Source organism: Ligilactobacillus apodemi DSM 16634 = JCM 16172 (genome assembly GCF_001434405.1).
Lineage (GTDB): Bacteria > Bacillota > Bacilli > Lactobacillales > Lactobacillaceae > Ligilactobacillus > Ligilactobacillus apodemi.
This window is the reverse complement of sequence record NZ_AZFT01000048.1, coordinates 57,672-115,342: the sequence shown is the minus strand read 5'-3', so window position 1 is coordinate 115,342 and position 57,671 is coordinate 57,672. Positions and strand designations below refer to the sequence as shown.

Below are 57,671 nucleotides of genomic sequence, written 5' to 3'. Positions count from 1 at the left end.
GACCCCGACGACCGCCACGGGGATCTCTGGTCCGATCGTTGAATCAACGCCGTAAACTTTGATCAAGTTGTTAGTTACGATCTGAACTAACGTCACTGATAATTGTTGAAACATTGGTCCTAGTCCTAACGCACAGATCGGTTTTAAAAGCTTTGGGCGTGGAATCAAGTCTTTTAGCCCCACCGTAATATTTCTAAAATTAGGAATATAGGCTAAAAAGATGCACCCAGAAATGATCTGACTGCTCACCGTTGCCCAAGCCGAACCAGCGATTCCCCACTTGAATCCAAAAATAAAAATCGGATTTAAGATCATGTTTAAGATTGCCCCAACAACCATTCCAAACATCGAATAACGTGCACTTCCATCGGCACGCACGATTGAATTACAAGCCGTTGAGATCAAGAAAAATGGCAAACTCAGTGCAGTAATGCGCACAAATGGTAAAACATAAGGCATCAATTCAGCTGTTGCCCCAAAAGCACTCATCAAAGGCTTAGTAAACAGTAACAGTAAAGCACTCATTACAACACCTAAAATGATCAACGAGCCAAAAGTCGTCCCAACCATTTTTTCGGCGCGTTTAACATTGCCTCGTCCCATTTCGAGATTAAAATTAGCTGCCGTTCCGATCCCTAACATCAGCGCTAGTGCCATGGAGATCGTGGTGATCGGAAAAGCAATATTGGTAGCAGCATTTCCTAAATAGCCGACCCCTTGTCCAATAAAAATTTGATCGACGATCGTATACAACGCACTGATTAGATTAGCGATCACCGCTGGACCTGCAAAGCGCCGTAAGAGCGTCGAAATTGGTTCATCTTGCATATTCTTAGTTCCTTTAATATAAATTTTTAGCTTAAATAAAAACAGCCATAAAAAAAGCGCAACTCTAAAAGTAAGAGTTGTCGCTTATTTATTAAAAATTATAACAAAATTAGTTATAACAAATCTAGCTTTTTTTGTACTGCGGTAATGGTGTCATTATCTGCTCAGTTTTCAACCACTGCGCTAGTTTTTCGGCTAACTGATCGACCATGGTAAATGAAGCTTGGATCTGTTCTTTAGTGATCCCATCAACATGAACCCCGGCTGTTAAGACACAATTACCTTGTAAATAAGGTTTGATCGTGGTCAAAACACGCTCAGCTAGGACATTGTCTTTGTGAACACGCCCCGAATGACTAGGAAATTGTTGGAGTGATAAGACACCTTCTTTAGCATAGGAGGTCAAAGTCCCAATGTGAGGCACATCTCCCCCCGTAATACTTACAAATAAATCACGTCCAAGTTGTAAAGCAGTTAACGTGATCGTATAGTCTGCTAACGTAACACTAAATTCTCGTTGTTCCATCTAACTTAGCCACCGCTTTTCGTCAAAATCGTTGCGCAAGTGTAAGGCATCTAATAGTTTCATCGTGTGATGATCTATCAGATCTTGGATCGTTTGCGGATGGTTGTAAAAAGCAGGCATCGGTGGAATGATCTGCACACCTAATTGAGAAAGCTTGGTCAAGTTTTCCAAGTGGATCGTACTTAATGGGGTCTCACGGGGCACGATGATCAAGGGACGTCTTTCTTTTAACGTCACATCGGCTGCCCGCGAAAGTAAATTATCGCTAGTGGCTCATCTTTCATCCGATGAAGATTTTGATATCCGTAAATTGATCGCTGCTCCAACTAATACGCCTTAAAAAAAGTAAATTGTTGTAAAGACTCATCTTTTCAAAGAAACCGCTAGTATCACCAACTAAGCCAATCTGACTTAATTCCTGACTAGATAGCTTGCGGGAATCTTGATTGAGAATTTCAGCGCTACCATTATCTGCCAAAAGTTGCCCTGTGAGAATATTTATAGTTGTTGTCTTACCCGAATCGGACGGACCAAGGAAACCAAAAATTTGACCTTTATCAATAGAAAAACTAATGTCAGCAAGTGCAACAGATTTTCCAAACACCTTCCTAATATTTCTGGCTTTGATAACTTTATTTTTCATAAGTTTTCCTTTCTTACATGCTATGGCACCATTATAGATTGTAAAATTATCTTTTTTCGTATTTGTCATAAGTAGTTCATTTTTCGTACCTTTATCACTCATTTTCGATATTTTGCACAGATTCTGACAAAAATGTAACTGATTATGATAAAACGTAATAAAAACAATCACCAATGATATAATTATTAACATAATTAACGGAGGTAGAGATATGTCCTACTTATTTTTTTGTGGCTAAGCACTGATATAATAAAAAACTACAGGGTACTTTAAATTACTCCATGAAAGGTTAGACATAAATCCTAACAACTAAGATGAGACTGCTTCATCAATAACCATATCAAAACTAAAAGGGCTTAGCTCTGTATAATCTAGAGCTAAACCCTTTATGTGAATATATAATATTCACTTTTTGAGATTAGTACATTCAATTTGTAGTTTCTTTTAATTTTATTATTTGACTGAACAATGATTAGCACTCCTAGTTCGAATTGATGCATTAGGATATTGATCTAAAATATTCATAACTTTGTTCAATCCTATTCCTCTTGATTTTCCCTTGGTGGAATATCCTTTTTTAAAAATTTCTGATTGACTAATAGATTCCTGAAACATAGAGTTTTCAACAATACAAACTAAATAACCATTATGATGAAATAATGCAAACTTAAGTATAGGTTGCTTTGTCAATAGAGTGGCTTCGATTGCATTATCTAGTAAAATTGCTAGGATAGTAATAATATCTAAAGTATCAATAATTGATAAGTCTAAATTTTCTTCAATTTCAATTTCTAACTTAATTCCTTTTTCATGAGCCTCTCTTAATTTAGCTGACAAGACGCTTTTAACAGCAGTATTGGAAACTTTAGAAAGACTAGCAATATCATATTTTTGATCTGAAAATTGGGTCACTGTCTTTGAAAGTACAGTATTGTAGACTTTTTGAATAGCATCCAAATCTCTGAGTTCTAAGCCTGACTGGATACTCATCAAAACATTAATATAATCATGCCTAAAACTTCTGATTTCCTCATATAATTTTTCAATATGTTGACTATATTTTGCTAATTCCGATAATTGTATATCTTTTTGTTGTAAAATCTCATCTTGAAGTCTATCGGAACATTTAGAATTTAAATAAATCAAAACTATTAAGAAAAATATAACATATGCGCCTACGAGTTTCTCCCTATATGCTGTAGCATTGGGAATTAAGTCATCCTTAAGCAGTAGAAGCTGTAAGGAAATACAATAAACAATCATTGAAACATCAACGACAATCAGTGTGCGATTAAGATATCGCTTTTCAACCCCCACCTGAAGATTTCTAAAATCAAGCTGAATACTTCTAGTTACTCCATAGGATAAGGGAAGAATTAAGAGCTCAATTAACAAATTTAGCACTGGATATTGTGCCATCATCTCGAGACTAATACCTATGGTAGGAAAAATATAAAATGCCATTACTCTATTAAAAAGACTTTCAATAACCACAGGATAGAGTCCATAAAAGACAGCAAGCGGACGATTATGACTCCGATCTTTATATAAAGAGTAACCTAACCAAAATAAGTACGTAAAAAAATAACCAATAAGTGGAGCTATTAAGCAAAGGGTAACATTAAAAATTATAATATTAAGATATGAATACCATCGAATCGTAATGCCACTAATTTGCCGATATAACACGGTAATGACACTAATTTGAGTAAAAAAAACTGCAAATGATATAATAATATAAGTAATATCCATAGTACCGTACCTAACTACAATGATGTAAGCCTTTCACTCAATCCTTTAAGCTTAGTTCTTGATACCAAGCACGAATCTCCATTGGGAAAATAAAGAATCTTACTAATTTTGTCCACCCGCGTAATGTTAGCTGGATTCACTACAAATGACTTATGACTTCTATATAATCGACTATCTTTTTTTTCGATTTCGGAGATTGCAGCATAAAACTCAAGCCGCTCATCAACCGTATGCAAAATGACTTTATGTACAGTTGGGGCAGTTTCAAAATACAAAATTTTTTTAAAGGGAACTTGAATTTGGGATAATGATGTCTCTAAATAAAATGAATCTTGAGATACCATTTCCCCCTTACTAGCTAGCGTATAGTCAATAGCAGACTTAATACGCTCATAAAAGTGAGGCTCTCCGAGAGCTTTATCAATAAAATCAAGTGCACTAACTTTATACTTGAAAGTTAATGGCATAAATTCTGAATGGGTGGTCACAAAAACAATCGTTGCAGTTGGATCTTTTTTTCGAATCTCTTTAGCAATTTCTAGCCCTTTTTTTCTCCTCATTTTTTATTTCAATATCAAGGAAAAATAGTTGATGACTCCCCCTTTCCTCGATAGCCTCTAATAATTGAGTTGAGCTTCCAAAAACATCAAAAATTCTGCACCTTATCTGTTTCTCATTTAAAATTTTTAGGATAGCGGTTTCAATCCGAGACTGTTGTAGTATCTCATCTTCAAGTACAAAAATGTTAATCATATTTCTTTCCTTTTTTCTTTTTAACATACCTTATTACTACGATTTATTCTGATTTTTCAATTAAGTGCCTATTTATATTACACAGCGGCTACAAAAGCTCTTTTTATATACCATATTTATCAGAAAGTTTTATATAAATACAAGACAATAATCTTTTAAAGAATACCATTCTCCATTGACCATTGATAGCTTCATTATATCATAATTACAAAATGATTAGGGGAATATGGGCTGTATTCGCATTTTTATAAAAATAGGTCAAAGTCTAGGTCAAAACAAAAAAACGCATCTCCCGCCAAAGCGAGAAATGCGTTTGAAACGTTGATATAATAACGATATTAACGTTTTGAGAATTGTGAAGCCTTACGAGCTTTCTTAAGACCTGGCTTCTTACGTTCTTTCATACGTGCATCACGAGTCAAGAGACCTGCACGCTTCAAGACACCGCGGAAGTCTGGATCTACTTCAAGTAAAGCACGTGCGATACCATGACGTGTAGCGCCGGCTTGACCTGAGAAGCCACCACCGTTAACGTTTACCAATACATCATATTGGTCTTTTGTTTCTGTAGCAACGAATGGTTGAGCCATAACTTCGCGTAAGTTTGCAAATGGAATGTATTCTTCTGCAGGTTTGCCGTTCATTGTGATCTTGCCTGTACCAGGAACCAAGATTACACGTGCAACTGAGTTTTTACGACGGCCTGTGCCGCGATATTGTACTTGTGCCAAATTCGTTTCCTCCTAGATTAAGTTTGTGATGTCCAATACTTCTGGTTTTTGAGCAGCATGCTTGTGTTCTGCACCACGGTAAACGTGAAGCTTCTTAGCTTGTGCACGACCAAGAGTACCTTTTGGAAGCATACCTTTAACAGATAATGCGATCAATTTTTCTGGATCCTTTTCACGATAGTCACCAGCTGTACGTTCCTTCAAGCCACCTGGATGGTTTGAGTGATGGTAATAGATCTTATCTGTTGCTTTACGACCTGTCAAAGCAACTTTTTCTGCATTGATGACGATCACAAAGTCACCTGTATCAACGTTTGGTGTGAATGTAGGCTTGTTCTTACCGCGTAAAATAGATGCCACAACTGTGGATAGACGTCCCAAAGGAACATCTGTTGCATCTACGACATACCATTTACGTTCTACTTCGCCTGGTTTTGCAATATATGTTGTACGCACGTTTATTTCCTCCATTTAATGTATACATGTTTGACAAACAATAAGTTTTAACGGGGCTTACTGTGGGGCAAACAATACCAAATACTATATTACGATTTTTTTAAAGGATAGTCAATTATAACTTTCAAAAAAGTCTAGCAATAAAGCTTAATCATAATAGACTTTTTTCAAATATAAGCCACTCGCTGGGGCGGTTTCACGGCATTCATTGCGGTCTTTGACCTCATAAAGCCGTAAAAAATCATGCACGGGACGCTTGCCATTGCCGATTTCAAGCAAAGTTGCCACCATGATCCGCACTTGGTTATATAAAAAACCATTGCCATAAAATTCAAAGATCACTTCATTATTTTCTTTATCTTCTCGCACCGTTGCTTCATAGATCGTCCGCACATGATTTTTAGTTTGACTACCCGAAGCCACAAAACTTGAAAAGTCATGGGTACCGACCACATCAGGTAGTGCTTCTTTGATGCGCTCAACGTCTAATGGGTATTTATAATGTCCCGTATAAAAACGTTTAAACGGATCGGTAAACCACGAACGACTGACCCGATACATGTAACGTTTGCCGTGAGTCGTGAAGCGCGCATGAAAATCAGGACTAACGATCTTGCAATCAACAACTTCACAATCGAGGGGCAACATCGAATTTAGCCCCTTTAACATCCCTGCTGGTGCGATTTCATGGGGAAAATCAAAATGCACGACTTGCCCTAAAGCATGTACGCCAGCATCAGTCCGGCCCGAGCCATGGATCGTGATGTAGTCATCGAATTTACTCATCTTATTTAGCGCTTTTTCCAAGACAGATTGGACGGTGCGCTGGTTGGGCTGGGTCTGAAAGCCCGCAAAATTTGTTCCGTCATAAGCTAAAGTTATCATATAACGTTGTGTCATCTTTTCAATTCCTCAATTTCTCAAAAATATCAAGCCAACCGTCACTAACCCAAAGAAAACAAGTGAAACGGTGTCTTTTAATTGCCAGATTTGCCGGCGGTATTTAGTGCGTCCTTCACCGCCCCGGTAGCCCCGTGCTTCCATGGCAGTTGCTAGATCTTCGGCCCGAGTCAACGCACTCACAAATAGTGGTATCAGTAAAGGGATCACGGCTTTGATCCGCTTGACCAAACTTCCCTCACTAAAATCTACGCCCCGAGAGCGTTGCGCATTCATGATCTTAGTTGTTTCATCCATCAAAGTTGGCACGAAACGTAATGCAATCGATAACATCAACGAAATCTCGTGGACTGGCACCTTGATTTTTTTAAGTGGCGCCATCAATGATTCCGTGGCATCAGCGATCGCTAACGGTGGCGTCGTCAATGTTAAAAGGGTCGACATAAAAATAATCAAGACAAAACGACAAAAGACAAACACCCCGTTTAACAAACCAAATTGTGTCAACGTCAGCGGACCAAATTGCCAGTAAACGGTGCCCCCTCGCGTAAAGAAGACTTGTAATAAGACGGTAAATAAGATCAACCAAATAAGAGGCATGACGCCTTTTATAAAATAACTCAACTTTATTTTTGAGAGCACAGCGCACAATAAAGTCGTGGCACTCAATAAAAGATAAGTCTGCCAGTTGTTACATAAAAAGACGATCAAGACAAAATAAAAACATAAGATCATCTTAGCCCGTGGATCTAAGCGGTGCACAAATGAATTACCTTGTAAGTAACGACCTAATAATAATTTACCCATCGATTTTCCCCCTTTGGTTGAGTTTTGGGGCTAAGAAACGCGCCAGCTCGTGTTCCGTTAACGGGAGCGTTTCAAATGAGATGCCACGTTGTTGGAGCTGATAAGCAAAATCAGTTGTTTGGGGCAAACTCAAATGATGTGCTTTGAGCCAACTAGGGTCACTAAAAAGCTCTTTAGATGTTGTATCGGCGATTAACTGCCCTTCTTCCATCACGAGCACATGATCAGCATAATTAGCAACATCATTCATTTGGTGAGTCACTAAAATGATTGTAAGTCCTTCTTTTTGATGGAGTTGCTTAAATAACTCCATCATTTCAAATCTCCCAACGGGATCTAAGCCTGCTGTTGGCTCATCTAAAACTAAGATCTTAGGTGACATTGCGAGGATCCCTGCAATCGCCACTCGTCGCATTTGTCCGCCTGAAAGTTCAAACGGTGAACGCTCTAAAACAGCTTCAGGTAATTTGACTAATTTTGCTTTTTCACGCGCAATCTCTAGGGCTTCGGCTTCACTTTTGCCAAAATTTTTAGGCGCAAAGGCAATATCTTTTAAGACCGTTTCTTCAAATAATTGCGCTTCGGGAAATTGAAAGACAAAACCTACTTCTTGGCGTAAGTCCCCGAGCTCTTTATTTTTAGTCTCAGGCGTGATCTTATGCCCGTTGATCGTTAAATAGCCACTCGTTGGTTTTAATAGCCCATTTAAGTGTTGGAGAAGCGTAGATTTACCACTACCGGTATGCCCAACGATCGCAGTAAAACTTTGATTTTTGATCTCAAAGCTCACTTCTTTGACTGCAACTTCTTCAAGTGGCGTACCTACTTGATAGGTATGGCTCATTTTTTCAAGACGTATTGACATAACCAGTCTACCATTTCCTTTTCTGTAAGATACTTTTTCGGGACTTGTACACCTAAATGTGCCAATTCATGTTTTAACCGTTCTGGATATGGGACATCTAGTCCGATTTTGAACAATTCATTGCCCCGACTAAAAATTTTTGCAGGCGCATCATCAGCAATGACTTTACCATCATCTAGCACAATGATCCGGTCTGCTAAAGAGGCTTCATCAATATCGTGCGTGATCGAGATCACAGTAAAGCCTTCTTCTTTATTCAAGCGTCGCATCAGCGCTACGATCTCTTGGCGCCCCTTAGGATCTAACATACTCGTTGACTCATCGAAAATCACGATTTGCGGACGTAACGCTAAAACCCCTGCGATCGCAACTCGTTGCTTTTGGCCCCCAGATAAACGTACTGGTTCATGAGCAGCAAATTTTTCCATGTTGACCGCTTTTAAGGCTTCTTTGACACGTAAATGCATTTCTTCATAAGGAACCCCCCGATTTTCTAAACCAAAGGCAACATCCCCAGCCACATCGGCACCGATAAATTGGTTATCTGGATTTTGAAAAACCATTCCAATATGGTCGCGGATCTCCCAAACAGTTTCTTCACTTAAAGTCTGCCCCGCAACGGTGATCGTACCTGTGGTTGGCGTTAACAAACCATCGATCAATTTAGCTAAGGTACTTTTGCCACTACCATTATGCCCGATCAAAGCGACCCATTGGCCTTGGTCAATCGTTAAATTGACCTGATCAAGTACCTTTTTTGGCTCCTCATGATCATATGAAAAACTCAGATCTTTAATTTCAATTATTGAATTCATTTATTTTTCCTCTTAACTGAACTACAGTTATCTACATTTAGAACTAATATACCATATTTTAGCCTGATAATTTGCTTCCATTTGTGCGGAAGTTTAAAATTAACTGAGATATGGAGGTTTTTTTATGAAAAAAATAGGAATTATTATCGGGAGTACCCGTCCAACAAGACGAAGCCCCATGATTGCTCAATGGTTTTATGAAAATTTACCAACGGATGAGCTTGAATTTGAGCTGATCGATCTAGCGACATTTGACTTACCATTTTTAGATGAAAAAGCATTGCCTCAAACAATGCAATACGAACACGAAAAAACCAAGCTTTGGAGCCAAACGATCCAAAGCTTAGATGGCTTTATTTTCATTGTTCCACAATATAACTGGGGCTATCCTGCAGTCTTAAAAAATGCACTTGATTACCTTTATCAAGAATGGGCCAATAAACCAGCTTGTCTCGTTACTTTTGGTGGACATGGTGGGACTCAAGCCCAAATTGCCTTACGCCTAGTGATGCAAGGTTTAAAAATGCCAACACTTGCTGTGGCACCACAAATTACGCTTGCTCCTAGCGCTAGCACTGAAGAAACGCTGGCAATCTTAGAAACTTATCGCCCACTTTTACCAGCGATCACTGCCGATTTTAACCGTCTACTCTAACAAAAAAACGGTATTGGGAAAACTTAGTCTAAAGTTTAGGTTTAGACGGTCAGTTTCTCCCATACCGTTTTTTGTTAAATACTAGCTAAAGCCTGTGCGATCGGTGTAGTTCCACTGCTCATCAAAATAACTTTACCACGTGTATTATCGTGTTCTAGCAGTTCGGCTAACGTTAATGCCACATCTGCGATCGGATTTTGCTTGCCGATCTCTTTTCCGACAGTGATCTTTCCAGTTCCAGGCTCTTCGACTAAAACTGCTGGTTGTAAGATCGTATAGTCTAAGCTCGTATTGTGGATCAAATAGTTATCCGCAAAGAATTTAGCAATGTTATAATCCATGATCTTAGCTAATGCGCCTTCGTGCCAAAATTCAGGTTCTAAGGCGTGCATCGAACTTAACATGATATAACGCTTGATTCCGTTTTGTTCTGCAGCTTGCATCGTTTTGACTGCACCAAACGCATCGGTTTGTAAGAGATCCTTGCCCCGAGAACCCGCAGTAAAATAAATCACATCTTGTTTTCCGATCAGCGTTGCTAGTTCTTCTACTGAAGCATGGAGATCTAACTTAACTGTTGTCACCAAAGGATCATCTTTTAAAACAACATTTTCAGGTTTGCGGGCTGCAGCCGTGATTTGGTGCCCTTTAGCTACCAGATCTTTGATCAATTCCGTCGCTACCCGTCCCGTTGCACCGACAATAAAGACTTTCATTTTTATCCTTCCTTATTTAAAAACATCATTTAAAGCTTCACTCATTGTTGGATGAGTATAAATTTGATCACGCAAGAGCGTATATGGTAATTTAGCATTGATCGCTAAACTGATCAAGTTGATCAATTCGTGCGATTCTTTCCCATAAAGCGTTGCCCCTAAGATTCGTTCAGTCTTTGGATCAACTAAGACTTTAAAGACCCCACGAGTATCTTTTAAGACACGTGCTTTTGGAATCGCAGCTACAGGCAATTTAAAGAGTTTATATTCAATTCCTTGTGCCTTAGCTTCTTTTTCGTTCAAACCAACTTTTGACAATGGCGGTTCAAGAAAGACACTGTAAGGAACATTTTTGCGATCACTGATCTTGCGCTTGCCATCCCCGAATAACTCATCTTTAATGATTCGAAAATCGTCTAAAGAGATATAGGTAAATTGGAGACCACCTTTTACATCCCCAATCGCCCAAACGCCTGGAACTGTTGTGTGTAATTGGTCATCCACGATCACAGCGCCACGTTCATCTAATTTGATGCCGGTATTTTCTAAGCCCAGCTCACTTGTGCGTGGCTTACGTCCAGTAGCAGCTAAAACTTTATCGGCTGTTACTTGCTTAGTTTCGCCAGCTTGTTCATAGACAACTTCGACTTTGTCAGCTAGATCTTTAACTTCAACGATCTTGACGCCTAACTTAAAGTCGATTCCGAGTTCTTGCATATTTTTAAAGACCATTTGGGAAACATCATCGTCTTCACGCGGAATAAAGTTTGGTGAGGCATCTAACACCGTCACCTTCGCCCCGTAACGTGCAAACATTCCAGCAAATTCTAACCCAATGTAACCAGCACCAATGATCACCAATTCTTGTGGTAATGTACTTTGATCCATTGCTTTAGTTGAATCTAACAAGTATTTGCTGTCTTTTAAGCCTGGGATCGGTAAAATAACTGATTCAGCCCCAGTGTTGATAAAAATCCGTTCGCCTGTAAAATCCAAAACTTCCCCAGCTGGAGTCGTCACTTGAACTTCGTGATCATTGACAAACTTAGCAGTCCCATTGAGTACCTGGACACTTGGTTCGTCCGCTAACATGTGATAGTTTTTATCTCGTAAAAAGGCTGTCATTTCATTTTTACCTGAGACTGCTTTAGCGAAATCTTGTTTAGCGTCTGCTTCGATGATCAAGCGTTTGGAAGGCAAACACCCAATATTGATGCAGGTCCCACCATACATTTGATCAGAGCTTTCGATCACTAAGACTTCTTCACCTTTTGTAGCTAAAGTTTTAGCGAGTGTTTTACCACCCTTACCAAAACCAATAATGATATTTTTAACGTTTGTCATTTAAAAATCCCCACTTTCTTGAGTGACATGTAACATTTACCCTAATTATACGAGCCTTATTTTAAAAGGTCACGAAATATGCTTACATTTTGTAAGTTTTTTCTAAAATTTTCCACAAAAAAAGCAGATCATTTGATCTACTTCAACCTTTTTCTCCATTTATTATCTCTCTTTTTAAAATAGCGATTTCATTAATAATATTAACAATTGCTCCTTGTTTGTACTTATCTCTCCCCATTCTTATCAAGTCCAAACAAGGTCTACGATTCTTACGACTAAACGACTATTGATTTTTATTAAATTAAAATAAATTATCAATTACATATATTATGTTAAATTTTCACTTTGATAAATACAATCTTTTTTTTACTAAATAAATTTATTTATTCAAAAAAGATTGATTTTTACAACAAATTATCTTTTTTTCCTATCATTGAATAAAAAAAGCTCGCTAAAAATGCTAAGCATCTTTAACGAACTTCGAAAAACTTATTGATTTTTCATTTATTATTCGGGACGTTTTTTGCGTCCATCGTAAGCAACTAAGCCTAAAGCTAAGAGGATCCCAACTGCTCCTAAAATAGCTGTATTTTCTGTTGTATCACCTGTTTGTGGCAATTCTTTTTCCTTAACTTGAGCTGGTTTAGCAACTTCTTGTTTTGGTGCTGCTGGTGTCTCTACAGGCATTACTTTTACTTCTTCTTTAACTGTTGTGATAACTTCAGCTGGCTTGGTACCACGTTTAACCAATTCGGTTACTGGTTCCAATACTTCTTCTGTAGTTATTGGCGTTAATTCGCCAGTATTTTCATCAACAATGTAAGTTGTAGTAATGATTTTCTTACCCGCTTGACCATTTTGAACTTTGACCACTGTCCCAGCTGGTAAAGTAGGATCATCAACACAGATAACTTCAAAAGCAATTTCTTCTTCGGTTACTACTGGCTTAGTACCAACTAAGATGATTTCAGTCACAGGTTCTTTTGTCACCGTGCCATTTGGATGCTTGATCCCCGTTTGGCCCGCAACTTTGACTTTCGTTTCGCCGGCGGTCATCGTTTCATCAGCTTCATACTTCGTTTCGTATGGTAAGACTGTATCTTCGCCTACACCGACTTTGATCACACGGTCAACTGGCGCAATGGTTTCTACGACCGACTCATTAGCGGTCACTTTGCCTGTCGTTTCATCTAGGGTATATGTCACCGTGGTAATTTCTTTACCAGTTTGGCCTTCTACAACAACAATTTGTGGGTCTTCTTGTTTCATTGTTGGATCTTTTTGATAAATTACTTTTAATGCAATCGTTGCTTCTGACACTGAGGCTTTTGTACCTACTAAAATGATTTCAGTCACCGGTGCTTTTGTCACTGTACCATTTGGATGCTTGATCCCCGTTTGGCCCGCAACTTTGACTTTTGTTTCGCCGGCGGTCATCGTTTCGTCTGCTTCATATTTAGTTAGATATGGAATCGTACTTTCGTTACCCACGCCCACTTTGATCACACGGTCAATTGGCGCTGTGATCTCTACCACTGGTTCATTGGCAGAAACTTTACCTGTCGTTTCATCTAAGGTGTAAGTTACTGTTGTGATTTTCTTACCTGCCTGACCTTCAACTACGACAACTTGTGGATCTTCTTTTTTCATCGTTGCGTCTTCTTGGTAGATCACTTGTGGTGCTAATGTTTCTTCTGTTACCGCAGCCTTTGTACCTACTAAGATCACTTCTGTCACTGGTGCTGTCGTTACCGTGCCGTTTGGATGTTTGATTCCGGTTTGACCCGCTACTTTGACCGCTGTTTCACCAGCTATCATTGTTGCGTCAGCTTCATATTGCGTCATATATGGGATAACAACTTCAGAGCCAACCCCAACTTTAACCACTCGATCAATTGGAGCAACAACTTCTTCTTTTGTGATCTCAGTGATCATACCGGTAATTTCATTTACCCTAAAGCTTGTTGTAATTGTCTTTTTACCTGCTAACCCTTCAACTAACACGATTTCAGGATCTTCTTTTTTCATCGTTGGGTCTTCTTGGTAAATTACTTGAGGCTCGATTCTTGTTTCTACAATAACTGGCTTAGCCCCAACTTCTATTACTCGAGCTTCCATAGCAACCAGAGTATCACCATTTGGATGGATCACACCATCAGTCCCAGCTACCATTTCATGTGTTTCGCCCTTAGGTAAAGTAACATTGGCAACATACTTCGTTATGCGTGGTACTAGTGTGGTTTTCCCAACACCACGGCGAATCACTTCATCGACCGCTGGAGTTGTTTCAACTACTGGTTCTAAAGCAGTGACTTCACCCGTACTTGAATTTACTTTATATTTAGTTGTCGTGATAGTCTTACCATTTCGACCAGGTGTGACAACGATTTCTGGGTCAGTTGGTAAACGCAACGCATCATCTTCATACTGAGTCGAGAATTCAAGTACCGTTTCAACTACAGTTGGCTTTGTACCAACTAAGATCCATTCAGGCATTGGTGCTCTACTTACTACTCCATTTGGTAATAGGAGACCATTTTTACCTTTAATTCTAATTACTTGTTGACCTAAATCTAATTCTTCACTTGCCTGATATATTGTGCTATATGGCATTGTCGTTGCTTGGCCAGCGCCACGCTTCACTTCGCGATTTACCGGTTGTACAGTTACCTCAACTTTTGGAGCTTGAGCTGTAACTTTACCTGTTTGTAAATCTAACGTGTAATTTATCGTTGTGACTTTTTGCCCTTCTTTTCCTTCTACTAAAACGACTTCAGGAGCATCCGCCAACATTGTTTCATCCGTAATATAAATCGTTTCATACGGAATCTTTTCAGTTGTCACCACTGGCTTAGTACCAACTTCAATAATTTGCGTTACTGGAGCTTTCGTTTCGAGATGAAGTTTTGGTTGCACAGCTGTTTCTAATTTAGCTACTTCATTACCATCAGCGGTAACTTTGACAGTTAAAGTTCGTTCTGCTGTAGCAGTTCCCGCAAAATCATAAGAAATAGTAATTGGAGTTTCACTGTCAGGTGTATATGTTGTTTGTACTTTTCCGTTAGTTACTGGTAAATTGATCACCTTATCGCCCACACTCAATTGCGCCGTTGTGATCTTTAATTCGCCAGAAGCATCCTCAATTGTAATATCTAGTGGTTTATACACGATTGTTGGGATCAAATTAGGTGTTACACTAAGTAGCCCTTCTCGATCATCTAATTTATATGGTATTCCTGCTTTTTGGAAAGCTGCTTCAGCCAAACCATACTTCTTAAATTCTTGTTTTTGACGTCCCACATTCCGGATCGAGATCACTCTTGAACCCGCTTGATTTAACAAGGTCATTAAGCCTTTATTATTAACCAACGAATTAGCATCTTGCGTAAAGAGATCAGTTTCTAAACGAATTTCCGCATTTTTCATATCTTCAGCCGTAATGTTATAACGTGCCGGAATATCGCTTGCCGAAATAGTCCCGATTTTTTCTAATGGATTGATCTGTTGATCTTTACCTTTTACGGAATAACTTGCCTGTGCATCATCAAATTTTTCAGGGATCCGTAAAGCACTGATCCAAAGCAAACGATCGCCATCTTCCATTTGATCCCATAGTGGAGCTAACTTAGAAACATCATTGGTCAAATACATACTGTTACCGACCACCCCACTAAGCTCAACTAAAACCATGATCAATTGTGGTTCCCGCGTAGTACTTGCCTCTGTCTTTGGATTAAACTCGACGACTGCATGGCCATTTACTGCATCGTAAACTTTATTTGAAGAACCCACTACCCCAGCTTGAACAACTTTAGTTTCACCAGCTGTTAGTTCGGGATTTTCCCGATATTGCGTTTGGAAAGCAATTTCTCCTGTTGGACTATGTTTAACGACCTGTGACACTGGATCGGTTGTCTTAGTCGTTGTTGTAGCTGTTATTTCACCTGTCACTTCATTTAATTGATAAGTCGTAGAAGTAACTTTTTTCCCTGGAACCCCTGGCGTTACAATAACCTCAGCGGCCGTAGGATCCATTTGTGAGTCTTCTTGGTAGATAGTTTCAAACGGAATACTTTCTTCTTGAATCTCTGGTTTAGTCCCTACTCTAACAAGTTCTGTTTCAGGTTCTTTAGTGATCTGTTCACTCGTTTTACCGACAAATTTATTTTCACTGTTGAGTGTATATGTTGTTGTAACGGTCTTTTCACCTAAAACCCCTTTTTTCTCAACGATTCGTTGTCCCGCAGTTAAAGACTGATCTGCTAAATATTTAGTTTCAAACGGAATTTCTACTTTTTCGATCTTATCTGCTGGCGCTTCTAACTCTTTGAGCACTTCTTGATAGATCTTACCATCAAAAGTATTAGTTGCAACTAAAGTATTTTTTACATACGCTTGTCCTGAATACTTAGCTGGAAATTCCTTATTATATGTTGCATTAGCTGTAGCAATATATATATTAAATGAGGTAACTTTATTCAAACGACCTGTTACCTTAACTGTAAATTCAATCGTATTTTCAACGTTTGCATTTGCTTTTACCGAACTAGAATAGTAATAGCCATCAGATGTTAATGGCACACTGGATCCGTTGATCATAATCGTGCTTGGTAAAGTATAGTTCGCATTACCAGTCAACTCAACTGAGATCGGTAATGTTTTTTGATTCTTGTTTGATTCTGTTGGAATATACTGTACTTCGACTCGAACTGATTCTGAATTTGTCGTATGTTTCTCTTTATCAATATAGCCATTCATTGAAGTAACTTGGCCGTCACCTTTATACTTAACTTGACCAGAAAAGCCGTATACCTTAACTTCATTTGGACGTGCAGCCCGTAAAGTAGCACTTCTAAAGTATCCGCTTTCACTATTTGGTGCACTAGCTGATGTAGCTTGGCTTTGAACTGGTGCTTCTGACTCAGCTATCTCTGGTTGAGTTACTTCAGCTGGTTGAGCTAAGCTTGTTGCTTCTGAGGCCATTGTTGGTTGAGCTTCTGAAGTTGGTGCTGTTGTTTCTGGTTCTGCTGTAGCTACAAAAGCTTGTTGCTCAGATGCAACTGAAGCAACACTGGCCACTTCACTAGTTGCTTCACTAGCTGATGTAGCTGCTTCGCTAGTCACTGTTTCTGCTGTATTCTCAGCCGTTGCGTCCTCATCTGCTAAATCAGTGCTCGCCTGACTAGTAGTCGTTTCTGCTGTATTAGACTCATTTGCATCAGCTAGTTGAGTTGATGCTACTTGAGTATCAGCTGAAACTTGAGTTCCGCCTGAGTAAGTCATAAACAAGGTCCCCACTAAGATCGAAGCTACCCCAACACTTAGTCTCTTAATTGTAAATCTTTGTTTCTTCGCTGCGAGTTTTTGGTTATATAATTTATGATTATTTTTAGAAAGCATTTTCTTCCCCACCTATTTTATGTTCTAAGCAATCACTTTATAACTTAATCTTAAATTTTTATTAATCAGAAAACAATTAAAAATTTTTAAGTTATATTGTTTTATTCTATAAAAGCGCTTTTATTCAACAAAATAGGTAATATCTACAATAAGATTAAAATGAGAATATCTTAGATATACCTTTTATTTTTTAATTATATCAAAATAAACAAAAAAAGAGTGCCAATTTAGCACTCTTCTGATGTATGAAATTTATACCCATAAAATAAAGATAATAAAAAAATCACTTTTTATAACGAAGGTTTCACAGATCCACTATCTGCTACTTAGGACTAGACTCGGTTTTACCCAACATCGTAACGCCCAGTTATCGCTATAAAAGTGACACTAGTTATCTATTCGTTGCTAATCTAATATTAGTCAACCAATTCAAGAACAGCCATTTTAGCTGCATCGCCGCGGCGTTCGTCCATCTTGATGATGCGTGTGTAACCGCCGTTGCGTCCTTCAAAACGAGGTGCAACATCATCAAACAACTTTTGTAAAGCTGTTTGAACTACAGCCTTATCGCCGTCTTCTTTAACATCAGCAACAACATCCATCATGAATGCAGCAGCACGACGACGTGAAGCTAAATCACCTTTTTTACCTAAAGTGATCATTTTTTCAGCAGTTTTACGTACTTCTTTAGCACGTGTTTCTGTTGTAACGATACGACCGTTAACGATCAAGTCAGTAGTCAAGTTACGTAACATTGATTTACGGTGTGCGCTAGTGCGACCTAATTTACGGTAAGCCATGAACAGTTCCCTCCCTTAATTAAAAATATTAGTCATCATGACGTAATGACAAACCAAGATCAGCTAATTTAGCCTTAACTTCTTCCAAGGACTTGCGACCAAGGTTTCTAACTTTCATCATGTCTGCTTCTGACTTGTTAGTCAATGCTTGCACAGTATTGATACCAGCACGCTTCAAGCAGTTGTATGAACGAACAGATAAGTCAAGTTCTTCGATTGTCATTTCAAGCATTTTTTCTTTATGTGTTTCTTCTTTTTCGACCATGATTTCAGCATTCTTAGCTTCATCTGTCAAATCAACGAAGAGAGTCAAATGCTCTGTTAAAATCTTAGCAGACAAACTGATAGCTTCACTAGGAGTGATCGAACCATTTGTCCACACGTCTAACGTTAATTTATCATAATCATTTTTTTGACCAACACGTGTTTTTTCTACTTGGTAGTTGACACGTTCGATCGGGGTATAAATTGAGTCGATTGGTAAAACGCCAATAGGCATATCTTCAGCCTTAGCTTTGTTTTCTGTTGCAGAAACATAACCACGACCCTTGTTAGCAGTCATTCGAGCATGGAACACAGCTCCGTCAGCCACAGTACAAATATATTGGTCTGGGTTGAGGATTTCTACATCACTGCTACCTTGAATGTCACCGGCAGTAACTTCTTTTGGACCAACAACATCAAATTCCAAAGTTTGAGAATCTTCAGAATCAAGTTTAAGTGCAACTTTCTTTAAGTTCAAAATAATTGCGGTAACGTCTTCTAACACACCTTTTACAGTTGAGAATTCGTGTAACACACCATCAATTTGAATATCTGTGATTGCTGCACCAGGTAATGAAGAAAGTAAGATACGACGTAAGGAGTTACCTAAAGTTGTACCGTAACCACGTTCAAGCGGTTCAACGACAAACTTGCCGTAGTCTTCGCCTTCTTCGATTTTATGAATTTTTGGTTTTTCAAATTCGATCATTCTTATCTTTACCCCTTTCAAAACGTTACGTGTAATCTGGTTGAAAACATTATGAGTTTATCCTCAGAATGAATACTGATCCACATTAAACACGACGGCGTTTTGGAGGACGGCATCCGTTATGAGGAACTGGTGTAACATCTTTAATAGATGTAACTTCAAGACCTGTTGTTTGAAGCGCACGAATAGCAGCTTCACGACCAGAACCAGGACCTTTAACTGCAACTTCAACAGTCTTCATGCCATGATCCATTGCACCTTTAGCAGCTGCTTCTGCAGCCATTTGGGCAGCAAATGGAGTAGACTTACGAGAACCTTTGAAGCCTAAAGAACCTGCTGATGACCATGCAACGGCGTTACCATGAACGTCTGTGATCATAACAAGTGTGTTATTGAATGTTGAATGAATATGTGCAACACCGCTTTCGATATTCTTCTTTACACGGCGCTTACGAGATTTTTTAACTGCCATGAACTAGCTAACCTCCTTCTTAGATTATTTAAATTATTTCTTCTTACCTGCAATTGAAACTGCTGGGCCTTTACGTGTACGTGCGTTATTCTTCGTGTTTTGACCACGAACTGGTAAATGACGACGATGACGTAGACCACGGTAAGAGCCGATTTCGGAAAGACGCTTAATGTTTAAGGAAACTTCACGGCGAAGGTCACCTTCTACCTTGTAGTTATCCACAACCGCACGGATCTTGTCTTCTTGATCTGCTGTTAAGTCGCGAACGCGAATGTCTTCTGAAACACCTGCTTCAGCTAAGATCTTCTTAGCTGTTGTATTACCGATTCCGTAAATATAAGTTAAGCCGATAACGATACGCTTGTCGCGTGGTAAATCGACACCTGCAATACGAGCCATTACAATTACACCTCCTAATTAATTATTATCCTTGACGTTGTTTGTGCTTTGGATTATCGCAAATAACCATAACGCGACCTTTACGTTTGATAACTTTGCAATGTTCGCACATTGGTTTAACTGATGGTCTTACTTTCATGAATTATACCTCCTAAATAGTTTTGAAGTACAATCTATTTAAAGCGATAGGTAATGCGACCCTTAGTCAAATCATAAGGGGACATTTCAACAGTAACCTTGTCTCCTGGTAAAATACGAATGTAATGCATGCGGATCTTACCGGAAACATGAGCTAAAATCTCATGTCCATTTTCAAGTTCAACTTTGAACATCGCATTTGGCAACGTTTCTTTGATCGTACCCTCAATTTCAATCACATCATCTTTCGCCACGCAAAAGTACCTCCTTAAATTGGTTTTAAAACTTTACACGTAAAAATGTGAGAAGCTTTTTATGGAGTCCCACCTTTTTCCGCAAGTTCCGTTTGCTCAAAATGGCAAACTGAGCCTCTTGAAAAGATAAACCTGAATTATCATAACATAGCAAATAAAGAGATGCAAGCACTAATTTGCTAAAATGACAATCCAGGCGTATCTTTTGATTGATTTTAGTTGATTTGATCTAAAACAGCTTTGATATCAGCAAAAACTTTATCGATATCTTGGTTACCATCAACTTCATGCAAAATACCTTGCTTCTTATAGAAGTCTAGTAATGGTGTGTTCATCTTGATGTTAACTTCAAGACGGTTTTTAACTGTTTCAGGCTTATCGTCTTCACGTTGATAAAATTCGTGTTGACCACAACGATCACAAGTTCCTTCTACCTTAGTTGGGTTAAAGATCTTGTGGTATGTAGCACCACAGTTACGGCAAATATAACGTCCTGTTAGACGTTCCATCAATGATTCTGGGTCAACGTGGATGTTGATCACACAATTTAATGGTTTACCTAATTCTGCGCCAAATTGATCTAGCGCTTCTGCTTGTGCCATGTTACGTGGAAAACCATCAAGCATGTAGCCATTATCAACGTCATCTTTAGCTAAACGTTCTTTAACGATTCCATTTGTTACTTCATCAGGAACAAGTTCACCTTTATTGATGTAACTTTTTGCTTCAAGTCCCATTGGAGTATTATTTTTCATTGCTGCACGGAAAATATCTCCAGTAGAAATGTGTGGAATGTTGTATTGGTCAACAATTTTTTCAGCTTGTGTTCCTTTACCAGCACCTGGTAGACCCATCAACATAAGATTTAATGCCATGGTAGTATTGCTCCTTTATTTCAAATATCGTGTCAATTAGACCGTTCCGTTATTATTCGTTAACAGCCCTTCAAACTCTGCTATTATAGCATATTGCACGTTTTTGCTCAATTAGAGCGTTCATCCGATCAGTCGCTTTATAAAATGCAACAAGCAAAGCTGATCGGATGATCTAACTTTGCTTGTTGCAGTAATTATTGATTACTTTCTGATAAAGCCAACATATTCACGCTTCATCATCATACCGTTTAATTGACGCATAATTTCAAGCGTAACGCCGACTACGATCAATAAACTAGTACCACCTAGACCAATAGATTCATCTAAGCCCCAAACAGCCGAAGCTACTAATGGGATCAAGGAAACTAAGCCTAAGAAAAGCGCACCAACTACACTTAAACGCATCAAAAGTCGAGAAACATACTTTTGAGTTTCACGTCCTGGCCAAACAGAAGGAATATAACTTCCTTGTTTTTGCAAGTTTTCTGCCAATTTTTCAGGGTTAACTTGCACGAAGGCATAGAAGAATGTGAAGACTACGATCAAAATCGTGTACAAAATCATACCCGGAATGGTTTGCATGTTAAATACTCGACTCATAATGATATACCACTTATCTTCTGAATACTCTTGAGCAAAGAGTAATAAGATCGTTTGTGGTGTAGCAATAAATGAGCTGGCAAAGATAACTGGGATAACCCCAGCCACATTGACTTTCAATGGTAAATATGAACTTTCGGTTGCTCCAGCGACCCGTCTTGTGTATTGGATCGGAATCTTATAATTAGCTTGTTGAACATAAGTTACAAATGTAACGATTGCCAAAATGATTAATAATAAGACCGTCACATACAAGATAGGTTCCCAAAGTTGTGAAGCACCTTGGAATTCTTCAACGAAAACTTGGCGAATGCCGTCTGGCACACGCGAAACAATACCTGCCATAATGATCATTGAGATCCCATTACCGATACCGCGATCAGTGATCATATCACCTAACCAAACCGTAAACATCGTACCACCGGTTAAAATTACCCCGATCGTAACATATGTTTGCGGACTTGGATTATTCACCAAGTTTAAACTACTCATATAGTTAAACCCGGCCGTAATTCCGACTGATTGTATAAACGCGAGCACAATGGTCAAATATCTTGTCCACTGGTTTAACTTGCGCCGTCCGACTTCACCTTGTTTACTCCATTCAACAAATCGTGGAACAATGTCCATTTGTAATAACTGAACAATGATTTGAGCGGTAATATATGGAGAAACACCCATTGCTAAAATGGAATAGTTAGTCAAACCGCCACCGCTAAAAGTGTTCAAGATACTAATTAACCCTGAAGACGCAACACTACTTAATGCTTTAGCGTTGATCCCAGGGACTGTGATATAAGTGCCTATACGAAATACAATCAAGATACCTAAGGTAAATAAGATTTTTTGGCGAATCTCTTTTACAGCAAAGGCGTTCTTCATTGTTCTAAGCATCTATTACATCACCTCTGCTTGACCGCCTGCTGCTTCGATGGCTGCTTTAGCACTGGCAGAGAACTTATTAGCTTTAACAGTTAATTTCTTGTTCAATTCACCATTACCTAAAACTTTAATGCCATCTTTTTCATTCTTAACGATACCAGCTTCCACCATCAATGCTGGTGTTACTTCTGCACCGTCTTCGAATTTATTTAAAGTTTCTAAGTTTACAATAGCATATTCCTTGCGGTTAATGTTATTGAAACCACGTTTTGGCATACGACGGAACAATGGCATTTGTCCACCTTCAAAGCCCAAACGTACTTTGCTACGAGCCTTTTGACCTTTTTGGCCACGACCTGCAGTTTTACCGTTACCGGATGAAGTACCACGACCAACACGATTGCGTACTTGGCGTGAGCCTTCAGCTGGCTTTAATTCATGTAATTTCATTAGGGTTGGCACCTCCTTAATTTATCTAAATAATAATTATTTAGCCAATTCAACGTCCACTAAATGATTGATCTTGCGAATAGCACCGCGCATAGCAGCATTGTCAGGAACGACAACTGAGCTGTTTACACGTCCAAGGCCTAAGCCCTTAACGATTTCGCGTTGATTTTGAGGACGTCCGATGACAGAACGAACTAATGTAACTTTTAAGTTAGCCATGAAATTGTCCTCCTTATTACTCTGCTAAGTGTTGTACAGAAACGCCACGTAATGCAGCAACTTCTTCAGCATTCTTCATTTTAGCTAAACCATCCATTGTTGCACGAACAACGTTGATTGGTGTGTTGGAGCCTAATGATTTACTTGTAACATCAGCAACTCCGGCGAGTTCCATAACGGCACGAACAGCACCGCCAGCAGCAACCCCAGAACCAGCTTCAGCTGGCTTAAGTAAAATACGACTACCGCTGTATTGACCGAGAACTTCATGAGGAAGTGTTGTTCCGACCATTGGAACTTTAACTAAGTTCTTACGAGCAGCATCAACAGCCTTACGAATAGCTTCTGGAACTTCTTGAGCTTTACCTGTACCGAAGCCCACGTGGCCATTATGGTCACCGACGATTACTAAAGCAGCAAAGCGAAGACGACGTCCACCTTTAACAACTTTAGTGATGCGGTTGATCGCAACAACGCGATCTTCTAAATCTAATTGAGCTGGATCAATAAAAGTCATAAACGTTATTTCCTCCTTTTCCTAAAAGTCTAAGCCGTTTTCGCGAGCAGCTTCAGCTAAAGCTTGCACACGACCATGATAAAGGTATCCGCCACGGTCAAATACAACTTCTTTGATACCCTTGTCTGCAGCACGTTTAGCAACTAATTCACCAACAGCACTAGCTTGAGCTGTCTTTGTACCAGCGCTAACTTCACTGTCTAAAGTAGAGGCACTGACCAGCGTCACACCCGCTACGTCATCAATAACTTGAGCGTAGATGTTTTTGTTTGAACGATAAACATTTAAGCGTGGGCACTCAGCAGTACCAGAGATCTTACCACGAACACGTGTATGGCGCTTTTGACGCGTCTTATTCTTATCTGGTTTTGAAATCACTTTTTTCACCTCTTAGTTTTATTTAACAGCAGATCATGCTGCAAGATTATTTACCAGTCTTACCTTCCTTACGACGCACATATTCGCCAACGTAACGAATACCTTTGCCTTTGTAAGGTTCTGGTGCACGAGTTGCACGAATGCGAGCTGCGCAATCGCCAACTTCTTCTTTGTTGATACCAGAAACGATAATTGATGTAGCAGATGGAGTTTCAAATTTGATTCCATCTTCTTCTTCAAATTCAACAGGGTGAGAGTAGCCCACGTTTAATACGAGCTTCTTACCTTGCATTTGAGCACGGTAACCAACACCACGAAGTTCAAGTTCTTTCTTGTAACCTTCTGTTACACCAACAACCATGTTGTGGAAGTTAGCACGGGTTGTACCATGCATTGCTTTAGCTTTTTTGTCATCGCTAGCACGTTCGAATGTTACAACGTTGCCATCGATGTTGATCTTGATAAGATCAGAGAATTCACGAGTTAATTCACCCTTAGGACCTTTAACAGTCACAACGTTTCCGTCTTGTTTTACTTCAACGCCTTCAGGTAATTCAACTGCTTTATAACCAATACGACTCACGAGATGGACACCTCCTTTTGAACTTTATATATTACCAAACGTAAGCGACTACTTCGCCACCGATTTTCTTAGCGCGGGCATCTTTATCTGTCATAACACCTTCAGATGTTGACACGATAGCAATACCTAAACCATTAAGAACCTTAGGCACTTCGTCTGCTTTAACGTATGAGCGTAAACCTGGTTTTGAGATACGACGAATACCAGCGATTACACGTTCGTTATTTTTACCGTATTTCAAGAATACACGGATGATACCTTGTTTGTCATCTTCGATGTATTCAAAATCGCGAATAAATCCTTCGTTCTTAAGAATTTCAGCGATGTTCTTCTTCATTTTTGAAGCAGGAACTTCTACAGATTCATGCTTGACCATGTTAGCATTACGGATGCGTGTCAAGAAATCTGCAATAGGATCTGTCATTGCCATGTTATTGCCTCCTTTACTTGTTAATTATGGATTACCAGCTAGCCTTTTTCATGCCAGGGATTTGACCCTTGTGAGCAAGATCTCGTAGGCAAACACGGCATAACTTAAATTTACGATATACAGAATGAGGACGACCACAACGTTCGCAACGTGTGTATTCTTGTGTTGAGAACTTAGCAGGACGCTTATTCTTTGCTACTTGTGACTTTTTAGCCAATGTGAAACCCCCTTATTTAGCGAATGGCATTCCAAGTTGTGTCAAAAGTTCTTTAGATTCTTCGTCTGTGTTAGCTGTTGTAACAATAACGATATCCATACCGCGAACTTTGTTAACATTATCAAAATCGATTTCAGGGAAGATCAATTGTTCGCGTACGCCCAATGTGTAGTTACCACGACCATCAAAGGCACGAGCACTAACACCATGGAAGTCACGCACACGAGGCAATGAAACTGAAACCAATTTGTCTAAAAATTCGTACATACGTTGTCCACGTAAGGTAACCTTGGCACCGATTGCCATACCTTCACGTAAACGGAAGCCAGCGATAGATTTCTTAGCGCGGGTAATAACTGGTTTTTGACCAGAGATAAGCGTAAGTTCTTCCACAGCTTCATCCAAATTTTTAGCATTGCTTACAGCATCACCAACACCCATGTTGATAACGATCTTATCAACCTTTGGTGCTTGCATGATTGATGAGTAATTGAATTTTTCCATCAAGGATGGAACGATTTCATTAGTATATTTTTCTTTTAAACGGTTAACCATGAAGAAAGTATCCTCCTTTCTCGACTATTCACTGATTTTTTTAACGTTAGAAACATGAATTGGTGCTTCCATTTCAACGATACCACCGTTTGGGTTTGCGTTGTTTGGTTTTTGATGTTTCTTAACGATATTTACACCTTTAACGATCACACGATCATTTGCTGGGAAAGCCTTGATAACAACGCCTTCTTTACCTTTGTCCTTACCAGCGATAACTTTAACTTTGTCATTGCTCTTGATGAACATTTTCTCTGCGCACCTCCTTGCCAAATAGACAGATATTATAATACTTCAGGTGCTAAGGAAACGATCTTCATGAAGTTTCCGTCACGTAATTCACGTGCAACAGGTCCGAAAATACGTGTACCTTTAGGTGACTTGTCATCACCAATGATAACAGCAGCATTTTCATCGAACTTGATGTATGAACCGTCAGCACGGTGTGCACCAGATTTTGTACGAACAACAACAGCCTTGACAACATCGCCTTTTTTGACAACGCCACCTGGTGTTGCTTGTTTAACAGTAGCAACAATAATGTCACCGATATTAGCAGTCTTTACACGGGAACCACCCAAAATCTTGATAACCAAGATTTCGCGGGCACCAGAGTTATCAGCGACTTTCAAACGACTCTCTTGTTGGATCACAGTATGTGACCTCCTTTCGCTATTAGATAGATCAGAATACGAATGCTTTGTTAGTTATCGAAAATTAGATAATAACTGCTTTTTCAACGATTTCTAATAAACGGAAACGTTTTGTAGCTGACAACGGACGTGTTTCCATGATCTTAACAATATCGCCAACTTTAGCTTCATTGTTTTCATCATGTGCCTTGTATTTCTTAGAATACTTAACACGTTTACCGTAAACTTTATCGTTCACGTAAGTTTCAACAACAACAGTGATTGTTTTTTCCATTTTGTCAGAAACGACACGTCCTTGATAGACTTTGCGTTGGTTACGACCTTCACTCATGCGCGATTAGCCTCCTTTTCGTATTCTTATTTGTTCAATTCTTGTTGACGCAACGCAGTTTTGATGCGTGCGATCGTTTTACGAACTTCTTTCAAGCGTGCGGTATTTTCTAATTGACCGGTAGCTAATTGGAAGCGTAAGTTAAATAATTCTTCTTTGAATTGCTTTTCTTTTTCGAGCATTTCAGCAGTGGTTAATTCATTAATTTCATTAATCTTCATTTGATTCGCCACCTACCTCACGTTTTACAAACTTAGTCTTGACTGGGAGTTTGTGGGAAGCTAAACGCAATGCTTCACGAGCAACTTCTTCAGAAACACCACCAATTTCAAACATGACTTTGCCACGTTTTACAGGAGCTACCCAGCCTTCTGGAGCACCTTTACCGGAACCCATACGAACACCAATAGCCTTAGCTGTGTAAGACTTGTGAGGGAAAATCTTGATCCAAACTTTCCCACCACGTTTCATGTAACGAGTCATAGCAATACGAGCAGCTTCGATTTGACGGTTTGTGATCCAGTGTGAATCAGTAGCTTGTAAACCGAATTCGCCGAATGTTACTTCCTTACCGCCTTTTGCTTCACCACGCATTTTACCGCGGAATTCACGACGGTGCTTTACACGTTTTGGTACTAACATAGACTATTTCCCTCCTTTACCGTTATTTTTCTTTGCTGGCAATACTTCGCCACGGTAGATCCAAACTTTAACGCCCAATTGGCCGTATGTTGTGGAAGCTTCTACCCATGCGTAATCAATATCAGCACGTAATGTATGCAAAGGAACTGTACCTTCTGAGAATTGTTCGATACGGGACATATCAGCACCGTTCAAACGACCAGCAACTTGTACCTTGATACCTTTTGCACCAGCGCGCATTGTACGTTGGATAGCTTGTTTCATTGCACGACGGAAAGCAACACGGTTTTCCAATTGTTGTGCAATGCTTTCGCCAACTAATTTTGCATCTAAATCAGGCTTCTTGATTTCCACAATGTTAATGTGTACTCGCTTGCCTGTCAAGTTGTTTAATTCTTTACGAAGTTTTTCAACTTCAGAACCGCCTTTACCGATAACCATACCTGGTTTTGCAGTATGGATAGAAATGTTAACACGCTTTGCAGCACGTTCGATTTCTACGGTAGAGACAGCAGCGTCGGCTAATTTCTTTTCGATGTATTCACGGATGTGTAAGTCTTCGTGTAAGTTGGAAGCAAAATCTTTTTCAGCATACCATTTTGCATCCCAGTCACGAATGATACCGACACGTAATCCGGTTGGATTTACTTTTTGACCCACGCGTTATCCCTCCTTATTTAACAGATACCACAACTGTAATGTGACTTGTACGCTTGTTGATTGGGGAAGCAGAACCCTTAGCACGAGGACGGAAACGCTTCAAAGTTGGTCCTTCGTTCACATAGGCTTCGCTTACATAGAGATCTTCAACATCTAAGTCAAAGTTGTTTTCTGCGTTTGCAACAGCAGATTTCAAAACTTTTTCGATTAAGTAAGCACCGGATCTTGGTGTAAACTTCAAGATACCAAATGCTTCAGCAACGTTCTTACCACGGATAAGATCGATCACAAGACGTGCTTTACGTGCAGGGATTCGAACTGTCTTGGCAGTTGCTTTTGCTGATGTTACTTGTTCAGCCATGATTTATCCTCCCTTATTATTTCTTGCCTGTCTTCTTATCGTCTGCGGCATGACCATGGAATGTACGTGTTGGCACGAATTCACCTAATTTATGGCCGACCATATCTTCTTGGATATAAACCGGCACATGCTTACGACCATCATAAACTGCGATTGTGTAACCAATAAAGCTAGGGAAAATCGTGGAACGACGTGACCATGTCTTGATTACTGATTTCTTTTCTTGATCAGCTTGTGCTTCAACCTTTTTCATCAAGTGTTCATCGACGAAAGGTCCTTTTTTCAAACTACGACTCAAAGTATGTCCTCCTTTCGGAACAATAATCGCATAAAAATTACGCGATTAGGAGATTATTTCTTTTTACGACTACGTACGATAAATTTGTTTGACTTAGCTTTCTTAGAGCGAGTCTTAAGACCTGTAGTCTTCTTACCCCATGGAGACATTGGAGATGGACGACCAACAGGAGCTTTACCTTCACCACCACCGTGTGGGTGATCATTAGGGTTCATTACAGAACCACGGCTTTGTGGACGCTTGCCTAACCAGCGAGAACGACCAGCTTTACCGATATTGATAAGTTCGTGTTGTTCGTTACCAACAGCACCGATCGTAGCACGGCATGTAACCAAGATCATACGAACTTCACCAGAAGTCAAACGAACGATAGCGTATTTGCCTTCCTTACCAAGTAATTGAGCTGAAGTACCAGCTGAACGAACTAATTGTCCACCTTTACCTGGTTTCAATTCGATATTGTGGATAACTGTACCAACTGGAATGTTTTCCAATGGCAATGTGTTACCAACTTTGATATCTGCATCCTTACCGGATTGGATTTTTTGGCCAACTTCAAGGCCCTTAGGTGCAAGGATGTATGATTTAACACCATCAGCATAAACAACTAATGCGATGTTAGCAGAACGGTTTGGATCATACTCGATTGCTTTAACTGTTGCAGGAACATCATCTTTAATACGTTTGAAGTCGATCAAACGGTATTGACGTTTGTGACCGCCGCCACGGTGACGAACTGTGATATGACCGTAAGAATTACGACCAGCCGTTTTGCTCTTAGAAGCAAGCAATGACTTTTCTGGTGTAGTCTTTGTGATTTCAGCGAAATCAGAACCAGTCATGTTACGACGACCGTTAGTGGTTGGTTTGAATTTCTTGATCCCCACTATGTTTCCCTCCTATACGAATATTTTATTCTTCGTTGAATAATTTAATTTCTTTAGATTCTGGTTTCAAAGTAACGATAGCTTTACGACGCTTTCTTGTGTAGCCTTCGTAACGACCCATGCGTTTCTTTTTACCCTTAACATTCATAATGTTAACTTTAGCAACTTCAACATCAAAGATATCTTCAACAGCATCTTTAACTTGTGTCTTGTTAGCACGTAAGTCAACTTCAAATGTGTAACGTTTGTTGTCCATTTCACTCATAGAAGCTTCTGTGATGATAGGACGTAAGATTACATCGCGTGATTCCATTATGCAAGAACCTCCTCTACTTGAGAAAGAGCTCCTTTTGTGATGACCATCTTGTCGCTGTTTACGACGTCTAATACGTTCAAGCCTTTAGCTGGGATAACTGTAACGTTTGGTAAGTTACGAGCAGCTAATGCAGCTTTTTCATTGTCATCTTCAAGAACTACTAAAACTTTTGTTTTAACATCTAAGTTGTTCAAAACTTCAGCAAATGCTTTTGTCTTTGGAGCATCAAAGTTTAATGTTTCAACAACTACTAAGCTATTGTCCAAGACCTTTTGAGAAAGGACGGAGCGGATAGCCAAGCGACGCACTTTGCGTGGAAGCTTGTAAGCATATGAGCGTGGTGTAGGACCGAATACTGTACCACCGCCAACCCATTGTGGTGAACGGATAGAACCTTGACGAGCACGACCTGTACCCTTTTGACGCCATGGTTTCTTACCACCACCGCGAACAGCACTTCTGTTCTTAACTGCGTGTGTACCTTGACGAAGTGATGCACGTTGCATGATCACAGCATCAAACACAACATTTTCATTTGGTTCGATACCAAAAATTGCTTCGTTCAATTGAACGTCGCCATTTTGTGTACCGTCTTGATTAAATAATGCTACTGTAGGCATGTGTATTTTTCCTCCCTTCCTCTAATTATTTAACTGTACTTTTAATTGTAACGAATGACTTGTTTGCGCCTGGTACGTTACCCTTGATCAAAAGTACACCATTTTCTGTATCAGCTTTAACGATTTCCAAGTTTTGGATCGTAACTCGTTTGCCACCCATACGTCCTGGCAATAACTTGCCTTTCATAACACGGTTGATGATAACACCCATCGAACCTGGTCGACGGTGGTAACGGGAACCGTGAGCCATAGGTCCACGACTTTGTCCCCAACGTTTGATGTTACCTTGGAAACCATGTCCCTTGGACGTACCTGTTACGTCTACGATGTCGCCTGCTTCGAATAAGTCTGCCTTAATTTCGTCACCGACTTTGTATTCTCCAAGCTCAACATCGCGGATTTCACGAACGAAGCGCTTAGGAGCAGTATTTGCTTTAGCTGCATGACCTTTAGCAGGTTTGTTAGCATTCACTTCGCGTTGGTCATCAAAACCTAATTGAACAGCTTCGTAACCGTCGTTTTCAACTGTTTTAACTTGTAATACAACGTTAGAACCAACTTCAACAACTGTTACAGGAACTAATTCACCGTTTTCAGTGAAGACTTGTGTCATACCTACTTTTTTTCCTAAGATTCCTTTAGTGGTCATGAGTACACCTCCAATTAATTATTTTCTAGTTTAATGTAAATTATTATAATTTGATTTCGATATCAACACCAGATGGTAAGTCAAGTTTCATCAATGAATCAACTGTCTTTGGTGTAGGATTTACGATATCGATCAAACGCTTATGTGTGCGCATTTCAAATTGTTCACGAGAATCTTTGTATTTGTGTGGTGAACGAATAACCGTATAAATTGTACGTTCCGTTGGTAACGGAATAGGACCGGAAATTTGAGCACCTGTTCTCTTAGCTGTTTCCACGATCTTGTCAGCGGATTGATCTAAAATGCGGTGTTCGTATGCTTTCAAACGAATACGAATTTTTTGTTTTGCCATTATGGTACCTCCCTCGTCTATTTTAAAAATAAGACTAGCTCCGTGAAAATTCCCGACAAACCTGTGGCAAAGCTCCCGGGTGTGTCGCAACCTTTCACATCTTAGCTCATTTAAAATATATAACAACTGAATTATGCACTTGTCCCTTGCACAAGTACCTTTCTATAGTATTACAATCTAAATAACAAATCAAGCACTTTTTTGGAATTTATTTTTTAAAAACGCTATTTACTCTTTTGCTTTACACTGCATCACATTTCTTCTATTATAATAGAAAAAATTGACGAGGTATTTTAATTATGAAAAAAGCATTGTTGATAATTGATTATACAAATGACTTTATCGCTGATGACGGTGCCCTCTCTTGCCAAGCTCCTGGTCAAGCACTTGAAAATAATTTAGTTGCTTTAGCGGAGCAGTACCTAGCCAATGGTGATTATGTCATCTTGCCTACTGACACACATCGATTAAACGATAAGTATCACCCTGAAAGTAAATTATTTCCCCCACATAATATAAAAAAAACTTGGGGTCATGAGCTTTATGGCAAGTTAAACGATTGGTATCAAGCTAATAAAAACAACGAATTAGTTTGGCAATATGCCAAAGATCGTTATTCTAGCTTTAAAAACACTGGCTTAGATAACTTTTTACGCACACGTCAGATCGATACATTATGTTTAACTGGGGTATGCACCGATATTTGTGTTTTACACACTGCAGTAGATGCTTATAACTTAAATTATCACCTTGAGATCCCTAAAAATGCTGTAGCTAGCTTTGACCAAACTGGTCATGAATGGGCGCTACGTCATTTTGAAAATTCTTTAGGTGCAAAAGTATACTAATCACCTATTTAGTTAATAAAACCGGCTTAGAGTTGCCTAACATGCTACTCTAGCCGGTTTGTTTTTTGCGCGCTCAGCTTAATCCCAAATTTCTTTAGCGGTCTTGATAACTAACTTAATTTTATCCCATTGTTGTTGTTCAGTTAAAATATTACCTTCTTCAGTTGAAGCAAAGCCACATTGTGTGCTCAATGCCAATTTATTTAAAGGAACAAACTGACTAGCTTCTTTGACTCGTTTAGCTAATACTTCTTTACTTTCAAGCTTCGGTGTCTTACTGGTGACTAACCCTAAAACAACTTGTTTACCCGGGGCGGTTTCTTTTAGGGGAGTAAAGTCACCTGAACGCTCATCGTCAAATTCTAAATAAAAAGCATCAACTAGTTCTTGGGCTAATAAATATTTAGCAACTGGCGCATACCCGCCCTGAGCTGCCCAAGTTGAATGATAATTACCACGACAAACATGGGTCGATAATCTCAGATCAGCTGGCTGATCAACTAAAACTGCATTATTCAGTTTTAAGTAAAGCTCTTTTAACGACTCTGGATCAAAATCTGGACCTGCAATTTTTTGCCATAACTCGGTATCACTGAGCATACCCCAAGTACAATCATCAAGTTTTAAATCACGACAACCAGCTTGATACAAGGCTAAGATCAAATCACGGTAAGCTTGGATAATATCGTTAAACAACTCAGTTTGGTTTTGGTACACTTCTTTTAGTTTAGCAATATTTTCTTCATCACGCACAAGTTCAGCATAGAATTGTGCTGGGGCTGGAATACTTTGGCGGGCAGTGATCCCCGGCTTATCTTTAACTAATCCAGATAAATATTTGAACGCAGCCAAATCAGGGTGTGTCGGCGTAAATTTGATCTTTCCGTTAACTTGGGCCGAATCAGCTCGCGTTTCCTCACCATGGAAAAAGTAACCATGTTCAGGAATCGTATGCAAAACACCATCAAAGCCCCAGAAGGTATCTAAATGCCAATAACTTCGCCGAAATTCGCCATCAGATACAACTTTTAAGCCTACTTGAATCTCTTTTTCTACTAAATCTTTGATTTGCTCATCTTCAACTTGACGTAATTTTTCCAAGTCGATCTCGCCATTCTCATAGGCTGACCGTGCATCTTTTAAAACTTTAGGACGTAGAAAACTACCTACGATATCATAATGAAGAACTGTCATATAAATACCTCCTTATATGCAAAAAAGCCCCTAAGAGTTGCCTAACTCTTAGGGACGCTACTTTCAATCATAACGTGGTACCACCCATGTTCAATGTGACTTTACAGCCAACATCCTTGCCAAGTGCACCGCAAAATGCAGTACACTCCAGCACGATAGCGGGTGCTTTACCGTAAACTGCTTATTTTCACTCACAGCTTAAAGCTCAAAGACCATCTTCAGTTAAATAAACAACACTACCTTGCACCAAATATAGCTCGCTTTAAGATGTTTAGTTCAACTTACTCTTCTTCTCAACGCTTAATTTATTGTGATAATCATATCACAAACTTTACCAGAGTCAAACATTTTTTCAATGTTTAGTTTAAATTTTTCCTTTTGCCTTGCACAAAAAACCTAAAATTCTTAGAATTGATTGTATATAAGAAGAGAAGAGGTATCACATATGTACTATAATGCAGCCTTAGTCCTTGAAGGTGGCGCGATGCGTGGACTTTACACCTCTGGGATCTTAGATGTCTTATTGAAAAAAGATATCCAATTTAAGACCGTCATCGGCGTGTCTGCTGGTTCATTGAGTGGGGCCAACTATGTTTCGAAACAATATCAACGGACTTATGATATCAACATCAAATACCGTGACGATAAAGACTACATTTCGATGGCTAACGTCTTGAAAAAGGAAAGTATCATTAACCTAGATTTCTTATTTGCCGATCACGGACCTACTTGGCATAATTTCGATGCACGCGCTTATGAACGCTCCGAAACTAACTTTGTAGTCGTTGCAACTGAACTAACAAGTGGTAAAGCTGTGACATTTAACAAACCTAAACCAGGTACACCATTTATCACTGCACTAGAAGCTTCTTCATCAATGCCGTTGATTTCCAAACCAGTTGAAACTGCTAAGGGCTTATGTTTAGATGGTGGGATTGCCGATTCGATCCCTTACGATATTGCCAAAAAGGCCGGGATCGATAAAATCGTGGTCGTGCGCACAAGACCACGCGAATATCAAAAAAAGCCAACTAGTTTTGCCTTACAACGTATCTATCGCCGCTATTTTAAAGAATATCCTAAATTCATCGAAGCAGCGATCGCCCGACCAGAAAACTATAATAAATCAGTTGCTGAATTAAATAAGTTAGAACAACAAAAAGAAGTCTTCGTCTTAGCACCTGAACATACCGTTAAAGTTGGGCGTTTGGAACATAATACTAAAAAATTAAAAGAGCTCTATCAAGCTGGTACTGAAGATATGGAAAAGCAATTTGCTGCGATGATTGAATATCTCGAAAATTAAATAAAAAGAACCGTTGGAAAAATTCCAACGGTTCTTTTTTATTATCAATGATTATTAAGCGTTGCCGCCGTTTTTCTTGATAATTTCTTCTTGGATAGCCTTTGGTACTGGTTCGTAGTGATCCATTGTCATTGTAAATGTACCACGACCTTGTGTTGCAGAACGCAATGTTGTTGCGTAACCGAACATTTCGGACAATGGAACAAATGCGTTAACAACTTGTGCGTTACCACGAGCTTCCATACCTTCAACACGACCACGACGAGCTGTAACGTGACCCATAACATCACCCAAGTTATCTTCTGGAGCAACGATTTCAACTTTCATGATTGGTTCAAGGATAACAGCACCAGCCTTGGATGCAGCGTTACGCAAGGAAAGTGATGCAGCAACCTTAAATGCAGCTTCAGAGGAGTCAACATCATGGTAGCTACCATCATATAACTTAGCCTTAACGTCGATCAATGGATAACCAGCTAAGACACCATTTTCCATAGCTTCCTTCAAACCTTGTTCTACTGAAGGGATGTATTCACGAGGAACAACACCACCGACGATAGCATTTTCAAATTCGAAGCCTTTACCTTCTTCGTTTGGTGTAAATTCGATCCAAACGTCACCGTATTGACCTTTACCACCAGATTGACGAACAAATTTACCTTGTGATTGTACTTGTTTTGTAAATGTTTCACGGTAAGCAACTTGTGGTTCACCAACAGTAGCTTCCACGTGGAATTCACGTTTCATACGATCAACGATGATATCCAAGTGCAATTCACCCATACCAGCGATCAATGTTTCGCCTGTTTCAGGGTTTGTTTCAGCTCTGAATGTAGGATCTTCTTCGGCAAGTTTTTGTAAAGCAACGTCCATCTTATCTTGGTCAGCCTTGGATTTTGGTTCCACAGAAACTTGGATAACTGGTTCTGGGAATTCCATGGATTCAAGAATCAATGGGTGCTTAGGATCTGTCAAGGAGTCACCTGTTGTTGTGTCCTTCAAACCGATAGCAGCAGCGATATCACCTGAGAATACTTCAGAGATTTCGTTACGGTGGTTAGAGTGCATTTGCAACAAACGACCTACACGTTCACGCTTGCCCTTTGTAGCGTTCAATACGTATGAACCAGCTTCCAAAGTACCTGTGTAAACACGGAAGAATGTTAAACGACCAACGAATGGGTCAGTTGCGATCTTAAATGCTAAACCAGCAAATGGCTTGTCATCATCAGCAACAAGTTCAACAACTTCGTCTGTATCTGGGTTTGTAGCGTTATATGGCTTAACATCTAATGGAGATGGTAAGTAATCATTAACACCATCAAGCATCATTTGCACACCCTTGTTCTTGAAGGCAGAACCAGCAAAAACAGGGAATACATCTAAGCTAAGTGTAGCTTGACGAATTGCTTTTTTGATTTCTTCTTTAGAGATTTCTTCCCCACCAAGATATTTTTCCATGATGTCTTCATTGACGTCTGCCAATGCTTCGATCATTTCTTCACGGCGAGTTTGAGCTTCTTCTAAGTATTCATCTGGAACAGGAACAGTTTCCCAACTTGCACCAGAAGCATCTTCATCGTAAAGGTCAGCTTGCATTTCAACTAAGTCAATGACACCTTCGAATTGATCTTCGGCACCGATTGGCATTTGAACTGGCAATGGATTTGCTTGCAAACGGTCTTTGATCGTGCTTACAGAGTAATCGAAGTTAGCACCGATTTTATCCATCTTGTTGATGAACACGATACGTGGAACACCGTATGTTGTAGCTTGACGCCATACGTTTTCTGTTTGTGGTTCTACACCAGATTGAGCATCCAAAACAACTACCGCACCATCAAGAACACGTAATGAACGTTCTACTTCGACAGTAAAGTCAACGTGTCCTGGGGTGTCGATGATGTTGATTCGGTTGTCTTTCCATTGCGCTGTTGTTGCAGCGGATGTGATTGTGATACCACGTTCTTGTTCTTGTTCCATCCAGTCCATTTGTGAAGCACCATCGTGTGTTTCACCGATTTTGTGGATCTTACCTGTGTAATACAAGATACGTTCGGTTGTTGTTGTCTTACCAGCATCGATATGAGCAACGATCCCGATGTTACGTGTTTTTTCCAATGGGAATTCACGCTTGTTTGCCATTTGAGATTTCTCTCCTTCCAAAAATAAAGATTAAAAGTAGTTCTTTTTTCAAAAAAATGACTACTATAAGATTTACTTATCTAAATCATATAATAGTCATCCTAAAATTACCAGCGATAGTGTGCAAATGCGCGGTTGGCTTCTGCCATCTTGTGTGTATCTTCGCGCTTCTTAACTGATGCACCTGTATTGTTAGCAGCGTCCATAATTTCTTTAGCTAAGCGTTCTGGCATTGTGTGTTCCCCACGTAAACGTGAGTAGTTAACTAACCAACGCAAACCTAATGTTGTACGACGTTCTGGACGAACTTCGATCGGAACTTGGTAGTTAGAACCACCGACACGGCGAGCTTTAACTTCCAAAACAGGCATGATGTTCTTCATTGCTTCTTCGAACACTTCCAATGGATCGTTACCTGTTTGTTCCTTAATAATATCAAAAGATTCGTATAAAATTTTTGATGCAGTCCCGCGCTTACCGTCTAACATCAAACGGTTGATCAAGCGTGTAACCAATTTTGAGTTGTAAATTGGATCTGGGAGCACTTCGCGTTTTGCAACGGCACCTTTTCTTGGCATCTAAAATGACCTCCTCAAATTCTAGCTACTTCTTCGTAATAAGTATTTTTATTTCTTAGTTATGTTTAATTATTTCTTAGGCTTCTTAGCACCATACTTGGAGCGACTTTGCATACGGCCGTCAACACCGGCTGTATCTAAAGCACCACGAACGATATGGTAACGAACCCCTGGTAAATCTTTTACACGACCGCCACGGATAAGCACAACACTGTGTTCTTGTAAGTTGTGGCCGATACCTGGGATGTATGCTGTAACTTCGATCAAGTTAGACAAACGAACACGAGCATACTTACGTAAAGCAGAGTTAGGTTTCTTAGGTGTCATTGTACCGACACGAGTAGCAACCCCACGTTTTTGAGGAGCAGGATTGTTTGTTTGAATTTTCTTGTAACTGTTATACCCAAAGTTTAAAGCTGGGGAATTAGATTTTGAACCTTTAGACTTACGGCCCTTACGAACTAACTGGTTAATTGTAGGCATATCTAAAGCTTCCTCCTTCCTTGTCTCATGTATTTTTTTAAGTACACACATCCAGGAGTTTCTTTTTTATGAATAAAAAAAGAACGTCCCGATGTACGTCATTTGAAATGTGTGCTAACTTGCTCACAGCCAGCACGATCTTGGAATATCCAAGAGAACTGTTCACATAAAGCACCTTTTACAGAGTACCACGTTTAAACAAGGGATGTCAAACAATATTTAAAAAAAATTCCAGTCTTTTTTGCGTATTTATCAAGTGAAGGGGGAATCGATATGTTATTTGGTCTTATCTTTATCCTTGGTTGTGTGCTCGCTTCTAGTATCGTTTGCTTAAATTATCGCCATGAGCATGCGCTATCTTATTTTTATCCGCGTTCTTTTTGTGAGCATTGCCATACTACTTTAAAATGGTGGCAACTAATTCCTGTACTGGGCTATTTTTTACAAAAAGGACACTGTTATTTTTGTAAAAAAAAGATCGACCCTAAAAGTACCCTAGTCGAACTTAGTTTTGCCACTCTACTAGTAATTTTTTGCACTCTTTTGCCCCCTGCTCTTTGGGCAAATTTTATTTGGGGGAGTTCTTGGCTTTTAAGCTTGAGTTTACAAGACCTTGAACGTAAGGAAATTGCGATTTCAGTTCTCTTTATTGGTGGTGGAATATTACTTTTGAGCGCCCCACTGCACTTAACGTTACTAGATCTAACAGGCGGGGCTACTTTTTTAAGTTTGATGTTTATCGAAAATATGCGCCATAAATTAGGCTATGGTGATACTTTTGTCATCATGTTTTTGTGGCTTGATCTAGGGTCAAAACAAGCACTACTATTACTACTTAGTGCAAGCTTTTTAGCCTTGAGTTATTATCTGCTTTTTTCCCAAAAAGAAAGTCTTCCGTTTATTCCCTTTATTTTTTGTGGTTATTTATTTAGCTATATCTTCGTTGGTAAAGCCTTACTAAGATTCTAATAATCAGATTAAGGCTTTCAACAAGTTTACTTAAAAAATCAAAATTTACAGATTTTGGTCAGAGTTATTTGATACACTTATAATTTATTGATTTCTTTACTAACAAATAAAGCGTTTTCGGATATAATGTAGTATATGGGATCAAGTAAAAGGAGGAATTTTTATGACACATAAAATTATTATGGATTCTGACCCGGGGATCGATGATGCAGTAGCGATTTCGACCGCACTGACAGATCCTCAGCTCGAACTTGTACTTATTACGACGGTCGCTGGAAATGTCACTGTAGATAAAACGACTAAAAATGCCTTGACCTTAGTTGATTTCTTCCAAAAAGACGTTCCAGTTGCAATGGGTGCGACCGACCCACTCATAAAAAAATTTGAAGATGCAGCTCGAATCCACGGAGAAAGTGGCATGGCTGGTTATGATTTTCCTGCGCCGACAAGTAAACCACTCGCCAAAAGCGCAGTATTAGCGCTGCGTGATGCGCTAATGGCAAGTAAAAAACCGATCACCTTGATCCCAACAGGTGCTTATACCAATATCGCACTACTTTTGCGCGAATATCCAGAAGTTAAGCCAAAGATCAAACAAATCATCGCTATGGGTGGATCACTTGGTCGTGGTAATATGACTAGCGCGGCTGAATTTAATGTCTTTACCGATCCCCATGCCGCTAAAATCATGTACAATGCAGGGATCCCACTAGTTATGGTTGGGTTAGATGTAACGCTTAAAGGTCGAATCAGTGATGAAACAACGGCTAAACTAGGCGAACTTGGTCGTGCTGGTAAAATGCTCCACGATATTATCGGCAAAGACTTTGACCATGATGAGACTGGGACTGCGATTCATGATCTACAAACACTGTTTTATCTTGAATGCCCTGAAGCTTTTGAGACTAAAGACTATTGGGTCGATATCATCACTGAAGGTCCAGCTGTAGGTGAAACAGTAGCCGATATCCGGGCAGCTTATCACGATGGAAAAACTAATGCGAAAGTGTGTGTGGATATTGATACCAAAGCATTCAATGATTGGCTGTTACACAAAGTCAAAGATAACATGCAAGCATAGTTTTACTTAGAAAGGAATTACGTGTTTTCGTGAAAATTGTCAATGAGACGTATTTTGCACTCGCACTTTTAGCACTTGTGATTGCATTTACGCATTCTGTTTTATTCGATATTTTATTTGCTATCATTGCATTAGGAGCAATTCCTTGTTTCTATCGTGCTTTTCGCACAAATAAATAATTTCAACTATACAAAAAAGGCTAGAAACGCAAATTGCATTTCTAGCCTTTTTCTTTAACTCATTAGTTGTTGTCATCTACATTTGCTGTAGCCATTGCTTCTTTAGCTTCTAATGATTTTTCCACATCAGAGATGGAATAAACACTATCTGTTGTTACCCCAACTTCATCTGGTTCAATGTCACGGTACTTCTTCATACCTGTACCAGCAGGGATGATCTTACCGATGATAACATTTTCTTTCAAACCGATCAATGGATCATTCTTACCGCGGATAGCAGCATCAGTCAAGACACGAGTTGTTTCTTGGAAGGATGCAGCAGATAAGAAGCTGTTTGTTTCCAAGGAAGCCTTAGTGATACCAAGCAAGACTGGACGAGCCGTTGCAGGAATACCACCATTGACCAACGTATCAACGTTGTTATCCTTGAAGTCATTGATATCCATCAAAGTACCTGGCAACATGTCTGTGTCACCTGGATCCATGATGCGAACTTTACGCAACATTTGACGAGCCATAACTTCAACGTGCTTATCGGAAATTTCTACCCCTTGCATGCGGTAAACTTTTTGAACTTCACGCAAGATGTAGTTTTCAGTTGATAAGACGTCACGAACTTTGATCAATTCTTTAGGATCGATCGAACCAACTGTCAAGGCTTCACCACGATGGATATGATCGCCTTCTTTAACTTTCAAGACAGAAGTAAATGGTAAGGAGTAAGTTCTTGTGTCTGTTTCACCCTTAACGGTAACTTCTTTAGTGTGTTCAGCTGGATTTTCTTCCACTGATTCTACGACACCCGTAACTTCTGTGATCGTAGCACGACCTTTAGGATTACGAGCTTCAAAGATTTCTTGCACACGAGGAAGACCTTGAGTGATATCGTCACCGGCAACCCCACCAGTATGGAAAGTACGCATTGTAAGCTGTGTACCAGGTTCACCGATAGATTGAGCAGCAACAGTACCAACTGCTTCACCAACTTCAACTTCATCACCAGTAGCCATATTACGGCCGTAGCAGTGTTCACATACACCATGACGTGTATTACATGTGAAGGCGGAACGGATCGTTACCATTTCAACGCCGGCATCAATAACTTGTTGCGCCATTGCTTCGTCGATCATCACATCAGCAGGCACGATAACTTCGCCTGTTTCTGGATGCTTAACGGCCTTCATTGTGTAACGACCTAAAATACGGTCATACAATGGTTCGATCATTTCGTTACCTTCACGAATAGCAGTAACGTCTAAACCACGGTCAGTACCACAGTCTGTTTCACGAATGATAACATCTTGTGCCACGTCAACTAAACGACGAGTCAAGTAACCGGAATCGGCTGTCTTAAGAGCCGTATCGGTCATACCTTTACGAGCACCGTGAGTGGAAATAAACATTTCCATCACAGAAAGACCTTCACGGAAGTTCGCAATAACAGGAAGTTCCATTGTCTTACCATTAGGAGCAGCCATCAAGCCACGCATACCAGCGAGCTGTGTAAAGTTAGAGATGTTACCACGAGCACCGGAATCACTCATCATTTGGATTGGGTTAGATGGATCCATCTTTTCAACTAGCTTAGCTTGGATATCATCTTTAGCCTTGTTCCAAATGGCGATAACACGGTTGTAACGTTCATCTTCTGTGATCAAACCACGACGGAATTGCTTAGCAACCGTTGCGACTTCTTTATGCGCACGTTCAACGATTTCTGGTTTTTCTTCCAAATCAGTAACGTCAGCGATACCCACTGTCAAACCAGATTTAGTTGATTCATAGTAACCTAAGTCTTTCATGCGGTCCAAAAGTTCTGCTGTGGCAGTAACCTTGTAGTCCTTATAAACTTGGGCAATGATGTCTGATAAGAAACCAGACTTAAATGGTGAAACAAGTTCAGCATTTGCCAAGTATTCATGAATGTCTTGACCTGGTTCTAAGAAGTACTTGTCTGGAGTCTTACCAGATAAATTTTCAGCTGAAGGTTCATTTAGATATGGGAAATCTTCAGGCAAGATTTCGTTAAAGATCGCCTTACCAGCTGTTGTGACCAAAATACGGTCTTTTTGCCAGTCAGTAAATGGCTTGCCCTTTGCAGCCAAGGAAGATGCTTGCAAACCAATTCGTGTGTGCAAGTGCACATAGTTGTTTTGGTATGCAGTCCGAACTTCGTTGACATCTTTAAAGATCATACCTTCACCTTCACGGTCTTTTTCTTCGATCGTGATGTAGTAGTTACCGATCGTCATATCTTGAGATGGTGAGATGATCGGCTTACCATCTTTAGGTGCCAAGATGTGGTGTGCAGCAAGCATGAGCAAACGTGCTTCAGCTTGAGCTTCATCAGATAAAGGCACGTGGATAGCCATTTGGTCCCCGTCAAAGTCGGCGTTGTAAGCTTCACAAGCAAGTGGATGCAAGCGCATAGCTTTACCGTCAACTAATGTAGGTTCAAAGGCTTGGATACCCAAACGGTGCAATGTAGGAGCGCGGTTAAGTAACACTGGATGTTCTTTAATAACATCTTCTAAAACGTCCCAAATATCATCATCACGACGATCGATCTTACGTTTAGCGTTCTTAATGTTAGAAGCCATACCGCGCTTGGTCAATTCACGCATCATAAATGGTTTGAACAATTCCAAAGCCATTTCGTGTGGAATCCCCATTTGGTTAAGCTTCAACTTAGGACCAACGTCGATAACCGAACGACCAGAGTAGTCAACACGCTTACCTAACAAGTTTTGACGGAAACGACCTTGCTTACCCTTAAGCATGTGTGATAAGGACTTCAATGGACGGTTACCAGGACCAGTTACCGGACGACCACGACGACCGTTATCGATCAAGGCATCTACCGCTTCTTGCAACATCCGTTTTTCGTTTTGCACGATGATGCCAGGAGCATTCAAGTCAAGCAAACGTTTCAAACGGTTGTTACGGTTGATAACCCGACGGTATAAATCGTTTAAGTCACTTGTTGCAAAACGGCCACCTTCAAGTTGGACCATTGGACGAAGATCAGGTGGAATAACTGGAATAGCATCCATAACCATCCAATCAGCATGGTTACCTGAGTTCAAGAAGGCTTCCAAAATATCCAAACGACGTACGGCACGTGTCCGTTTTTGGCCAGTTGCTTCTTTTAATTCTTCTTTTAATTCAGCACATTCTTTTTCAAGATCAACATCGCGTAAAAGTGTACGGATAGCTTCAGCACCCATAGCTGCTTTAAAGCGATCACCGTATTCTTCACGTTTTTCACGGTATTCACGTTCTGTTAAAAGTTGTTTTCTTTCTAAAGGTGTGTCCCCACCATCAGTAACCACATAAGATGCAAAGTAGATGATTTCTTCAAGGGCACGTGGGCTCATGTCTAACACAAGACCCATTCGGCTAGGAATCCCTTTGAAATACCAGATGTGAGTTACAGGGGCAGCAAGTTCGATGTGACCCATCCGTTCACGACGAACTTTAGCGCGCGTAACTTCAACGCCACAGCGGTCACACACAACACCCTTATAGCTGACTTTCTTGTATTTACCGCAGGCACATTCCCAGTCTTTTGTAGGTCCGAAAATACGTTCATCAAACAGACCGTCTTTTTCTGGTTTCAACGTACGATAGTTGATCGTTTCTGGTTTCTTGACTTCACCGTAAGACCAGCTACGGATCTTATCGGATGAAGCAAGTCCGATTTGCATGCTATCGAATTTATTGACATCGATCAAAGGACCGACCTCCCTTTCCTATTTTGAAATACTAAGTGTTTACTACTTTTCAACGCTTGTTTTTTCTTCAGCTGTTTCTACGCCTTGGGCTTCAGCCTTAGCTTTTTTCTCAGCTTCTTCTTTTTCACGTTTAGCTTGTTCTTCTTTAGAAACTTTAGCTAAAGCATCGATCTTGACGATGTCATCATCATCTTCATCCATATCGCGTAATTCGATTTCTTGTTTGTCAGCGTCAAGCACTTTCATATCAAGACCAAGCGATTGTAATTCTTTAACTAAAACGCGGAATGATTCAGGCACACCTGGTTGAGGAATTTGTTCACCCTTAACGATTGCTTCGTATGTCTTCACACGTCCTACAACGTCATCTGACTTGTAAGTCAAGATTTCTTGCAAGGTGTATGCAGCACCGTAAGCTTCAAGGGCCCAAACTTCCATTTCACCAAATCTTTGGCCACCAAATTGAGCTTTACCACCAAGAGGTTGTTGTGTAACCAAGGAGTAAGGTCCAATTGAACGAGCGTGGATCTTATCATCGACCATGTGAGATAGTTTCATGTAGTACATGACACCAACAGCGACACGGTTATCGAAAGCTTCACCTGTCCGACCATCGTACAAGACTGTCTTACCGTCAGATGGAAGACCAGCTTCTTTTAAAGCAGCCCAGATATCTTCGTCACGTGCACCATCAAAAACAGGTGATGTTACGTGGATACCAAGCTTACGAGCAGCCATACCTAAGTGAAGATCTAATACTTGCCCGATGTTCATACGTGAAGGCACACCCATCGGGGAAAGCATGATATCGATCGGAGTACCATCTGGCATAAATGGCATATCTTCTTCAGGGATAACAACAGAAACAGTCCCCTTGTTACCGTGACGACCAGCCATCTTATCGCCGACTTGCAACTTACGTTTTTGTGCAATGTAAACACGAACCATCATGTTAACGCCAGGAGCTAATTCATCGCCAGCTTCACGCGTAAAGATCTTAACATCTTGCACGATACCGCCACCACCGTGTGGGACACGTAAGGATGTATCACGAACTTCACGTGCTTTTTCACCAAAGATAGCGTGTAACAAGCGTTCTTCGGCTGATAATTCAGTCATACCCTTAGGAGTTACTTTACCAACTAAGATATCACCGTCTTTAACTTCAGCACCAACGCGGACGATCCCAAATTCATCCAAGTTCTTCAACGCATCTTCCCCAACGTTAGGGATTTCACGCGTCATTTCTTCTGGTCCAAGTTTCGTATCACGTGCTTCTGATTCATGTTCTTCAATGTGGATCGAAGTATAAACGTCTTCTTTAACTAAGCGTTCGTTAATAGCGATCGCATCTTCGAAGTTGTAACCGTCCCAAGTCATGAAGGCGATAAGTGGGTTTTGACCTAAAGCTAATTCGCCTTCTTCCATTGATGGACCATCTGCTAACACATCGTCAGCATCAACATGATCACCAACGCGGACGATCGGTGTTTGGTTGTAGTTCTTACCACCGTTAGAACGACGGAACTTCATCAACTTGTAAGTATCTAAAGAACCATCTTCACGACGAACACGAATTTCACGTGCATCAACGTATTCAACTGTACCATCATGTTCAGCGATCATTGCATCACCGGAGTCATGAGCGGCTTTATATTCGATACCAGTACCAACTAATGGTGCGTGTGGCTTGATCAAAGGAACAGCCTGACGTTGCATGTTGGCACCCATCAAAGCACGGTTGGAGTCATCGTTTTCCAAGAAAGGAATACATGCAGTAGCGACCGCAACAACTTGTTTTGGTGACACGTCCATGTAGTCAACTTTATCAACGGAAATTTCGATGTTTTCATCTTTATGACGAGCCATAACCACATCATCAACGAATGAACCATCATCGTTTAATGGGGAGTTAGCTTGTGCTACGACATAGTTATCTTCTTCATCAGCTGTCAAATAGTCGATCTTATCGGTAACTTTATGTGTATCCCAAGAAACACGACGGTATGGTGTTTCCACGAAACCATATTTGTTAACACGAGCGTAAGTTGACAAACTGTTGATCAACCCGATGTTAGGACCTTCAGGAGTTTCGATCGGACACATCCGGCCGTAGTGAGTATAGTGAACGTCACGCACTTCGTATCCAGCACGGTCACGTGTCAAACCACCAGGCCCTAAGGCTGAAAGACGACGTTTGTGTGTAAGTTCGCCAAGTGGGTTTGTTTGATCCATGAACTGGGACAATTGAGAACTACCAAAGAATTCTTTGATAGAAGCCACAACTGGACGAATGTTGATCAATTGTTGTGGTGTCACTGTTGCTGTGTCTTGGATCGACATTCTTTCACGAACAACACGTTCCATCCGAGTTAAACCGATGCGGAATTGGTTTTGTAATAATTCACCCACAGAACGAATACGACGGTTACCTAAGTGGTCGATATCATCAACATTACCAAGGTCTTCTTGCAAGTTGAAGAAGTAGTTCATGGAAGCCAAGATATCAGCTGGTGTGATGTGCTTGTATTCCAATGGAACATTACCGTTACCGATCATGTTAACTACACGTTCTGGATCTTTTTCAGAGTAAACTTTGATGATTTGTAAGGTCATTGGTTCTTGGACCACACCTTCTTCAGATGGGTGGAAAGTAACCATCTTGAAGTCATCACGTTTAAGGTAAGGAGCCAATTTTTCCATTGCGACCTTATCTAAAAGATCACCCTTGTTAACGATGATTTCGCCTGTTTCAGGATCAGCTAAAGTTTCAGCTACGCGCTTGTTCAAAAGACGAGTCTTAAGATCAAGTTTCTTGTTGATCTTGTAACGACCAACGGCAGCTAAATCGTAGCGTTTTGGATCAAAGAAACGAGCTGTTAAAAGACTACGAGCTGAGTCAGCAGTCTTTGGTTCGCCTGGACGAAGACGTTCGTAGATATCTTTCAAGGATTCTTCTACCCGAGAATCATCCATGTTCTTGTGGATATCTTTTTCTAACGTGTTCATCAATGCATCTGTTTCACCGAGCATTTCGATGATTTGCGAATCTGATTCGTAACCTAAAGCACGGATCAATTCTGTCAATGGGATCTTACGAGTCCGGTCGATACGTACATATGCCACATTTTTAGCATCTGTTTCATATTCTAACCAAGCACCACGGTTAGGGATCACCGTTGTCCCGTAGTTTTCACGCCCATTTTTATCTAATTCGGAATTAAAGTATACGCCGGGTGAACGAACTAATTGTGAGACAATAACACGTTCAGCACCGTTGATAATGAAGGTACCTTGTTTTGTCATTAATGGGAAATCGCCAAAGAAGACGTCTTGTGACTTGATTTCTCCTGTTTCCTTATTGATCAAACGCAAAGTAACGTGTAATGGTGCTGAATAGTTAGCATCGTGTTCACGTGCTTCATCAACGGTATACTTTGGTTCCAACAATTGATAGTCGACAAATTCAAGTGATAAGTTCCCAGCGAAATCTTCGATCGGCATGATGTCTTCAAACATTTCACGCAAACCTTCGTCTAAGAACCATTTATAAGAGTCAGTTTGGATCTCGATCAAGTTAGGAAGATCTAGAACTTCTTTGATTCGAGAATAACTTCTGCGTTCACGGTGTTTGCCGTATTTTACTAAATGTCCTGCCAAGTTGTTCACCTCTCAAAATATTTACTGTAAATCGTTGCTATAAACTGAAAATTAATATTACAATTATGTTACAAATAACTTTTTGCAAAAATTTTCAGTGAATTTTGGCAAAAAAAAGCAAAAACAGATCACGTTTAAAAAAATAAACCTCACTATTTTTGCTTCTTCGTTTGCCTGATCCGGACAATAGATCGCATCAAGCAGCTAAATTCACAGTTTTTGCATCTATGTAGTATAGCAAGAAAAGCTAGTACTGTCAATACCTGTGGGCAGTTTTCTGAAAATTAGTTTGTTGACACAGGTAGGTGTTCTAGATGATGATATTTGATAATATCTTCATCTAAAATAGTCACGTCCATTTTCCTGGCATACGCCCTACTCCAAGGAGTTCCCACACGATGCGTTAAATTCTTTGTTTGGTCGTCCCAAGCCCCTTGGTACTGCGAGCAACATTTAGCCACGGTAAGCTCGCTCAAGTCTAGTAGCTCAGTAGTGTAGGGACAGACAGCTAATTTATCATTAAAAGCTACATCTTCTTCTAAATTGTTAGTATATCTGTATTTACGGTAGACTTCAGTTTCGACCGGACCATGGTCAAAGGCCTCAAAATTAGCAACAAACGGGCTACTTGCGTATTTTTCTAAGTAGTCTGCGTAAATGTAATAAAGTGTTTTTTGCAATAAAAAAGCATTTAACTGATACCTCTGCACTAAATAAGCCGCCATATCATCAGCCTTTAACTGACCTTGCTGCTCTAATTTTTTAATTAATTCTGCCATGCTTTCAACCTGAATCACCTTGGTAAAATATGGGTCTAGCCGTTGAATGTCTGCAAAAGTCTGCCCTTTATCATTGATGACATGAATGCTGATCCCAGCCAAAAGATGTGGTGGAACATTACGTAATTCATTTCTCTTTTTTATCCGCTGTTGCAAAATGGTATGCAAAGGCTACATCTCCTTGCTTAACCAAAGCAATCATATGAATCATTACTTTCCACCTTCCTTTGTCGTTCATGTTCTTCATGAGCATATAAATTTTTATCCTTATTTATCTTGTCCCAAATCTGTAATTCCCACGGAAAGCTGTAATTATCTAACTTAAAATAACATGGATCGCATGATAGTCACCGTCATCACGAAAATAAAACCTAGAAATCTTTCTAGTATTACATTTTTGACACAGTAACTCGGTAATCAAGGGGGTATTTTGTTCAACACCAACAAGAATAATCCGAAATCCGATCAAATCATTTAATGACTTATTGACCGCAATCGCTCCGATCCGTTGTTCACGCATAAAATATTGCTTAATTTTAGCGTAAGTTGTTTGTTCTGATTTTACCCGGTAGCTAAAGTTATAATCTAACAAATAATCCAATAGATCTTCTTCTATTTTTTGTGATATATCAGTTAAAAATGCTAAATACTTTGGAATTAAGTCGTATAAAAAATACTTATCCTGATAGATACTACCAACATTTAGTTTCTTTAAATTATAATTACTACGAGCTAGTTGTCTAGTACAAACTTGCTTAGAGTATAGATTTTCTGCCCAAATAGCGTCAATCAATGTTGCTAATAATTCCAACATCCCCATCGCCAGTCCCCCTCATACTTTTGCTCGTAGCATAGCATTCGCATAAAGGGATTACAAATTCATTTATTTAGCTTAAAAGCACACCGATTTGATCAAGCGAGTTAGCTTCTAAATTGATCTTTAGCTTTGGATCAGCAACTTGGCCTTTGTGGTTAAGCCAAAGCGTATCGATCCCCGCATTTTGACCCCCAAGCATATCTGAGCTCAGTGAATCCCCGATGATCAAGGCTTTATCTTTGTCAAAATCATCAATTTGTTCAAAGGCACGTTTGAAAAAGACTGGTGATGGCTTTTGAGCACCTAAAGTCTCCGAAATAAAGACTTGTTTGAAATATTGATCAAACTCGGATTCTTTCAACCTTTTTTCTTGGATAAATTTAACCCCGTTTGTCACAACATAAAGCTCATAGTCCCGTGCTGTTAACGTTTCTAACAACTTCCGGGCACCTGGCATTTCTTGGTGTCCTTGGGCTAAAAAGCTCAAATAGCGGTCATTTAAGCTGTTGTTAGGTAAATCTTTGTCAAAATACTTTTTGAAAAAGGTCGGAAAACGCACTGCCATCAATTCATCCCGGGTGATCTCGCTTCGTTCAAGCTTTTCCCACAAACTTTGGTTATAGGTCGCATAGGCTTGCTTAACTACTCCAGTCGGTTCGATCCCCACCGAGGTAAAAAGCTGATCTAGCGCTGAATCTTGGGCAGCGTGAAAGTCTAGCAAGGTATCATCCACATCAAATAAAAGCGTCTTATAATTTTTCATTATCCTACTCATCCTCTTATATTTTTTGCTAGTTTAGCACAAAAATCGGGCTTTAGGTAGTTATTTACGCTTCTTTTTAGCGGCTAAACTGACCGCCGTCAAAATCACCGAACTCAAAGTTTCCAAGTCAACACTATCGCCATCTTCAAATTCTTTGATCAAGGCTTGCCCGATCGCTTCGGTCACGGAAACTGCCACCCCCGCACTAATTGCACCCCCGACCACACTACCAGCACCAGGTACAAGTTTAAATAGACTACCCGCTAAACTGCGCCCGATCGTGGTTGCAAAAGTTGCTTTCATCACACCTTGAACTACGCCTTTAGAGATCTTTTGCCCATATGCCCGATAGATCTGCACAATCATCGTTGTTTGCAGTGGCATCAAGGCAAATGCATCAGCAAACGGAATTGGCGTTGCTGCCAAAGTTGCGGCCCCGATTGCAGCTGTATGCACGGCCTTTTTGGCTTTTTGTTTTGGTGTTTCATTTGTCGTTTCAGGTGTACGCATAAAAAATCCCCCCACTTTATTTTCTACCATTAGTATAGTAGGAAATAAGCGGAGGGCAATAAAATTGCTCAAGACTTAAATACGCTAACGTTTATAATTCGAGTTGTAAAAATTTGCAACGGGTCAGTGCCATCAGACCATGTTTTTGGCCAGCTGGAATCGTCAACAGATCAAGGGCTGACAACGTTTCTTTGGTGTTATCGGCTAACTCTACAGCAAGGTCGCCTTCTAAAACCTCGATCAACTTCACTTGCGAACTGCTCTCTTGGCTGATACTTTCACCTTCATCAAGCGCATAAACTAGCATTTGTGCGGTGATTCCAAGTTTTTTAGCGAGTGAACGGCTCGCAATTTGTTGGTTATGATAATTGACGAGTTCTGGTAAATTTAGTTTCATTATTTTGCCTCCGGTTTGACTACAACAAGTAGCATCTGGAAGGCTTCTTTAGCATATAATGCGTGGGGCTCATTTGCTGGAATCACGATGCTTTCCCCCGCTTTGACTTCATATTCAGTGGTATCGATCGTGATCTGAGCTACTCCAGACAAAACATTGACCATTGCATCCCCTGGTGCCGTGTGTTGGGCGATCGTTTGACCTTGATCAAACGAAAAGATCGTCATTCCTAGGTCATCACGTTGAACTAAGGTCTTAGATAAGATCTGTTCTTCCTCAACGGGCACTTCTTTTTTTAAATCAACAACTTTTGCTTGCGGTAACTTTTCAATAAATGGCATTCCGGCACTTCCTTTGTTTTATAAAAATAATTGTATCTATTAATTAGTAACATTCTCCCAGTCATCTTTCAAGAGGGCATAAATGCAACGTCTAATTTCATTTTCTTCGGGATGAGTTAATTTAACATCTTTCAGATTTGTTATGTCGTAATCATAAACGATATTTCCTAATGGATTGTCATCTTCAATATTTAATTTTAAGATCCTAGCAACACCTGTGCGTAATTTTCTGAATCCACAACATCTAGTCTGCCAGTTTTATTTTCACAACCATTAAGTCTTGTTTTATCAGGAACTTTAGCACCATGGATAATAAGTATTTCAATAATAACTCGATTAACATACAAAGCTAGTGTTTTGCTTTTTTAGAAACAATATCAATAAGAGAAGCTAACTGCATCAAATCACTAATTTTGTACTCACCTTGTCCTTCTAAATCAAACAATCTTCTACACCATTCGCCTTCAGCATGGATCTCTTGGATCTTATCTTGTCTTTTAGTATAAAAGTAACCTATTCCTGCGCATAATACAGAAATGGCAGTCACTAGTGCAGTCGTGAGATTTGCCGTTGCTTCCAACTTATTAGATTCACTGCTATTAGGAATAACATCATAAAATACATAAAAAATATCAATTATCCCTATAACAACTAAGCTAAAACCAATTACGATCGAATACCATTTCAGGTCATCTTTACTCAACTGTGATTGATTTTTTTGCCAGAGCTTATAAAAACAAAATGGTAGCGCAAACAAAATCCCCCATATCAATAGCTCACGTATAACAATAGCTAAATCTATTTCCACCTTCACAGCCATACATCCCCTTTATCCATTTTTCTTATACTATATCAAGAACTAAGCGATATATACAAAAAAATAGCAATAAATTCGGCTAAAAATTATCACTATTTTGAAAGATTATTTTTCACCTTTTAACGGCGTCTTTTGAGCACGTTTCAGTGCATCTTGGATACAGTCTAGATACAATTTGCTCGTATCTTCACGACCACCAAAATGCGTACCATCAGTACCTTCAAAAGCTTCGGGATGGGCTCTAGCAACTTCATCCCAATCACCGATCGTAATAAAGTTATACTTCTTAGGTAAAGTCCGCTCCCAAACTCCCAATTTATACGAGTTATACGATGAATCCGCATTGCCATCATGTGGGGTGATGAAGATCAAATGATGCCCATCTTTTAAGTCATCGATCACTTTTTGCGTTTGTTCTTGGTAATCATCTAACGCATTTGTCCCGATACAGATCACCACATTTTGGCGCAACTGGTTAGTATTTTGCAAGTTCATCAACACATCATACGCCAAATTCATCGTACGGTTACCTTCTGCATCAATGTCGACATTTTCCATGTGCTCAAGTAGATAACTACGACTTCCAAGCGTTACACTATCGCCGATGATCGTTGTGCCTTCAGGGATCGTCTGGTCAGCCGTTTGGGTCTGCGCTAGTTGTTGTTCAACTTTAGGTGCCGTCGCCTTAGCATAGGCAGTCTCAAGTTTGGTGACATCTTGTTGGATCCCGCCAAGCAACAAGTTTTGTTCGAGCGAAGAGATCGTTGGCGCCTGCAAACATAAGTAAACGCCAAAACCAACTGCTAGTGTCGTAAAGATTCCCAGTGGTGCTAGTACTTGTTTTAAATTAAATGTTTTACCTAACACCGCTACATCTTTACCGCGCAAAAGTGGTTCTAAGAAATAATACGAAAAGCTCGCAAAGATCACGGCTAAGATCGTCGTCAAAAGCGCAGCGCCCCAGTTACTGTAACGTTTTGATAAGATCACAAATAACGGCCAGTGAAAGAGATAGACGCTATAACTGATGTCGGCTAAATACGTAAAAATCTGCGGTTCTTTGATATCTGGTGTCTTTCGGTGCAACACGTTAGCCCCAAAGATCGCCCCGGCAGCAAATAAGCTCGCCAGTAAAAAGCCAAACATGTACGTTATTTGTTCACTAAAACGTAAGCAGTAAGCTAAGATGAATAAACACCCTAGATTGACTCCCATAAAAATGGCAGCCCACTTTTTAGTCCAATGTTTGGCGAAACTTTCACTAAATTGCGGTAAAACATCTTGGATCCCTGCGATTGCCCCGAGCATGCTCCCGATGAAAAAAGGAAAGATATGCGTCACACTAGAAAAATAGATCGGTGAAAATTCCGTCAATTGCTTAGCTCTAAGATACATCGCTAAAGCACTGATCGTTGCTAGTGCAAATGAACCACCAAAGACTCGCCACCGGAATTGCTTAACTGTTTGTGAGTATTTCGTCAGTAAATATAAACAAAGCCCCCAAAGCAAGTAAAATTGTACTTCGATCGCTAATGACCACGTGTGCACGAATAAATGCGGAATAAAGCGCGATTCATAGGTCCCACCCGTATTTATCTCAAAAATATTGGTCACAAATCCTAAAGCAGCTGCAATTTGACGGGTCAAATCGGTAATGTAGTCCCGTCCAACTAACAGTGTAAAAGGCAACACCACACAGATCATTAAGATAAGTGGTGGGACGATCCGCATCACGCGCCGATAATAAAAGTCGTGGAGCGAAAACTTCTTAGTCTTGCTAAATTCATCAATGATCAAAGCGGTGATCAAGTAACCTGAAAACGTAAAGAAGATATCAACGCCGATAAAACCACCAGTGTAGCGCATCTGAAAGAAGTGATAAAGCAACACACAGATCAGACCCGTGATCCGGATCAAACTAAACCATTTGATTCTCATTTTTCTTGATACTCCCCTTTAACAAAAGTGCCTTTTTGAACGACCTTGTTAGCTTTGGTCAATGTCCCCGACCCATTGGCTAAACCGTCTTTAAAAGTTCCCGTGTAAGTCCAGCCTGCATGCGATTTAAAGGTTCCTTGCCCGTTAAAATGACCATTTTTAAAGCTCCCCGTATATGTATCGCCATTTTTAAACTTCAATGTGCCTTTTACCAACTGACCTGATTTGATCGTGCCAGTATAGACTGCGCCATCTTGAAATGTCATCTTTGTTTGCCTTGTCCCAGCCCCTAACAAAAAGGTCGCACTGATACAAATGACTAGTAAGACGGCAACTCCCGCTAAAATCTTACTTTTTCTACCCCTCATTATAAATAAGCTATCCTTTCGATGTATTTTGACCCTTCATCTTAACATGTTTTAGCTAGATTATTAAAGCGAAAACTGCGAAGAAAACGCCCAAAAAAGCTGTACCCTAGATGAGAGTATAGCTAATAGATATTAAAATAATTACTTCTTTGCTTGGAAGATCAAACCGGAAAGCACCCCAAGGAGAAGCGGAAAAATAATTCCGATCGTGAACAAGGCTGTTTGATTTTCCTAATTTAAGTACATGATAAAAACATAGACGACAAATGAAACTAGATAGCTCAAGGATAACATCAATTTTTTATTTTTCATCATGGCCTCCTTTATTGAGACAGATGAGTTGCCTTTACGATTAAAGTCGGCACAACTATGATATAATTGTTGCAATCAAAAGAAGTTTCAGTAGTTTTTTATATTTTTTTACGACATCCCCATACTTTGGAAATCACCTTTGCGCTGTATGAGTAGATTCTAGGATTGTGCCGACTATGAATTTCCCAATTCATACCCCTAGTATACCTAGCTATTCTTATCATTTATACCCTTAAATCTTTACACTCCGACAACCAAATTTTAGCTAATCAGTGTCATTATCTCAGATAAATTGACACCGTGACAATTTTTAGCGAAGGAGTTGAGAAAATGCGAGAAACACGCGAAATGATCATTAACGCCGTGATGCGCTTAGCTTTAAAAGACCGCCACCAAGAACAATTGACTTTGACCGAGATCGCCCTTGAAGCTGGGATCTCACGCCAAGCAATCTATCAGAAGCACTTTAAAAGTGTCACTGAGATCTTTGAATATATCCATCTCACCATTGATGAGCAGATCTGGCAAGTATTTGAACAAAAAGTTTTGACCTTACCTCCCAATAAGTTGTATCAAGGAATCGCCGAACAGATCTTGCCTTTGATCTACCAACATCGCGAGTGGCTAAAGGTGCTTTATGGCACTAATATTGACCTAAAGTGGCGCAAGTATCTATACGAGAAGTACTCTACTGCAGCTATCATGTATCTCAAAAATCAGCCTGGATTAAACTCACCACTCTCACAAGAAAAGACGGTGAAAATCCTGACTGATCATATTATTGCAATTATTTCTGCTTGGCTAAGTGATGAGGTTCCGCTGCACCCCACCCAGTTTTCTCAAGTATTTTTGGAAATGATGGTGCGTTCGCCGGAGTCGTTTTTGCGGGGATAAAAAAAGCTGGACTAGCTTATTTGGGTTAGTCCAGCTTTTGTGCTATCAAATATCCAATACCGAAAATTTCCACAATAGCAAATTTCATTTTTACTATTTAATTAGCACATTTTTCTTAACTTATTTAGCCTTTCATGTAATGTTATCCCAATCATTCTTTAGTAGCGCATGAATACAACGACGAACTTCATTTTGTTCTACAGAGCTCAATGCTTCTTTCTTTTTATCATCCTCAATACTATAATCAAAAATACTAGTTTTGCTAGGCAACTCCAATATTTTTTCAACATTATTTGGAAATTTTGAACTGTCAATATTAGTAGGTATACGTTTGACACATGATAGAATCTTATGCTGTTTCAAGATATTTATTATTACCTGATTCACATAGTTATCAATACTATTTTCATCATCATTGAACGAATTGATAAACGCATTCAACTTTATTAAATGTCCTATAGAATAGGTTGGCACTATTTCCAATTCTAATAGTTTCTTACGCCACCCACTTTCAGCATGAACTGCCTGTACTTTATCTTGATTTTTTGTATAAATATAGCCACCAACTGCTACCAATACCGAAAGAACTGTACCTGCTAGTTCTGCAATTATTGACGCATTGGTTTTATCTATTTTATCAGCAATAGAAACCACACTATTCGAAATTATTATAATAAAGCATGGAATGAGAATGACAGCTACGACTACTTTAAGAACTATCTCCTTCACTTTACTCTTTTTTGAACTTCCAAGGGCTATATCGAAAATATTAACCCAAAAATAGGTTTGATCATCATTTTATAATCCTCTTTTAATGAATTTTTATATTATAACATTAGGAAGTTTTCTTAATCCAATGCAAACACATTATAAAATAACTAATTAGTAACTTCACTCGACTCAAGCAATTATACTAAATAAAAAGCGTCCACTTTTCTCAACATAAAAATAGGATAGTATCTCATCTTTAATGATCACTATCCTTACTCTTGCATATATACTAATTTATTATCATCTTTAATCAAAGTAGATTAAATTATAAATTTCTTCTGCGTTTCATTCTATTTTCCAAAATGATTTTAGCACCCATTCTTCTAGAATGATCTGGATCAGAATCCATTATTCTTACCAATGACTGATCATCAAGCTTATTTAATTCATCCATTTGATTTCTTGATGCTTGCTCATTAGCTGATGTCGTCTTAAATGCCCATGCAATAATTGCAACAATTCCTGCAAATATTTCCGCAGCACCTATTTTCATGCCAAACTCTTTATTAATCCATGGTAATACAAATTTCCAGCAAATATAAATAATAGCAATAAAAAAAATTATCTTTAACATAGTATCTCATCCCAACTGAAAAAAGAGCCCAATTAAGCCACTCAATAACCTATAGAGCTCTTTTTAGATTAAAGTCTTCTTCTGCGTTCGATTCTCGTCTTTAGAATTTGTTCTGCAGTTCGTCTACGTGAATGATCTGGGTCGGAATCCATTATTCTTACTAAAGTATTATCATCATATTGTTTTAACTCATCCCATTGATTATTAACTTTTTTCGTAAGTTCTGGATCTGTTCCTGTAAATGCCCATTCAACGAATCTTAAAATATCTTTTCCAGCCATGTAGTTCACCCCCCATAGTTTATATAATTAAAGAAATTTAGTTAGATATATCTACTTATCATTTATCTCACTTATAATTCTTCTTACACTTCGTTCACTATAGCCTGTCAACCGTGATAATTCACGAACTGTCAAACGATCCATATTTTCTTGAATTTTAAAACGTACATAATCTTTTGAATATAACCTAGAAGGAAAGTAAATTGAACTTCCATGTAGGTTATCGTAAATTT

At 39.6% G+C, this 57,671-nt stretch carries 66 protein-coding genes and 3 pseudogenes (2 of these 69 cut by a window edge); 6 read left to right on the top strand and 63 right to left on the bottom strand.

Going from position 1 to position 57,671, the window contains the following annotated elements; genetic code table 11:
* From FC32_RS04400 to FC32_RS04345, 12 genes and pseudogenes are all read right to left on the bottom strand, one after another.
* On the bottom strand, window positions 1-828 hold the 5' portion of the coding sequence (locus FC32_RS04400; protein ID WP_035459584.1) for an MATE family efflux transporter. Its footprint begins 507 nt before the window's first position; 828 of the gene's 1,335 nt are visible here — the first part of the coding sequence; the start codon lies at window positions 826-828; its stop codon lies off the left edge, out of view.
* A gap of 124 nt (window positions 829-952) precedes the next feature.
* A complete protein-coding gene (gene lpdD / locus FC32_RS04395; RefSeq protein ID WP_025086735.1) occupies window positions 953-1,354 on the bottom strand; it encodes a prenylated flavin chaperone LpdD in 402 nt (133 codons plus the stop codon).
* Window positions 1,355-1,618 (bottom strand): annotated as a pseudogene (locus FC32_RS04390) (flavoprotein); the annotation flags it as partial.
* Window positions 1,619-1,634: 16 nt separating this feature from the next.
* Window positions 1,635-1,997, bottom strand: a complete 363-nt coding sequence (locus FC32_RS04385; RefSeq protein ID WP_051533636.1) for an ATP-binding cassette domain-containing protein — start codon at window positions 1,995-1,997, stop codon at window positions 1,635-1,637.
* 453 nt (window positions 1,998-2,450) lie between these two features.
* Window positions 2,451-3,749 (bottom strand): sensor histidine kinase, encoded by a 1,299-nt coding sequence (locus FC32_RS04380; protein WP_035459581.1) that lies wholly within the window; start codon window positions 3,747-3,749, stop codon window positions 2,451-2,453.
* A 14-nt stretch (window positions 3,750-3,763) separates the two neighbouring features.
* Window positions 3,764-4,502, bottom strand: a pseudogene (locus FC32_RS04375) (response regulator transcription factor).
* A gap of 338 nt (window positions 4,503-4,840) precedes the next feature.
* Entirely contained in the window at window positions 4,841-5,233 is a 393-nt protein-coding gene (gene rpsI, locus FC32_RS04370) for a 30S ribosomal protein S9 (RefSeq protein WP_025086733.1), read from the bottom strand.
* 12 nt (window positions 5,234-5,245) lie between these two features.
* The gene (gene rplM, locus FC32_RS04365) at window positions 5,246-5,689 is read right to left on the bottom strand and encodes a 50S ribosomal protein L13 (RefSeq protein WP_025086732.1); all 444 of its coding nucleotides are present in this window, start codon (window positions 5,687-5,689) and stop codon (window positions 5,246-5,248) included.
* 147 nt (window positions 5,690-5,836) lie between these two features.
* The gene (gene truA, locus FC32_RS04360; protein ID WP_056957289.1) at window positions 5,837-6,589 is read right to left on the bottom strand and encodes a tRNA pseudouridine(38-40) synthase TruA; all 753 of its coding nucleotides are present in this window, start codon (window positions 6,587-6,589) and stop codon (window positions 5,837-5,839) included.
* Window positions 6,590-6,601: 12 nt separating this feature from the next.
* Entirely contained in the window at window positions 6,602-7,396 is a 795-nt protein-coding gene (locus FC32_RS04355; RefSeq protein WP_025086731.1) for an energy-coupling factor transporter transmembrane component T family protein, read from the bottom strand.
* Window positions 7,389-8,261, bottom strand: a complete 873-nt coding sequence (locus tag FC32_RS04350) for an energy-coupling factor ABC transporter ATP-binding protein (protein ID WP_025086730.1) — start codon at window positions 8,259-8,261, stop codon at window positions 7,389-7,391. The genes FC32_RS04355 and FC32_RS04350 overlap by 8 nt, the downstream gene beginning before the upstream one ends.
* Entirely contained in the window at window positions 8,237-9,076 is an 840-nt protein-coding gene (locus FC32_RS04345) for an energy-coupling factor ABC transporter ATP-binding protein (protein WP_025086729.1), read from the bottom strand. Before FC32_RS04345 ends, FC32_RS04350 begins: the two co-directional genes overlap by 25 nt.
* Window positions 9,077-9,200: 124 nt before the next feature.
* Between FC32_RS04345 and FC32_RS04340 the strand changes: the two genes are divergently transcribed.
* Entirely contained in the window at window positions 9,201-9,731 is a 531-nt protein-coding gene (locus FC32_RS04340) for an NADPH-dependent FMN reductase (protein ID WP_025086728.1), read from the top strand.
* Between the two features lie 74 nt (window positions 9,732-9,805).
* On the opposite strand, the gene FC32_RS04335 is transcribed toward FC32_RS04340, so the two are convergent.
* The 32 genes and pseudogenes from FC32_RS04335 to rpsJ form a co-directional block, all read right to left on the bottom strand.
* Complete coding sequence (locus FC32_RS04335; RefSeq protein ID WP_025086727.1) at window positions 9,806-10,447, bottom strand: SDR family oxidoreductase; 642 nt, start codon at window positions 10,445-10,447, stop codon at window positions 9,806-9,808.
* 12 nt (window positions 10,448-10,459) lie between these two features.
* A complete protein-coding gene (locus FC32_RS04330; protein ID WP_056957288.1) occupies window positions 10,460-11,791 on the bottom strand; it encodes an FAD-containing oxidoreductase in 1,332 nt (443 codons plus the stop codon).
* Between the two features lie 507 nt (window positions 11,792-12,298).
* Window positions 12,299-17,191 (bottom strand): G5 domain-containing protein, encoded by a 4,893-nt coding sequence (locus tag FC32_RS04325; RefSeq protein ID WP_025086726.1) that lies wholly within the window; start codon window positions 17,189-17,191, stop codon window positions 12,299-12,301.
* 416 nt (window positions 17,192-17,607) lie between these two features.
* Window positions 17,608-17,991, bottom strand: a complete 384-nt coding sequence (rplQ, locus tag FC32_RS04320) for a 50S ribosomal protein L17 (protein WP_025086725.1) — start codon at window positions 17,989-17,991, stop codon at window positions 17,608-17,610.
* Between the two features lie 28 nt (window positions 17,992-18,019).
* Complete coding sequence (locus FC32_RS04315; protein WP_025086724.1) at window positions 18,020-18,964, bottom strand: DNA-directed RNA polymerase subunit alpha; 945 nt, start codon at window positions 18,962-18,964, stop codon at window positions 18,020-18,022.
* A gap of 85 nt (window positions 18,965-19,049) precedes the next feature.
* A complete protein-coding gene (rpsK, locus tag FC32_RS04310; protein WP_004050265.1) occupies window positions 19,050-19,436 on the bottom strand; it encodes a 30S ribosomal protein S11 in 387 nt (128 codons plus the stop codon).
* Window positions 19,437-19,469: 33 nt separating this feature from the next.
* Window positions 19,470-19,835 carry a 30S ribosomal protein S13 gene (rpsM, locus tag FC32_RS04305; protein ID WP_025086723.1) on the bottom strand — a complete coding sequence of 122 codons (366 nt, stop codon included), beginning with the start codon at window positions 19,833-19,835 and terminating at the stop codon, window positions 19,470-19,472.
* A 25-nt stretch (window positions 19,836-19,860) separates the two neighbouring features.
* Complete coding sequence (gene rpmJ / locus FC32_RS04300) at window positions 19,861-19,974, bottom strand: 50S ribosomal protein L36 (protein ID WP_003696792.1); 114 nt, start codon at window positions 19,972-19,974, stop codon at window positions 19,861-19,863.
* 34 nt (window positions 19,975-20,008) lie between these two features.
* Window positions 20,009-20,227, bottom strand: a complete 219-nt coding sequence (infA, locus tag FC32_RS04295) for a translation initiation factor IF-1 (RefSeq protein WP_003689399.1) — start codon at window positions 20,225-20,227, stop codon at window positions 20,009-20,011.
* Window positions 20,228-20,442: 215 nt separating this feature from the next.
* Window positions 20,443-21,102, bottom strand: a complete 660-nt coding sequence (locus tag FC32_RS04290) for an adenylate kinase (RefSeq protein ID WP_025086722.1) — start codon at window positions 21,100-21,102, stop codon at window positions 20,443-20,445.
* A gap of 201 nt (window positions 21,103-21,303) precedes the next feature.
* A complete protein-coding gene (gene secY, locus FC32_RS04285) occupies window positions 21,304-22,596 on the bottom strand; it encodes a preprotein translocase subunit SecY (protein ID WP_025086721.1) in 1,293 nt (430 codons plus the stop codon).
* A gap of 3 nt (window positions 22,597-22,599) precedes the next feature.
* The gene (gene rplO, locus FC32_RS04280) at window positions 22,600-23,034 is read right to left on the bottom strand and encodes a 50S ribosomal protein L15 (protein ID WP_025086720.1); all 435 of its coding nucleotides are present in this window, start codon (window positions 23,032-23,034) and stop codon (window positions 22,600-22,602) included.
* A gap of 36 nt (window positions 23,035-23,070) precedes the next feature.
* The gene (rpmD, locus tag FC32_RS04275; RefSeq protein WP_004050281.1) at window positions 23,071-23,253 is read right to left on the bottom strand and encodes a 50S ribosomal protein L30; all 183 of its coding nucleotides are present in this window, start codon (window positions 23,251-23,253) and stop codon (window positions 23,071-23,073) included.
* A gap of 16 nt (window positions 23,254-23,269) precedes the next feature.
* Entirely contained in the window at window positions 23,270-23,770 is a 501-nt protein-coding gene (rpsE, locus tag FC32_RS04270) for a 30S ribosomal protein S5 (RefSeq protein ID WP_025086719.1), read from the bottom strand.
* 21 nt (window positions 23,771-23,791) lie between these two features.
* Window positions 23,792-24,157 (bottom strand): 50S ribosomal protein L18, encoded by a 366-nt coding sequence (rplR, locus tag FC32_RS04265; RefSeq protein WP_029507270.1) that lies wholly within the window; start codon window positions 24,155-24,157, stop codon window positions 23,792-23,794.
* A gap of 37 nt (window positions 24,158-24,194) precedes the next feature.
* Window positions 24,195-24,731: a 50S ribosomal protein L6 gene (gene rplF / locus FC32_RS04260; protein WP_025086718.1), complete on the bottom strand. Its 537-nt coding sequence runs from the start codon at window positions 24,729-24,731 to the stop codon at window positions 24,195-24,197.
* Between the two features lie 31 nt (window positions 24,732-24,762).
* Window positions 24,763-25,161, bottom strand: a complete 399-nt coding sequence (rpsH, locus tag FC32_RS04255; RefSeq protein ID WP_025086717.1) for a 30S ribosomal protein S8 — start codon at window positions 25,159-25,161, stop codon at window positions 24,763-24,765.
* Window positions 25,162-25,192: 31 nt separating this feature from the next.
* The gene (locus FC32_RS04250; protein ID WP_025086716.1) at window positions 25,193-25,378 is read right to left on the bottom strand and encodes a type Z 30S ribosomal protein S14; all 186 of its coding nucleotides are present in this window, start codon (window positions 25,376-25,378) and stop codon (window positions 25,193-25,195) included.
* 12 nt (window positions 25,379-25,390) lie between these two features.
* Window positions 25,391-25,933, bottom strand: a complete 543-nt coding sequence (rplE, locus tag FC32_RS04245; protein ID WP_025086715.1) for a 50S ribosomal protein L5 — start codon at window positions 25,931-25,933, stop codon at window positions 25,391-25,393.
* 33 nt (window positions 25,934-25,966) lie between these two features.
* A pseudogene (gene rplX / locus FC32_RS04240) lies at window positions 25,967-26,179 on the bottom strand (50S ribosomal protein L24); the annotation flags it as partial.
* 35 nt (window positions 26,180-26,214) lie between these two features.
* Complete coding sequence (gene rplN / locus FC32_RS04235; RefSeq protein WP_004050293.1) at window positions 26,215-26,583, bottom strand: 50S ribosomal protein L14; 369 nt, start codon at window positions 26,581-26,583, stop codon at window positions 26,215-26,217.
* A gap of 64 nt (window positions 26,584-26,647) precedes the next feature.
* The gene (gene rpsQ / locus FC32_RS04230) at window positions 26,648-26,914 is read right to left on the bottom strand and encodes a 30S ribosomal protein S17 (protein ID WP_004050295.1); all 267 of its coding nucleotides are present in this window, start codon (window positions 26,912-26,914) and stop codon (window positions 26,648-26,650) included.
* A 26-nt stretch (window positions 26,915-26,940) separates the two neighbouring features.
* On the bottom strand, window positions 26,941-27,135 hold the full coding sequence (rpmC, locus tag FC32_RS04225) for a 50S ribosomal protein L29 (protein WP_004050297.1): 195 nt from the start codon (window positions 27,133-27,135) through the stop codon (window positions 26,941-26,943).
* The gene (gene rplP, locus FC32_RS04220) at window positions 27,125-27,556 is read right to left on the bottom strand and encodes a 50S ribosomal protein L16 (RefSeq protein ID WP_004050298.1); all 432 of its coding nucleotides are present in this window, start codon (window positions 27,554-27,556) and stop codon (window positions 27,125-27,127) included. Before rplP ends, rpmC begins: the two co-directional genes overlap by 11 nt.
* A gap of 3 nt (window positions 27,557-27,559) precedes the next feature.
* On the bottom strand, window positions 27,560-28,216 hold the full coding sequence (rpsC, locus tag FC32_RS04215; protein ID WP_056957287.1) for a 30S ribosomal protein S3: 657 nt from the start codon (window positions 28,214-28,216) through the stop codon (window positions 27,560-27,562).
* A 13-nt stretch (window positions 28,217-28,229) separates the two neighbouring features.
* Window positions 28,230-28,577 (bottom strand): 50S ribosomal protein L22, encoded by a 348-nt coding sequence (gene rplV / locus FC32_RS04210; protein WP_004050311.1) that lies wholly within the window; start codon window positions 28,575-28,577, stop codon window positions 28,230-28,232.
* A gap of 16 nt (window positions 28,578-28,593) precedes the next feature.
* Window positions 28,594-28,875: a 30S ribosomal protein S19 gene (gene rpsS / locus FC32_RS04205; protein ID WP_004050313.1), complete on the bottom strand. Its 282-nt coding sequence runs from the start codon at window positions 28,873-28,875 to the stop codon at window positions 28,594-28,596.
* A 53-nt stretch (window positions 28,876-28,928) separates the two neighbouring features.
* Window positions 28,929-29,762, bottom strand: a complete 834-nt coding sequence (rplB, locus tag FC32_RS04200) for a 50S ribosomal protein L2 (protein WP_025086713.1) — start codon at window positions 29,760-29,762, stop codon at window positions 28,929-28,931.
* 25 nt (window positions 29,763-29,787) lie between these two features.
* Window positions 29,788-30,075 (bottom strand): 50S ribosomal protein L23, encoded by a 288-nt coding sequence (rplW, locus tag FC32_RS04195; RefSeq protein WP_025086712.1) that lies wholly within the window; start codon window positions 30,073-30,075, stop codon window positions 29,788-29,790.
* The gene (gene rplD, locus FC32_RS04190; protein WP_025086711.1) at window positions 30,075-30,698 is read right to left on the bottom strand and encodes a 50S ribosomal protein L4; all 624 of its coding nucleotides are present in this window, start codon (window positions 30,696-30,698) and stop codon (window positions 30,075-30,077) included. The genes rplW and rplD overlap by 1 nt, the downstream gene beginning before the upstream one ends.
* Before the next feature lie 25 nt (window positions 30,699-30,723).
* Window positions 30,724-31,347 (bottom strand): 50S ribosomal protein L3, encoded by a 624-nt coding sequence (rplC, locus tag FC32_RS04185; RefSeq protein ID WP_004050322.1) that lies wholly within the window; start codon window positions 31,345-31,347, stop codon window positions 30,724-30,726.
* A 43-nt stretch (window positions 31,348-31,390) separates the two neighbouring features.
* Window positions 31,391-31,699 carry a 30S ribosomal protein S10 gene (gene rpsJ / locus FC32_RS04180; RefSeq protein ID WP_025086710.1) on the bottom strand — a complete coding sequence of 103 codons (309 nt, stop codon included), beginning with the start codon at window positions 31,697-31,699 and terminating at the stop codon, window positions 31,391-31,393.
* A gap of 299 nt (window positions 31,700-31,998) precedes the next feature.
* Here rpsJ and FC32_RS04175 point away from each other — a divergent pair, with 299 nt between their 5' ends.
* A complete protein-coding gene (locus tag FC32_RS04175) occupies window positions 31,999-32,547 on the top strand; it encodes a cysteine hydrolase family protein (protein ID WP_025086709.1) in 549 nt (182 codons plus the stop codon).
* A gap of 78 nt (window positions 32,548-32,625) precedes the next feature.
* Here the strand turns inward: FC32_RS04175 and FC32_RS04170 are convergent, their stop codons facing one another.
* The gene (locus tag FC32_RS04170; protein ID WP_056957286.1) at window positions 32,626-33,741 is read right to left on the bottom strand and encodes a 5-methyltetrahydropteroyltriglutamate--homocysteine S-methyltransferase; all 1,116 of its coding nucleotides are present in this window, start codon (window positions 33,739-33,741) and stop codon (window positions 32,626-32,628) included.
* A 445-nt stretch (window positions 33,742-34,186) separates the two neighbouring features.
* Between FC32_RS04170 and FC32_RS04165 the strand changes: the two genes are divergently transcribed.
* Window positions 34,187-35,047, top strand: coding sequence for a patatin-like phospholipase family protein (locus FC32_RS04165; RefSeq protein ID WP_025086708.1), 861 nt, complete (start codon window positions 34,187-34,189; stop codon window positions 35,045-35,047).
* Window positions 35,048-35,101: 54 nt separating this feature from the next.
* Here FC32_RS04165 and fusA read toward each other — a convergent pair whose 3' ends face one another.
* The 3 genes from fusA to rpsL form a co-directional block, all read right to left on the bottom strand.
* Complete coding sequence (gene fusA / locus FC32_RS04160) at window positions 35,102-37,192, bottom strand: elongation factor G (protein WP_025086707.1); 2,091 nt, start codon at window positions 37,190-37,192, stop codon at window positions 35,102-35,104.
* Window positions 37,193-37,299: 107 nt separating this feature from the next.
* A complete protein-coding gene (gene rpsG / locus FC32_RS04155) occupies window positions 37,300-37,770 on the bottom strand; it encodes a 30S ribosomal protein S7 (RefSeq protein WP_004050334.1) in 471 nt (156 codons plus the stop codon).
* 69 nt (window positions 37,771-37,839) lie between these two features.
* Window positions 37,840-38,253, bottom strand: a complete 414-nt coding sequence (rpsL, locus tag FC32_RS04150) for a 30S ribosomal protein S12 (RefSeq protein WP_025086706.1) — start codon at window positions 38,251-38,253, stop codon at window positions 37,840-37,842.
* 273 nt (window positions 38,254-38,526) lie between these two features.
* Here rpsL and FC32_RS04145 point away from each other — a divergent pair, with 273 nt between their 5' ends.
* The gene (locus tag FC32_RS04145; RefSeq protein ID WP_025086705.1) at window positions 38,527-39,222 is read left to right on the top strand and encodes a prepilin peptidase; all 696 of its coding nucleotides are present in this window, start codon (window positions 38,527-38,529) and stop codon (window positions 39,220-39,222) included.
* A 163-nt stretch (window positions 39,223-39,385) separates the two neighbouring features.
* Window positions 39,386-40,303, top strand: a complete 918-nt coding sequence (gene rihC, locus FC32_RS04140; protein ID WP_025086704.1) for a ribonucleoside hydrolase RihC — start codon at window positions 39,386-39,388, stop codon at window positions 40,301-40,303.
* Window positions 40,304-40,544: 241 nt separating this feature from the next.
* On the opposite strand, the gene rpoC is transcribed toward rihC, so the two are convergent.
* The 11 genes from rpoC to FC32_RS04085 all read right to left on the bottom strand — a co-directional run bounded on the left by rpoC (window position 40,545) and on the right by FC32_RS04085 (window position 54,606).
* Entirely contained in the window at window positions 40,545-44,216 is a 3,672-nt protein-coding gene (gene rpoC, locus FC32_RS04135) for a DNA-directed RNA polymerase subunit beta' (protein ID WP_056957285.1), read from the bottom strand.
* Between the two features lie 42 nt (window positions 44,217-44,258).
* Window positions 44,259-47,885 carry a DNA-directed RNA polymerase subunit beta gene (gene rpoB / locus FC32_RS04130; RefSeq protein ID WP_155891433.1) on the bottom strand — a complete coding sequence of 1,209 codons (3,627 nt, stop codon included), beginning with the start codon at window positions 47,883-47,885 and terminating at the stop codon, window positions 44,259-44,261.
* Between the two features lie 275 nt (window positions 47,886-48,160).
* A complete protein-coding gene (locus FC32_RS04125) occupies window positions 48,161-48,823 on the bottom strand; it encodes a Panacea domain-containing protein (protein WP_155891432.1) in 663 nt (220 codons plus the stop codon).
* Between the two features lie 148 nt (window positions 48,824-48,971).
* A complete protein-coding gene (locus FC32_RS04120; RefSeq protein WP_025086701.1) occupies window positions 48,972-49,475 on the bottom strand; it encodes a hypothetical protein in 504 nt (167 codons plus the stop codon).
* A 67-nt stretch (window positions 49,476-49,542) separates the two neighbouring features.
* On the bottom strand, window positions 49,543-50,235 hold the full coding sequence (locus FC32_RS04115) for a YjjG family noncanonical pyrimidine nucleotidase (protein ID WP_081780043.1): 693 nt from the start codon (window positions 50,233-50,235) through the stop codon (window positions 49,543-49,545).
* Window positions 50,236-50,295: 60 nt separating this feature from the next.
* Window positions 50,296-50,745 carry a YcjF family protein gene (locus FC32_RS04110; RefSeq protein WP_056957284.1) on the bottom strand — a complete coding sequence of 150 codons (450 nt, stop codon included), beginning with the start codon at window positions 50,743-50,745 and terminating at the stop codon, window positions 50,296-50,298.
* 91 nt (window positions 50,746-50,836) lie between these two features.
* On the bottom strand, window positions 50,837-51,142 hold the full coding sequence (locus FC32_RS04105; RefSeq protein ID WP_025086699.1) for a cupin domain-containing protein: 306 nt from the start codon (window positions 51,140-51,142) through the stop codon (window positions 50,837-50,839).
* Window positions 51,142-51,483, bottom strand: coding sequence for a cupin domain-containing protein (locus tag FC32_RS04100; RefSeq protein ID WP_025086698.1), 342 nt, complete (start codon window positions 51,481-51,483; stop codon window positions 51,142-51,144). The genes FC32_RS04105 and FC32_RS04100 overlap by 1 nt, the downstream gene beginning before the upstream one ends.
* Before the next feature lie 349 nt (window positions 51,484-51,832).
* Window positions 51,833-52,303, bottom strand: a complete 471-nt coding sequence (locus FC32_RS04095; protein ID WP_025086697.1) for a hypothetical protein — start codon at window positions 52,301-52,303, stop codon at window positions 51,833-51,835.
* Between the two features lie 102 nt (window positions 52,304-52,405).
* The gene (locus tag FC32_RS04090) at window positions 52,406-54,238 is read right to left on the bottom strand and encodes an acyltransferase family protein (protein WP_025086696.1); all 1,833 of its coding nucleotides are present in this window, start codon (window positions 54,236-54,238) and stop codon (window positions 52,406-52,408) included.
* Complete coding sequence (locus tag FC32_RS04085; protein ID WP_025086695.1) at window positions 54,235-54,606, bottom strand: MORN repeat-containing protein; 372 nt, start codon at window positions 54,604-54,606, stop codon at window positions 54,235-54,237. Before FC32_RS04085 ends, FC32_RS04090 begins: the two co-directional genes overlap by 4 nt.
* Window positions 54,607-55,248: 642 nt before the next feature.
* Here FC32_RS04085 and FC32_RS04080 point away from each other — a divergent pair.
* Window positions 55,249-55,812 (top strand): TetR/AcrR family transcriptional regulator, encoded by a 564-nt coding sequence (locus FC32_RS04080; RefSeq protein ID WP_025086694.1) that lies wholly within the window; start codon window positions 55,249-55,251, stop codon window positions 55,810-55,812.
* Window positions 55,813-55,944: 132 nt separating this feature from the next.
* Here the strand turns inward: FC32_RS04080 and FC32_RS04075 are convergent, their stop codons facing one another.
* The 4 genes from FC32_RS04075 to FC32_RS04060 all read right to left on the bottom strand — a co-directional run.
* The gene (locus tag FC32_RS04075) at window positions 55,945-56,541 is read right to left on the bottom strand and encodes a hypothetical protein (RefSeq protein ID WP_025086693.1); all 597 of its coding nucleotides are present in this window, start codon (window positions 56,539-56,541) and stop codon (window positions 55,945-55,947) included.
* A gap of 307 nt (window positions 56,542-56,848) precedes the next feature.
* Complete coding sequence (locus FC32_RS04070; RefSeq protein WP_025086692.1) at window positions 56,849-57,157, bottom strand: hypothetical protein; 309 nt, start codon at window positions 57,155-57,157, stop codon at window positions 56,849-56,851.
* 68 nt (window positions 57,158-57,225) lie between these two features.
* Entirely contained in the window at window positions 57,226-57,438 is a 213-nt protein-coding gene (locus FC32_RS04065; protein WP_025086691.1) for a hypothetical protein, read from the bottom strand.
* Between the two features lie 51 nt (window positions 57,439-57,489).
* A protein-coding gene (locus FC32_RS04060; RefSeq protein WP_025086690.1) for a hypothetical protein crosses the window boundary here: on the bottom strand, window positions 57,490-57,671 show its 3' portion. It continues 64 nt past the right edge of the window; 182 of the gene's 246 nt are visible here — the last part of the coding sequence; its start codon lies off the right edge, out of view; it ends in the stop codon at window positions 57,490-57,492.

Bases quoted from the DNA above. Each gene is read 5' to 3' on its own strand.
- FC32_RS04175 (WP_025086709.1), top strand. From the start codon at position 31,999: ATGAAAAAAGCATTGTTGATAATTGATTATACAAATGACTTTATCGCT.
- rpsE (WP_025086719.1), bottom strand. From the start codon at position 23,770: ATGACTTTTATTGATCCAGCTCAATTAGATTTAGAAGATCGCGTTGTT.
- FC32_RS04165 (WP_025086708.1), top strand. From the start codon at position 34,187: ATGTACTATAATGCAGCCTTAGTCCTTGAAGGTGGCGCGATGCGTGGA.
- rpmC (WP_004050297.1), bottom strand. From the start codon at position 27,135: ATGAAGATTAATGAAATTAATGAATTAACCACTGCTGAAATGCTCGAA.
- fusA (WP_025086707.1), bottom strand. From the start codon at position 37,192: ATGGCAAACAAGCGTGAATTCCCATTGGAAAAAACACGTAACATCGGG.
- FC32_RS04145 (WP_025086705.1), top strand. From the start codon at position 38,527: ATGTTATTTGGTCTTATCTTTATCCTTGGTTGTGTGCTCGCTTCTAGT.
- FC32_RS04085 (WP_025086695.1), bottom strand. From the start codon at position 54,606: ATGAGGGGTAGAAAAAGTAAGATTTTAGCGGGAGTTGCCGTCTTACTA.
- FC32_RS04385 (WP_051533636.1), bottom strand. From the start codon at position 1,997: ATGAAAAATAAAGTTATCAAAGCCAGAAATATTAGGAAGGTGTTTGGA.
- FC32_RS04110 (WP_056957284.1), bottom strand. From the start codon at position 50,745: ATGCGTACACCTGAAACGACAAATGAAACACCAAAACAAAAAGCCAAA.
- rpsJ (WP_025086710.1), bottom strand. From the start codon at position 31,699: ATGGCAAAACAAAAAATTCGTATTCGTTTGAAAGCATACGAACACCGC.
- truA (WP_056957289.1), bottom strand. From the start codon at position 6,589: ATGACACAACGTTATATGATAACTTTAGCTTATGACGGAACAAATTTT.
- secY (WP_025086721.1), bottom strand. From the start codon at position 22,596: ATGCTTAGAACAATGAAGAACGCCTTTGCTGTAAAAGAGATTCGCCAA.
- rplW (WP_025086712.1), bottom strand. From the start codon at position 30,075: ATGGAATCACGCGATGTAATCTTACGTCCTATCATCACAGAAGCTTCT.
- rplC (WP_004050322.1), bottom strand. From the start codon at position 31,347: ATGACCACTAAAGGAATCTTAGGAAAAAAAGTAGGTATGACACAAGTC.
- FC32_RS04120 (WP_025086701.1), bottom strand. From the start codon at position 49,475: ATGGGGATGTTGGAATTATTAGCAACATTGATTGACGCTATTTGGGCA.
- rpsQ (WP_004050295.1), bottom strand. From the start codon at position 26,914: ATGAGTGAAGGTCGTAACCAACGCAAAGTCTATCAAGGACGTGTCGTT.
- FC32_RS04350 (WP_025086730.1), bottom strand. From the start codon at position 8,261: ATGTCAATACGTCTTGAAAAAATGAGCCATACCTATCAAGTAGGTACG.
- rpmD (WP_004050281.1), bottom strand. From the start codon at position 23,253: ATGGCTAACTTAAAAGTTACATTAGTTCGTTCTGTCATCGGACGTCCT.
- rplP (WP_004050298.1), bottom strand. From the start codon at position 27,556: ATGTTAGTACCAAAACGTGTAAAGCACCGTCGTGAATTCCGCGGTAAA.
- FC32_RS04325 (WP_025086726.1), bottom strand. From the start codon at position 17,191: ATGCTTTCTAAAAATAATCATAAATTATATAACCAAAAACTCGCAGCG.
- FC32_RS04090 (WP_025086696.1), bottom strand. From the start codon at position 54,238: ATGAGAATCAAATGGTTTAGTTTGATCCGGATCACGGGTCTGATCTGT.
- FC32_RS04340 (WP_025086728.1), top strand. From the start codon at position 9,201: ATGAAAAAAATAGGAATTATTATCGGGAGTACCCGTCCAACAAGACGA.
- rplO (WP_025086720.1), bottom strand. From the start codon at position 23,034: ATGAAATTACATGAATTAAAGCCAGCTGAAGGCTCACGCCAAGTACGC.
- rplQ (WP_025086725.1), bottom strand. From the start codon at position 17,991: ATGGCTTACCGTAAATTAGGTCGCACTAGCGCACACCGTAAATCAATG.
- FC32_RS04080 (WP_025086694.1), top strand. From the start codon at position 55,249: ATGCGAGAAACACGCGAAATGATCATTAACGCCGTGATGCGCTTAGCT.
- FC32_RS04380 (WP_035459581.1), bottom strand. From the start codon at position 3,749: ATGGATATTACTTATATTATTATATCATTTGCAGTTTTTTTTACTCAA.
- FC32_RS04070 (WP_025086692.1), bottom strand. From the start codon at position 57,157: ATGTTAAAGATAATTTTTTTTATTGCTATTATTTATATTTGCTGGAAA.
- FC32_RS04315 (WP_025086724.1), bottom strand. From the start codon at position 18,964: ATGATCGAATTTGAAAAACCAAAAATTCATAAAATCGAAGAAGGCGAA.
- FC32_RS04105 (WP_025086699.1), bottom strand. From the start codon at position 51,142: ATGAAACTAAATTTACCAGAACTCGTCAATTATCATAACCAACAAATT.
- FC32_RS04115 (WP_081780043.1), bottom strand. From the start codon at position 50,235: ATGAAAAATTATAAGACGCTTTTATTTGATGTGGATGATACCTTGCTA.
- rpsK (WP_004050265.1), bottom strand. From the start codon at position 19,436: ATGGCAGTTAAAAAATCTCGTAAGCGCCGTGTAAAGAAGAATATCGAA.
- FC32_RS04335 (WP_025086727.1), bottom strand. From the start codon at position 10,447: ATGAAAGTCTTTATTGTCGGTGCAACGGGACGGGTAGCGACGGAATTG.
- FC32_RS04345 (WP_025086729.1), bottom strand. From the start codon at position 9,076: ATGAATTCAATAATTGAAATTAAAGATCTGAGTTTTTCATATGATCAT.
- FC32_RS04290 (WP_025086722.1), bottom strand. From the start codon at position 21,102: ATGGCATTAAATCTTATGTTGATGGGTCTACCAGGTGCTGGTAAAGGA.
- FC32_RS04095 (WP_025086697.1), bottom strand. From the start codon at position 52,303: ATGGCTGTGAAGGTGGAAATAGATTTAGCTATTGTTATACGTGAGCTA.
- rpsM (WP_025086723.1), bottom strand. From the start codon at position 19,835: ATGGCTCGTATTGCAGGTGTCGATTTACCACGCGACAAGCGTATCGTT.
- rpmJ (WP_003696792.1), bottom strand. From the start codon at position 19,974: ATGAAAGTAAGACCATCAGTTAAACCAATGTGCGAACATTGCAAAGTT.
- FC32_RS04170 (WP_056957286.1), bottom strand. From the start codon at position 33,741: ATGACAGTTCTTCATTATGATATCGTAGGTAGTTTTCTACGTCCTAAA.
- FC32_RS04330 (WP_056957288.1), bottom strand. From the start codon at position 11,791: ATGACAAACGTTAAAAATATCATTATTGGTTTTGGTAAGGGTGGTAAA.
- lpdD (WP_025086735.1), bottom strand. From the start codon at position 1,354: ATGGAACAACGAGAATTTAGTGTTACGTTAGCAGACTATACGATCACG.
- rplV (WP_004050311.1), bottom strand. From the start codon at position 28,577: ATGGCTGAACAAGTAACATCAGCAAAAGCAACTGCCAAGACAGTTCGA.
- rpsH (WP_025086717.1), bottom strand. From the start codon at position 25,161: ATGGCAATGACAGATCCTATTGCAGATTTCTTGACACGCATCCGTAAT.
- rpsG (WP_004050334.1), bottom strand. From the start codon at position 37,770: ATGCCAAGAAAAGGTGCCGTTGCAAAACGCGAAGTGCTCCCAGATCCA.
- FC32_RS04065 (WP_025086691.1), bottom strand. From the start codon at position 57,438: ATGGCTGGAAAAGATATTTTAAGATTCGTTGAATGGGCATTTACAGGA.
- FC32_RS04100 (WP_025086698.1), bottom strand. From the start codon at position 51,483: ATGCCATTTATTGAAAAGTTACCGCAAGCAAAAGTTGTTGATTTAAAA.
- rplD (WP_025086711.1), bottom strand. From the start codon at position 30,698: ATGCCTACAGTAGCATTATTTAATCAAGACGGTACACAAAATGGCGAC.
- rplE (WP_025086715.1), bottom strand. From the start codon at position 25,933: ATGGTTAACCGTTTAAAAGAAAAATATACTAATGAAATCGTTCCATCC.
- rihC (WP_025086704.1), top strand. From the start codon at position 39,386: ATGACACATAAAATTATTATGGATTCTGACCCGGGGATCGATGATGCA.
- rpsL (WP_025086706.1), bottom strand. From the start codon at position 38,253: ATGCCTACAATTAACCAGTTAGTTCGTAAGGGCCGTAAGTCTAAAGGT.
- FC32_RS04355 (WP_025086731.1), bottom strand. From the start codon at position 7,396: ATGGGTAAATTATTATTAGGTCGTTACTTACAAGGTAATTCATTTGTG.